This is a genomic window from Bacillus sp. FSL K6-0069 (assembly GCF_038007785.1).
Taxonomy (GTDB): domain Bacteria; phylum Bacillota; class Bacilli; order Bacillales; family Bacillaceae_G; genus Bacillus_A; species Bacillus_A mobilis.
The window spans coordinates 4628989-4685000 of the sequence record NZ_JBBOXN010000001.1; the positions used below are offsets into that span (position 1 = coordinate 4628989).

At 38.5% G+C, this 56012-nt stretch carries 40 protein-coding genes, 22 tRNA genes, 3 rRNA genes and 1 pseudogene (1 of these 66 running past the window's edge); 15 read left to right on the forward strand and 51 right to left on the reverse strand.

Features of this window, described 5'->3' with window-relative positions; genetic code table 11:
• Positions 1–124: 124 nt before the first annotated feature.
• From MHB74_RS23920 to MHB74_RS23945, 6 genes are all read left to right on the forward strand, one after another.
• Positions 125–820 (forward strand): response regulator transcription factor, encoded by a 696-nt coding sequence (locus tag MHB74_RS23920; protein ID WP_000276736.1) that lies wholly within the window; start codon positions 125–127, stop codon positions 818–820.
• A gap of 2 nt (positions 821–822) precedes the next feature.
• Entirely contained in the window at positions 823–1845 is a 1023-nt protein-coding gene (locus MHB74_RS23925) for a sensor histidine kinase (RefSeq protein WP_000765337.1), read from the forward strand.
• 94 nt (positions 1846–1939) lie between these two features.
• Complete coding sequence (locus tag MHB74_RS23930; protein ID WP_061677589.1) at positions 1940–3919, forward strand: FtsX-like permease family protein; 1980 nt, start codon at positions 1940–1942, stop codon at positions 3917–3919.
• Between the two features lie 68 nt (positions 3920–3987).
• Positions 3988–5943 (forward strand): ABC transporter permease, encoded by a 1956-nt coding sequence (locus MHB74_RS23935; protein ID WP_061677591.1) that lies wholly within the window; start codon positions 3988–3990, stop codon positions 5941–5943.
• Between the two features lie 20 nt (positions 5944–5963).
• Complete coding sequence (locus MHB74_RS23940; RefSeq protein ID WP_000393250.1) at positions 5964–6716, forward strand: ABC transporter ATP-binding protein; 753 nt, start codon at positions 5964–5966, stop codon at positions 6714–6716.
• Positions 6713–8689 (forward strand): FtsX-like permease family protein, encoded by a 1977-nt coding sequence (locus tag MHB74_RS23945; protein ID WP_061677593.1) that lies wholly within the window; start codon positions 6713–6715, stop codon positions 8687–8689. Before MHB74_RS23940 ends, MHB74_RS23945 begins: the two co-directional genes overlap by 4 nt.
• Positions 8690–8739: 50 nt before the next feature.
• Here the strand turns inward: MHB74_RS23945 and MHB74_RS23950 are convergent, their stop codons facing one another.
• The 7 genes from MHB74_RS23950 to MHB74_RS23980 all read right to left on the reverse strand — a co-directional run bounded on the left by MHB74_RS23950 (position 8740) and on the right by MHB74_RS23980 (position 15215).
• Positions 8740–8934: a YjcZ family sporulation protein gene (locus tag MHB74_RS23950; protein WP_061677595.1), complete on the reverse strand. Its 195-nt coding sequence runs from the start codon at positions 8932–8934 to the stop codon at positions 8740–8742.
• Positions 8935–9103: 169 nt separating this feature from the next.
• Positions 9104–10429: a gluconate permease GntP gene (gntP, locus tag MHB74_RS23955; RefSeq protein ID WP_061677597.1), complete on the reverse strand. Its 1326-nt coding sequence runs from the start codon at positions 10427–10429 to the stop codon at positions 9104–9106.
• Between the two features lie 113 nt (positions 10430–10542).
• Positions 10543–11268: a GntR family transcriptional regulator gene (locus MHB74_RS23960; protein WP_061677598.1), complete on the reverse strand. Its 726-nt coding sequence runs from the start codon at positions 11266–11268 to the stop codon at positions 10543–10545.
• Complete coding sequence (locus MHB74_RS23965; protein ID WP_061677600.1) at positions 11268–12284, reverse strand: sugar kinase; 1017 nt, start codon at positions 12282–12284, stop codon at positions 11268–11270. The genes MHB74_RS23960 and MHB74_RS23965 overlap by 1 nt, the downstream gene beginning before the upstream one ends.
• Positions 12277–13032 (reverse strand): 2-dehydro-3-deoxy-phosphogluconate aldolase, encoded by a 756-nt coding sequence (dagF, locus tag MHB74_RS23970; RefSeq protein WP_000181913.1) that lies wholly within the window; start codon positions 13030–13032, stop codon positions 12277–12279. Before dagF ends, MHB74_RS23965 begins: the two co-directional genes overlap by 8 nt.
• Position 13033: 1 nt before the next feature.
• Positions 13034–14137, reverse strand: a complete 1104-nt coding sequence (locus MHB74_RS23975; RefSeq protein ID WP_061677602.1) for a DgaE family pyridoxal phosphate-dependent ammonia lyase — start codon at positions 14135–14137, stop codon at positions 13034–13036.
• Positions 14115–15215, reverse strand: coding sequence for an amidohydrolase/deacetylase family metallohydrolase (locus MHB74_RS23980; protein WP_061677604.1), 1101 nt, complete (start codon positions 15213–15215; stop codon positions 14115–14117). Before MHB74_RS23980 ends, MHB74_RS23975 begins: the two co-directional genes overlap by 23 nt.
• Before the next feature lie 192 nt (positions 15216–15407).
• Between MHB74_RS23980 and MHB74_RS23985 the strand changes: the two are divergent.
• Positions 15408–16638 (forward strand): annotated as a pseudogene (locus tag MHB74_RS23985) (translocation protein TolB).
• Between the two features lie 99 nt (positions 16639–16737).
• On the opposite strand, the gene MHB74_RS23990 reads toward MHB74_RS23985, so the two are convergent.
• From MHB74_RS23990 to MHB74_RS24030, 9 genes are all read right to left on the reverse strand, one after another.
• Positions 16738–17598 carry a M15 family metallopeptidase gene (locus tag MHB74_RS23990; protein WP_061677606.1) on the reverse strand — a complete coding sequence of 287 codons (861 nt, stop codon included), beginning with the start codon at positions 17596–17598 and terminating at the stop codon, positions 16738–16740.
• 82 nt (positions 17599–17680) lie between these two features.
• On the reverse strand, positions 17681–18787 hold the full coding sequence (locus tag MHB74_RS23995; RefSeq protein ID WP_061677608.1) for a HAMP domain-containing sensor histidine kinase: 1107 nt from the start codon (positions 18785–18787) through the stop codon (positions 17681–17683).
• On the reverse strand, positions 18780–19478 hold the full coding sequence (locus MHB74_RS24000) for a response regulator transcription factor (RefSeq protein ID WP_000822494.1): 699 nt from the start codon (positions 19476–19478) through the stop codon (positions 18780–18782). Before MHB74_RS24000 ends, MHB74_RS23995 begins: the two co-directional genes overlap by 8 nt.
• Positions 19479–19651: 173 nt before the next feature.
• The gene (menC, locus tag MHB74_RS24005) at positions 19652–20758 is read right to left on the reverse strand and encodes an o-succinylbenzoate synthase (RefSeq protein WP_061677610.1); all 1107 of its coding nucleotides are present in this window, start codon (positions 20756–20758) and stop codon (positions 19652–19654) included.
• Positions 20759–22204, reverse strand: coding sequence for an o-succinylbenzoate--CoA ligase (locus MHB74_RS24010; RefSeq protein ID WP_061677612.1), 1446 nt, complete (start codon positions 22202–22204; stop codon positions 20759–20761).
• 227 nt (positions 22205–22431) lie between these two features.
• Entirely contained in the window at positions 22432–23250 is an 819-nt protein-coding gene (gene menB, locus MHB74_RS24015) for a 1,4-dihydroxy-2-naphthoyl-CoA synthase (RefSeq protein ID WP_000963888.1), read from the reverse strand.
• Between the two features lie 70 nt (positions 23251–23320).
• Entirely contained in the window at positions 23321–24133 is an 813-nt protein-coding gene (gene menH / locus MHB74_RS24020; RefSeq protein WP_061677613.1) for a 2-succinyl-6-hydroxy-2,4-cyclohexadiene-1-carboxylate synthase, read from the reverse strand.
• Positions 24130–25884, reverse strand: a complete 1755-nt coding sequence (gene menD, locus MHB74_RS24025) for a 2-succinyl-5-enolpyruvyl-6-hydroxy-3-cyclohexene-1-carboxylic-acid synthase (protein WP_061677618.1) — start codon at positions 25882–25884, stop codon at positions 24130–24132. The genes menH and menD overlap by 4 nt, the downstream gene beginning before the upstream one ends.
• Positions 25881–27275 carry an isochorismate synthase gene (locus MHB74_RS24030; RefSeq protein WP_061677619.1) on the reverse strand — a complete coding sequence of 465 codons (1395 nt, stop codon included), beginning with the start codon at positions 27273–27275 and terminating at the stop codon, positions 25881–25883. Before MHB74_RS24030 ends, menD begins: the two co-directional genes overlap by 4 nt.
• Positions 27276–27469: 194 nt before the next feature.
• On the opposite strand from MHB74_RS24030, the gene MHB74_RS24035 reads away from it, so the two are divergent.
• Together MHB74_RS24035 and MHB74_RS24040 are read left to right on the forward strand one after the other, a co-directional pair.
• On the forward strand, positions 27470–28423 hold the full coding sequence (locus tag MHB74_RS24035) for a 1,4-dihydroxy-2-naphthoate polyprenyltransferase (protein WP_000425753.1): 954 nt from the start codon (positions 27470–27472) through the stop codon (positions 28421–28423).
• A 110-nt stretch (positions 28424–28533) separates the two neighbouring features.
• Entirely contained in the window at positions 28534–29265 is a 732-nt protein-coding gene (locus MHB74_RS24040; RefSeq protein ID WP_061677620.1) for a yteA family sporulation protein, read from the forward strand.
• A 44-nt stretch (positions 29266–29309) separates the two neighbouring features.
• Here MHB74_RS24040 and cspD read toward each other — a convergent pair whose 3' ends face one another.
• Positions 29310–29510 (reverse strand): cold-shock protein CspD, encoded by a 201-nt coding sequence (gene cspD / locus MHB74_RS24045; RefSeq protein ID WP_001193053.1) that lies wholly within the window; start codon positions 29508–29510, stop codon positions 29310–29312.
• Between the two features lie 321 nt (positions 29511–29831).
• Between cspD and MHB74_RS24050 the strand changes: the two genes are divergently transcribed.
• The 3 genes from MHB74_RS24050 (at position 29832) to MHB74_RS24060 (ending at position 31857) form a co-directional block, all read left to right on the forward strand.
• Positions 29832–30614, forward strand: a complete 783-nt coding sequence (locus MHB74_RS24050) for a TIGR00266 family protein (protein WP_061677621.1) — start codon at positions 29832–29834, stop codon at positions 30612–30614.
• A gap of 309 nt (positions 30615–30923) precedes the next feature.
• A complete protein-coding gene (locus MHB74_RS24055) occupies positions 30924–31646 on the forward strand; it encodes a lipase family protein (protein ID WP_001260119.1) in 723 nt (240 codons plus the stop codon).
• A gap of 76 nt (positions 31647–31722) precedes the next feature.
• Entirely contained in the window at positions 31723–31857 is a 135-nt protein-coding gene (locus tag MHB74_RS24060; protein WP_000911073.1) for a hypothetical protein, read from the forward strand.
• Positions 31858–31938: 81 nt separating this feature from the next.
• Here the strand turns inward: MHB74_RS24060 and glgP are convergent, their stop codons facing one another.
• The 5 genes from glgP to glgB form a co-directional block, all read right to left on the reverse strand.
• Entirely contained in the window at positions 31939–34347 is a 2409-nt protein-coding gene (gene glgP / locus MHB74_RS24065) for a glycogen phosphorylase (protein ID WP_061679987.1), read from the reverse strand.
• Positions 34348–34365: 18 nt separating this feature from the next.
• Positions 34366–35796 carry a glycogen synthase GlgA gene (gene glgA / locus MHB74_RS24070; RefSeq protein ID WP_061679988.1) on the reverse strand — a complete coding sequence of 477 codons (1431 nt, stop codon included), beginning with the start codon at positions 35794–35796 and terminating at the stop codon, positions 34366–34368.
• 112 nt (positions 35797–35908) lie between these two features.
• Positions 35909–36943, reverse strand: coding sequence for a glucose-1-phosphate adenylyltransferase subunit GlgD (glgD, locus tag MHB74_RS24075; RefSeq protein ID WP_000504142.1), 1035 nt, complete (start codon positions 36941–36943; stop codon positions 35909–35911).
• 18 nt (positions 36944–36961) lie between these two features.
• Positions 36962–38092, reverse strand: coding sequence for a glucose-1-phosphate adenylyltransferase (glgC, locus tag MHB74_RS24080; protein WP_061679986.1), 1131 nt, complete (start codon positions 38090–38092; stop codon positions 36962–36964).
• Positions 38040–39977, reverse strand: a complete 1938-nt coding sequence (glgB, locus tag MHB74_RS24085) for a 1,4-alpha-glucan branching protein GlgB (protein WP_061679985.1) — start codon at positions 39975–39977, stop codon at positions 38040–38042. The genes glgC and glgB overlap by 53 nt, the downstream gene beginning before the upstream one ends.
• 470 nt (positions 39978–40447) lie before the next feature.
• Here glgB and MHB74_RS24090 point away from each other — a divergent pair, with 470 nt between their 5' ends.
• Both MHB74_RS24090 and MHB74_RS24095 read left to right on the forward strand, forming a co-directional pair.
• On the forward strand, positions 40448–41053 hold the full coding sequence (locus MHB74_RS24090) for a CalY family protein (RefSeq protein ID WP_061679984.1): 606 nt from the start codon (positions 40448–40450) through the stop codon (positions 41051–41053).
• A 32-nt stretch (positions 41054–41085) separates the two neighbouring features.
• Complete coding sequence (locus tag MHB74_RS24095) at positions 41086–45309, forward strand: S8 family serine peptidase (protein WP_061679983.1); 4224 nt, start codon at positions 41086–41088, stop codon at positions 45307–45309.
• 176 nt (positions 45310–45485) lie between these two features.
• Here the strand turns inward: MHB74_RS24095 and MHB74_RS24100 are convergent, their stop codons facing one another.
• Both MHB74_RS24100 and MHB74_RS24105 read right to left on the reverse strand, forming a co-directional pair.
• The gene (locus tag MHB74_RS24100) at positions 45486–46430 is read right to left on the reverse strand and encodes an L-lactate dehydrogenase (protein ID WP_061679982.1); all 945 of its coding nucleotides are present in this window, start codon (positions 46428–46430) and stop codon (positions 45486–45488) included.
• A gap of 406 nt (positions 46431–46836) precedes the next feature.
• Positions 46837–47436 (reverse strand): TetR/AcrR family transcriptional regulator, encoded by a 600-nt coding sequence (locus MHB74_RS24105; RefSeq protein WP_061679981.1) that lies wholly within the window; start codon positions 47434–47436, stop codon positions 46837–46839.
• 323 nt (positions 47437–47759) lie between these two features.
• On the opposite strand from MHB74_RS24105, the gene MHB74_RS24110 reads away from it, so the two are divergent.
• Complete coding sequence (locus tag MHB74_RS24110) at positions 47760–48983, forward strand: MFS transporter (RefSeq protein WP_061679980.1); 1224 nt, start codon at positions 47760–47762, stop codon at positions 48981–48983.
• Between the two features lie 83 nt (positions 48984–49066).
• On the opposite strand, the gene MHB74_RS24115 is transcribed toward MHB74_RS24110, so the two are convergent.
• From MHB74_RS24115 to MHB74_RS24245, 27 genes are all read right to left on the reverse strand, one after another.
• The gene (locus tag MHB74_RS24115; protein ID WP_061679979.1) at positions 49067–50047 is read right to left on the reverse strand and encodes an anti-sigma factor; all 981 of its coding nucleotides are present in this window, start codon (positions 50045–50047) and stop codon (positions 49067–49069) included.
• Positions 50034–50528: an RNA polymerase sigma factor gene (locus MHB74_RS24120; RefSeq protein WP_061679978.1), complete on the reverse strand. Its 495-nt coding sequence runs from the start codon at positions 50526–50528 to the stop codon at positions 50034–50036. Before MHB74_RS24120 ends, MHB74_RS24115 begins: the two co-directional genes overlap by 14 nt.
• Positions 50529–50661: 133 nt before the next feature.
• A tRNA-Glu gene (locus MHB74_RS24125) sits at positions 50662–50733 on the reverse strand.
• 5 nt (positions 50734–50738) lie between these two features.
• Positions 50739–50829: transfer RNA gene (locus MHB74_RS24130), tRNA-Ser, on the reverse strand.
• A 6-nt stretch (positions 50830–50835) separates the two neighbouring features.
• A tRNA-Asn gene (locus tag MHB74_RS24135) sits at positions 50836–50910 on the reverse strand.
• Positions 50911–50917: 7 nt separating this feature from the next.
• Positions 50918–50994 (reverse strand) — tRNA-Ile (locus MHB74_RS24140).
• 10 nt (positions 50995–51004) lie between these two features.
• Positions 51005–51075, reverse strand: a tRNA-Gly gene (locus MHB74_RS24145).
• Positions 51076–51088: 13 nt separating this feature from the next.
• Positions 51089–51164, reverse strand: a tRNA-Lys gene (locus MHB74_RS24150).
• 10 nt (positions 51165–51174) lie between these two features.
• Positions 51175–51250: transfer RNA gene (locus tag MHB74_RS24155), tRNA-Thr, on the reverse strand.
• 14 nt (positions 51251–51264) lie between these two features.
• Positions 51265–51340 (reverse strand) — tRNA-Phe (locus MHB74_RS24160).
• 14 nt (positions 51341–51354) lie between these two features.
• Positions 51355–51430, reverse strand: a tRNA-Asp gene (locus MHB74_RS24165).
• A 3-nt stretch (positions 51431–51433) separates the two neighbouring features.
• Positions 51434–51510, reverse strand: a tRNA-Met gene (locus MHB74_RS24170).
• 27 nt (positions 51511–51537) lie between these two features.
• Positions 51538–51630 (reverse strand) — tRNA-Ser (locus MHB74_RS24175).
• 17 nt (positions 51631–51647) lie between these two features.
• Positions 51648–51724: transfer RNA gene (locus tag MHB74_RS24180), tRNA-Ile, on the reverse strand.
• A gap of 4 nt (positions 51725–51728) precedes the next feature.
• Positions 51729–51805, reverse strand: a tRNA-Met gene (locus MHB74_RS24185).
• Positions 51806–51824: 19 nt separating this feature from the next.
• Positions 51825–51897, reverse strand: a tRNA-Ala gene (locus tag MHB74_RS24190).
• A 14-nt stretch (positions 51898–51911) separates the two neighbouring features.
• Positions 51912–51985 (reverse strand) — tRNA-Pro (locus tag MHB74_RS24195).
• Positions 51986–51995: 10 nt separating this feature from the next.
• Positions 51996–52069: transfer RNA gene (locus MHB74_RS24200), tRNA-Arg, on the reverse strand.
• A 3-nt stretch (positions 52070–52072) separates the two neighbouring features.
• Positions 52073–52161 (reverse strand) — tRNA-Leu (locus tag MHB74_RS24205).
• 16 nt (positions 52162–52177) lie between these two features.
• Positions 52178–52251 (reverse strand) — tRNA-OTHER (locus MHB74_RS24210).
• A gap of 29 nt (positions 52252–52280) precedes the next feature.
• Positions 52281–52361 (reverse strand) — tRNA-Leu (locus tag MHB74_RS24215).
• Between the two features lie 23 nt (positions 52362–52384).
• Positions 52385–52460, reverse strand: a tRNA-His gene (locus MHB74_RS24220).
• Between the two features lie 10 nt (positions 52461–52470).
• Positions 52471–52546, reverse strand: a tRNA-Thr gene (locus tag MHB74_RS24225).
• A 4-nt stretch (positions 52547–52550) separates the two neighbouring features.
• A tRNA-Val gene (locus MHB74_RS24230) sits at positions 52551–52626 on the reverse strand.
• 5 nt (positions 52627–52631) lie between these two features.
• Positions 52632–52745: ribosomal RNA gene (gene rrf, locus MHB74_RS24235) — 5S ribosomal RNA — on the reverse strand.
• Positions 52746–52846: 101 nt separating this feature from the next.
• Positions 52847–55768 (reverse strand): 23S ribosomal RNA (locus MHB74_RS24240).
• A 146-nt stretch (positions 55769–55914) separates the two neighbouring features.
• Positions 55915–56012 (reverse strand): 16S ribosomal RNA (locus tag MHB74_RS24245); it runs 1454 nt beyond the window's last position.
• Together the 16S, 23S and 5S rRNA genes with 22 tRNA genes alongside form the textbook arrangement of a ribosomal RNA operon.

The window sequence follows — 56012 nt, forward strand, 5'->3', positions numbered from 1 at the left end:
CGCCCTTTTTACTTTTCTCACTTTTGACCTATACTGTTTACTAGCTTATCTTTCAACATAATGAAAAGACTCGAAACACATGATACACTATAGCTACAATTGTTTTTTTAGGAGGAATATACATATGTATAAAATTTTAATCGTTGAAGACGATCCAAATATTTCATCATTACTACAATCTCACATTCAAAAATATGGCTACGAAGCTGTTGTTGCAGAGAACTTCGATGATATTATGGAATCGTTTAACGCAGTGAAACCACACCTTGTTTTACTTGATGTAAACTTACCGAAATTCGATGGATTTTACTGGTGTCGTCAAATTCGTCATGAATCTACTTGTCCTATTATTTTCATTTCAGCTCGTGCTGGTGAAATGGAACAAATTATGGCGATTGAAAGCGGGGCGGATGATTATATTACAAAACCGTTCCACTACGACGTTGTAATGGCGAAAATTAAAGGACAATTACGCCGTATTTACGGTGATTATGCGCCAAATATTTCTGAACGTATCGTTGAAGTAGAAGGACTAAAATTATTCCCAGAGCGTCCAGAAATTCATTTCGGAGCTGAGCAAGTTCTTTTAACGAAGAAAGAGGCGATTTTAGCAGAAATGTTATTATCTAAATTCCCTCGTACAGCGAGCCGTGAAGATTTATTAGCTGCCCTATGGGATGACGAAAGCTTCGTTGAAGAAAATACATTAAACGTAAACATTACGCGTCTTCGTAAAAAGTTCAATGAGCTTGGTATTGAAAATGCTATTGAAACAGTACGTGGACTTGGGTATCGTTTTAACGCAACTTGGAGTGAATAAGCATGAAGCTATTTTTACGTGATCATTTTGCATTTTTTCTACTATACGTATTAAACTTCGGTATCATCTTCGTTCTTTATGATGCAGTAGATGGATTTCAAAATAATAAATTTTACTTCGTCGTTTTAAGTTTATATTTATTCATTTGTTTCCTCGCTTATCGTTACGTTCGAAATCGTAGAATGTACCATAGATTAAGTGAGCAACCAGAGAAAATGGAAGATGCGTTTATTGAAAGAGCAACTGCTCCAATGCCTCACGGTGTAAATGAACTCGTGCGTACACAGTACCGTCTCTTCCAAAAAGAACTACAATCGTACGAAGTAAAACAACAAGAACATCAATTATTCATTAACCACTGGGTGCATCAAATGAAGACACCTGTGTCTGTTATGCAACTTATGGTGCTCGAAATGGAAGATGAACATTTGATTCCGAAATTCAAAAAAGAATTAGAACGATTAAATCAAGGACTCGATATGGCTTTATATATGGCAAGGTTAAATAACTTCCATGAAGATTTCCACGTTGAGACGATTTCATTAAAAGATGCGGTAACAAAAAATATTAACGGATTAAAAGAACTCTTCATTCGAAATGGGGTCTTCCCTGTTTTAGAAGTTCATTCCGATTTAAAAGTTGCTTCTGATGCGAAATGGCTAAAGTTCATCATTTATCAGTTAATGACAAATGCAGTTCGTTACTCTGGTGAGCGCGGGAAGAAAGTTTTCTTATCAGCTTACCGAAACGGAAAAGATATTATTTTAGAAGTTCGCGATGAAGGTGTTGGTATTCCGCAAGAAGATATTCGAAGAGTATTTGAACCGTTTTACACTGGGAAAAACGGTCGCGCATTCGGAGAATCTACTGGTATGGGACTTTATATTGTAAGTAAAATTTGTGATTATTTAGGTCACTCTGTCAAACTAGACTCTGAGGTTGGTAAAGGAACGACGATTAAAATCATCTTCCACAACGCTGCAAATAATCAAGCAGAACATACAGAGAAGGTGACCGAAGCATGATCGTAACATATGCTAGCAAAATGTATGAGAACTCACTCTCATACATTTTTTGCAATAAAACTACATATGTACCTTCTAGCGGGAGGTACATATTATGACATTTTGGCAGTTTGCATTTAAAAATGTAACACGTAATTCCAGAGCTTATTTTGCTTATTTCGTCAGTAGTTCCTTTTCCATTGCTGTTTTCTTTTCGTTTGCTGTTTACTTATTCCATCCGAAATTACAAAACTTTAGCATGACTGCTGAAATTTCAGGATTAATGATATTTTCAGAAGTTGTAATTGTATTTTTCTCTTTCTTCTTTTTACTATATTCCATTGGTACTTTTTTAAAAGTTAGAAAAAAACAATTTGGAGTTTTGACCGTTTTAGGAATATCGAGAAAGCAATTACATCGTCTTGTTTTTATGGAAAATATGTTAATCGGTATTTTATCTATCTTTTTCGGTATGCAGTTTGGACTTGTCTTTTCGCAATTTTTCTTATTAGTGACAGCAAAAATTACGCACGTACCAGGCATATATTTATACTTGCCTATTAACGCGTTTATTTTAACGACTATCGTTTTCCTTAGTCTTTTTATTATTGTATCTACATTCACACCAATGCTTATCCGTACAAAAAAAACGGTACAACTTTTAAAAACAAATAGCAGAAAACAAAAAGAAAAAAAACCGTCCATACTCGTTTCCTTATTTGGTGCGATTTGTTTATTAGGTGGTTATGCTTTAGCTGGAAACCCGAAATATTTCGTATCAGTAAGTCCGCAAATAGGTGTTATATATATGCTTTCGAGTATTTTCATTATCCCAACGCTTGTTACAATCGGTACATATTTCTTCTTTTCACAAATTAGTTTTTTACTTATTTACATTTTAAAGGCGAGAAGAAAGTTTTATATGAAACGGGTTAACATGCTTTGGATTTCTGATTTAGCAAGCCGTATTCGAACGAATATTAATATGCTTTTTATTGTAGCAATGCTCTCTACTATCGCTTTCACAATGATAACGTTCCTATATGGATTCGGGAAATTTATTAAGCTAGAAGTTAATAGAATTTCTCCTTTCCCAATTTCTTACTTTTCTTATGATGCGAATCCCTTTGTGACAGAGCATTTAAATTGGCTTGAGCAACAATTACAAAAAGAGCATTTCCCTTACGAGAAAATAAAAGCTGATATATATGAAACACCGCTAGAAGAAGATAAAGGTATAGCTATTTATAATGACGTATACGCAATTAAGCAAAGTGACTATAACAAACTTGCGAGTTCTTTACGAATGAAACAACTATTTATGGATAATAACGAAGCATACGTATTAACGGGGACATCTTATGTCACTATATTCAACGAATTTGAGCAAAGCTACAAAAGAGATTACATTACACTCTCTAGTACAAATACGAAATTACGAGTAAAAGGCTATGAACATGGCAATGCAATTCCATCTGACTTTTCATATCAAACGATAGTTTTGCCTGATATTCACATAAATAACTTACCCAATACGGTAAAGCATATATCAGCATACAATTACAAAATTCAAAACTGGGAACAGACATATAAAATTGCTGATGATTTTATAGAAAAGGTGCAAAAGGATCGAGATAAATCCCAGTATGAGGGACCTCTTATTCGATCCTTTGAATCAGCAGGATCGTTATACAAAATAACATCTGGTAGTGCTGCATTCTTCCTAATCGGAACATTTTTAGGAGTTATTTTCTTCATTGGAGCTGGTAGCGTTCTTTACTTTAGAATGTATACCGATTTAACGAATGAACAAGAGAAGTATATAACAATTTCTAAAATCGGTGTGACAGATACAGAGATGAAACGGTCTGCAACCATTCAGCTTAGTATTTTATTTTTCGTTCCTTACATTATGGCATCCATTCATACAATGTTTGCAACGAAAATGCTACAAGATGTAATTGGTTTATCTTTGTTCAAAGAAGTTTCAGCCGTTCTTATTATTTTTGGAATCGTTGAAATCGTATTTTTCTTATTCATTCGTTCACTTTATATGCAAAAATTATCACAGTACACGAGTGAACAAAGTACTTAAAACAAACTTGACGAAAAGAGTATCTTTCATACTCTTTTCATCTTCACTCTATTAGGAGGTTTAGGTGAATGACATTTTGGCAGTTTGCATTCAAAAACGTGACCCGGAACGCCAGAGCTTATTTCGCCTATTTTGTAAGCAGTGCGTTTTCCATCGCAATTTTTTTCTCATTTGCAGTTTATTTATTTCATCCTAAATTGCATATGACAGACGTGAATGTTGCTCTGAACATATTAATGACAATTTCAGAAGTTGTCATTGTATTCTTTTCGTTTTTCTTTTTACTATATTCAATCGGTACTTTCTTAAAAGTACGAAAAAAGCAATTTGGGATTTTAACAGTACTTGGCATATCTCAAAAGCAATTAAAAAGACTCGTATTTCTAGAAAACATGCTAATTGGTGTTCTTTCCATCTTTTTCGGCATTCAACTTGGCCTTGTCTTTTCACAGTTCTTTTTACTAGTTACCGCCAAAATTACACATGTACCTGGTCTATATTTATATTTGCCTACAGGTGCTATCGTTTTAACTATAATCATCTTTCTTGGACTCTTCATTCTCGTATCATCTTTTACACCGATGCTAATCCGTACGAGAAAAGCTGTACGTCTTTTAAAAGAAGGAACAAAACAAAAAGAAAGAAAAGCATCCGTGCTCATCTCTCTATTCGGTGCGATATGTTTAATATCTGGATATGTATTAGCAGCAAATCCTCTATATTTTATGTCGCTAGGCGATATCATTGGGCTTTTATATGCCGTCTCTAGTATATTTGTCATTCCGTCACTTGTTGCAGCTGGAACATATTTTTTCTTTTCACAAATTAGTTTTTTACTCATTCGTATATTAAAAACGCGAAGAACATTTTATATGAAGCGAATTAATATGCTTTGGATTTCTGATTTAGCAGCGCGCATTCGGACAAACATTAACATGCTCTTTATTGTAGCAATGCTATCAACACTCGCTTTTACTATGATTACATTCTTATACGGTTTTGGGAAATTTACAAAGTTTGATGCAATAAGAAAAAATCCTTTTCCTTTTACATATTTATCACATACTGAAAATGCGTTAGCTGATGAACATTTAAGTTGGTTAGAACAAAAATTTAATGAAGAGCACTTTACTTATAAAAAACTTAAAACGGATATATATGAAGTATCTTCGGCAGAAGAGAACCCAAAGCTCTATTATGCAATTAAACAAAGTGATTACAATATACTTGCTAAGGCGTTAAACTGGGAACATCTCAACGTAAAAAATAATGAATCTTATATCCTTATGAAAGACATAGATGATCAATTCATTGGCACAATTTATGATACCGAAAGGAAAGATATTCTTACACTTACTCAAAACAGCCTACAGCTACAAGTAAAAGAATATAAAAATTATAATCCTTTCCCAAATAGCTTAATCTCACAATTACTCGTATTATCTGATGAGAATGTAGAGGCATTATCATCCGTTTCAAAACAGATGAGTGTATATAGCTTTAAAGTTAAAGACTGGGAAAAAGCGAATAACATCGGCTCGTTATTCATAGACAAAATTAATACCGACGGGAACAGCATTCAAGCAGAGCACAAGCCTTTCCATGCAAGTGAAGCAAGCGATTCTCTATACACAACAAAACAAAATGTCGCTTCGTTCTTCTTAATTGGTACTTTCTTAGGTGTTATTTTCTTTATCGGTGCTGGCAGTGTTCTTTACTTCAGAATGTATACAGATTTAACAAATGAGCAAGAAAAGTATGTAACGATTACAAAAATCGGTTTAACAGAAGCTGAGATGAAACGATCTGCTACAATTCAACTCGCGATTCTTTTCTTTGTCCCATACGTTATGGCATCGATCCATACGATGTTTGCGACAAAGATGCTACAAGAAGTATTACATCTCTCGTTCTTCGCTGAGATTACAGTCGTACTTATGATTTTTGGAACGGTTGAAATTTTATTTTTCCTTTTAATTCGTTCCTTCTATATGCAAAAATTATCACAACACATTAAGTTTTAAAGGATAGAAAGGTGATTACTATGGAAGAAGTGTTACACATAAAAAATGTCTCAAAAGTGTATGAAGGAAAAGTCCCTCATACTGCTTTAAAAAATATAAATTTACATGTAGATAAAGGTGAATTTGTTGCTATCATGGGGCCATCTGGTAGTGGGAAATCTACATTTTTAAACGTTATCTCTACAATTGATTCTCCTACTTCTGGTGATGTCGTTATTAACGGAAAAAAACCGCACACATTTCGTAGAGAGAAGTTAGCTATTTTCCGCCGCCAAGAGTTAGGATTTGTTTTCCAAAACTTTAACCTACTAGATACACTAACAATCGGTGAAAATATCGTACTACCTTTAACATTAGATAATGTTCCATTAAAAGAAATGGACGAAAAGCTTGATAACATTTCAAAAAAGCTTGGCATTGATCATATTTTAGACAAACGTATTTTTGAAGTTTCTGGAGGACAAGCACAGCGTACCGCAGTAGCACGTGCTGTTATTCATCATCCGTCACTTCTACTTGCCGATGAACCAACAGGAAACTTAGATTCAAAAGCAGCAATTGACGTAATGGAGCTATTTACGAAATTGAATAAAGAAGAAGATGCAACAATTTTAATGGTTACTCACGATCCATTCGCAGCAAGTTATTGTAATCGTGTCATTTTCATTAAAGACGGCGAGCTTTACAACGAACTACACCGCGGACTATATCGTGAGAAGTTTTATCAAGAAATATTAGATGTTTTAGCATTATTAGGAGGAAGACGTGGATGACATTTTGGCAATTTGCATTTAAAAATGTCTCGCGTAATTCTAAAGCATATTTCGCTTATTTTGTAAGTAGTGCATTTTCTATCATGGTTTTCTTTTCATTTACTGTATATGCGTACCATCCGCGCTTACAAAATGTACAAAGCTTTCAAGAACGTGACCCTCTAATGAATTTAGCTAGTACGGCACAGCTTGTGATCGTTATGTTCTCGTTCTTCTTTCTCCTATATTCAGTTGGAACATTTTTAAATGTACGGAAGCAGCAATTTGGGATACTCGCGATTCTTGGAATCTCACAGAAACAATTAAAAAGACTGTTATTTACAGAAAACATGATCATCGGGATATTGTCTATCTTTATCGGCATTCAAGGTGGTCTTGTATTTTCTAATTTTTTCTTATTAGTCACCTCGAAATTAACAGGTGCAAAAGGTCTCTATTTATATTGGCCAACAGAAGCAATCCTCGTTACAACAGTAACGTTTATCATTTTATTTTTAATCGTTTCTACGTTTACGCCAATGTTCATTCGTACTCGTAAAACAGCGAAGCTCATTAAAGGTAACAAACAAATGAAAGCTGAAAAAAGGCCATCTATACTCATCTCTTTATTCGCTTTAATTTGTTTAGGGCTATGCTATTACATCGCCGGTTATCCACAAGGCTACGTAACAGAAAAAAATGTACAAAACGGATCTGTCTTCTTTATTATGTTATCTATTTTGCCGCTCGTAGTAGTCGGGACATATTTTTTCTTTTCACAAACATTTCTTCTTTTTATCTATATTTTAAAAAGGCGCAGAAAGTTTTATTTAAAACAAATAAATATGTTATGGATTTCAGACTTAGTTGCTCGTACCCGTAGTAACATTAACGTACTCTTTATCGTTTCTATGCTATCTGCACTTGCATTTACTATTATTATCGGGTTATTTGCCGCTAATAATAATACGAAAGCATCAGTACTAGAACGATATCCCGTTCCCTTCACTTATACATCAGAAGGTGACAATTCCCTTGAACAAAAGCATATTACTACAATTGAAACGGAGCTTACAAATAACAATTTCGATTACAAAAAATATAAATTTACAGTATTAAAAGATACAGCGTTAAAAGAAGACATTGCGCTAATGAAAATGAGTGATTATAACGCGATTGCCAAGCAATTAAATAGACCAGCAGTTACTCTTGATTCTACACAAGTTTACATTATTTCTCGCTATGCGCCAGAACTATTAAATCTTGTATCAAACCCATTTGCTAAACAAAATACAATTACACTTGGCTCTAATAAAAAGGAATTTCATATTAAAGGATTTATTAATAAAGGAATCGAACCCTCCTTTGCATTACCTCATCTCATTGTTATGCAAGATAATGCAATTGAAAATATGATTCCTCATATTGAAACAATTACGATTTATAACTACTTCGTGGAAAATTGGGAAAATGCAATTATCCCGACAAAAAATATATTAAACATATTAGATCAAGATGCAAATAACTTATATGAAGCACATAAGGGTGAAGAAAATTTTTTCAAGCCATTTTATATTCACACTGCTACTGATGAACTCATTAACAGTAAAGATAATGCAATTGCTCAATTCTTTATTTGGGCATTTCTCGGCTTTATTTTCTTTATCGGAGCGGCTAGCGTTTTATACTTCCGTATGTATAACGACTTAACAACTGAAAGACAAAAGTATATTACGATTACAAAACTTGGCTTAACAGAATCAGAAATGTTTCGTTCTGCAACGATTCAACTAGGGATTTTATTTTTCGTCCCGTATATCGTTGCTGGTGTTCACACGTTATTTGCAGTTAAGTTTTTACAAAGCATGTTCGCTTTTTCTTTACTAAAAGAGTTATTGATTATACTCACCTTTTTCGGGATTATCGAGATTATTTTCTTCTTCTTAATCCGTTCTCTGTACATTAATAAATTATCACAGCATATAAAAATATGAATAAAATAGCCTTGTGCATAATGCACAAGGCTATTTTCAATAGTTTTTAATTAGCAGCAATATCCACCATAACCGCCGCCATAACCGCCGTAACCACCATAACCACAACCGCCGCCTCCGCCGAAGCAGCTAGCACCGATGATGATTAATAAAATAAACAATACGATTAGAAGCGCAAAACCGCCTCCGCAACCATGGTTTCTGCGGTTACAATCATCATGTCTGTGTTCACACTTTTCGCTCATTACTCTATTCCTCCTTTAGTATCATTCATAACAAGTTCACCTTGCTCTAAATGAGGGGATTCCATTTATAGTATGTTTTCAGGGCGAATAGGAAGCTTGGCTTATCTAAAAACGGGCTTGTTTTCGGAAATGGGCTTCATCAAAAAAAGATACCAATTAAGGTATCTTCTTAAATAAACATATTCAATAAAAGCGCAAAGCCAAATGCAATAAATGATAACAATGTCTCCAGCACCGTCCACGTTTTAAACGTTTCCTTCACCGTTAATCCTAAATACTCTTTTACAAGCCAGAACCCTGCATCATTTACGTGAGAAAACATTAATGATCCCGCGCCCGTTGCAATAACGAGCAATTCTAAATTTACGCCAGACATGTGCTGAATAACAGGTGAAACAATTCCTGCTGCTGTCGTTAATGCTACCGTCGCTGAACCTGTTGCAATTCGAATTAATCCAGCTACCATGAAAGCTAAGACGATCGGCGATAACGATATATGCTCTGCCATTTGCGCAATCGCGGTTCCAACGCCGCTTTCAATTAATATTTGTTTAAACCCACCGCCTGCACCGATAATTAAAATAATGGAACCGACCGGTAATAAACTTTCATCCGTTAATTTTTTAATTACCTTTTTATTAATTCCTTGTCTGATTCCAAGTAAATAGAATGCTGCGAAACATGAAATAAGTAAAGCAATTACTGGACTTCCTATAAACACAAAAAATTCAGTCAACTTTTTCGGTAATGAAATATATGGTGCTACTACTGATAAAATCATTAATACAACTGGTAATAAAATAATAAAGAATGAAACTTTACGACTCGGTAAATCTGTTGATACAGTCGTAACTCGAACTAGCTCTGGTTCATTTTCAGGTATAACCCTTTTATGTACCCACTTTGCAAATATCGGTCCTGCAATAATGGCTGTTGGTAACGCAATAATTAATGAATATAAAAGTACCTTTCCTAAGTTCGCGTTGTAAATACCGATTGCTGTCATCGCCCCTGGATGTGGTGGCACGAGCCCGTGAACAATAGATAACCCAGCAATAACAGGTAACGCAATTAATAATATATTTTGCTTCGTCGTTTTTCGAATAGAAATAACAAGTGGTAATAAAATGACGATCCCCACTTCAAAAAATACTGGAATCCCTATAACAAATCCTGCAAATAACATAGCCCAAGGCAGTTTCTTCACACCGAAAAATCGAATAAAGAAATCTGCTACTTGCATGCCTGCTCCTGAATCAGACATCATTTTCCCTAAAATTGTTCCGAGAGCTAAAATACCAACTAAATGCCCTAGTACACTACCAACACCAGTTTCATAGGCAGTCACTATTTTCGTTAAATTCAGTCCAGACATAATAGCTAAAAATAAACTCGCAACTGTTAAACTAATAAATGCATGCCATTTCCACCATGATACCCCTAAAATAACAATCGCGATTGCAAGTAACGTGACGATTAATAAATATATATCCATCTCGCATTCTCCTTACTTTTCCCTCGTATTTATGGACAGTAAACATCCGATTGGTGTGGGATGCATCCAATTCATGTTTTACTTTATAAAAAAAGAGGGACAATCCCCTCTTTTTATACGTCATAATTCACTACATAATGCTGCATTTCTGTATTGTAGTAGCCTTCGCTATATTCAATTACTTCGCCAACTTCATCGTAAGAATATCGCATACGTTTTAATAACGCTGTCCCCTCTTTTTCACCTAACGCTTCTGCAACGAAATTAGGTGCAAGTCCAACAGCGAATTCATCTCTGAAGTTTTCTAAATGTATACCTCTGTCCTCGACTAAATCGTAAAGTGATTGCAAGTCAAAGTCCGATAAATCTGTACTTGCCATATGTGCTGAGAAATAGTGCGTATAATGAATATACGGCGCATCGTTTAATGCATATAAACGTTCAATACGGAAACTCTCCTTACCGAATAATCGAAACGGCACGGTTCCTTCTTCGTTATGAACGATTTCTGCTTTTAGCAATTTCTTCTGTACTTTATATCCTTCTTCCACTAACACTTCTGTAAATTTCTTACCCTTTGACAACTTTGTCGCAGAAGTATTACGGATGACTTTCGTTCCTTTACCGCTTTTCTTTTCTAAATATCCTTCTTGAGCAAGTTCTTTAATCGCATTACGCACCGTAATTTTACTTACTTTGAACTCTTCTTCTAACTGCGGTTCGGAAGGAATATTCGTATGAATCGCATATACACCATGCAATATTCGATCACGAATAATATTTTTTATTTGTAAATATAATGGTCCTTTTTTTCTCGTTACGTTCACCGTTACACCCACTACCTTTCTACATCACCTACTGATGCCGTCATTGCCCGAAGTATATCCTTCTCTGATGACATTGGCGTATCACCGACGATTGTATGTGCAAGCATTCCAGCTGCTGACGCAAATGAAACAGCTTTCTCTGGTGCAAACTCTTCTATCTCGCCATGAATAATCCCGCTCGTATAAGCATCTCCAGCACCTATTCTATCATATACAGAAAACGTAAGTGTTTTTGCAAAAGTGAACGCACCATCTTTACATATAAACCCGCGAAGCGAGTGTGTATTATCGCTATTAATAGAGCGATGTGTACCAGCAATTGTAGCAATATGATATGTTTCAGCCACTTTCGGAATAAGATCAACAAGTTGCGCCTCTCGCTCCGTCTCTTCTGTTTGCATTCCAAGAACGAACATTGCATCTTTTTCATTCATCATAACGATATCAGCAAGAGCTAGCATTTCTTCATAATGCGGTTTCGCCTGTTCATATCCATCTTCTCCCCAAAGCGATGGACGATAATTGCAATCAAAAACGACAGTGCCTCCGTTTTCTTTAACTGCTTTCGCTAAAGATTTCATATGATGGCGCACCGTATCATTCATCGCAAGTGTAATCCCGCAAAAATGAACGATATCAATTTCCTTGGCGATTTCTTCAAACTGGTATATCTCTTCAGACGCTGTATTGAAGCTACTTTCTAATCGATTTGAATATGTAACGCGGCTTGCACGTGCACCAAATCCATTTTCTAAAAAGTACATGCCGACATATTTACCGCCTCTTGAAATAAACGGCGCCCGAATGCCTAACTTTTGAATATATGATATGGCAGCATCCCCAACAGAGTTTTCCGGTAAGGTTGAAATAAGAAAGCCTTCATGCCCAAGATGAGAAAGTGCTGCTGCAACGTTCACACCTGTACCAGAAAATGAATATTTTAACGTATTTGCTTGCGACAACAATTCATATCCTGGTACTTGCAGGCGCATCATTACTTCACCGAATGCTGCAATTTTCTTACGCATATTGATCAACTAACTTCTTCACTACCGCTAATAATTCACGAACGTCTTCTGTTTTCGTATTACCAGTTTCTTTATCAATAATAGAAGAGTATACGTGCGGGATAACTTGTTCTACGTTTGCTTCAAGCGCAATGCGTACAATTGTTTCAAAGTTTTCTTTATCAATTCCGCCTGTTGGCTCTAATGCAAATCCTTCTTCCGCACATGCTTTCGCAACTGCGCGATATTCTTCTTCATGAGCTAAACCTTTCATTGGGAAGTATTTCAATGAATTTCCGCCCATATCACGTACAAGTGCGATCGCTGTTTTAATTGGGACGATTGCTTTTTCTTCCCCAGCTGCACTAATTGGACCAGTAGAAATATTTACGTACCCTACTTTTCCTGTTGGTGATACTAAACTATTAATCCAGCTATCTTTTCCGCCAAGATTTGCACGTGTCGCTCCAACTGAAGGGAACACTTGGTTAATATGACTACCAGGATAATGCTTCGCAATTTCAGCTACAACTGCTGCTTGGCGATTATCTCCTGCTCCTAGTCCGATCGATACCGCGTCATCAATTTCTTTTCCGTATGCTTTCATCGCTGTAACTGCTTCTTCTACTGTTGGATAGTCTTTTGATAACACGCCCACTACTACATACCCTTCTGCTGCTTCAAAAATATCTTTTGCATTTTCGATATTGTTCGCTAATACATTTAATGCTACACGGCCTTTATAAAAACGTTTTTGAATGTTTGTCATTTTAGTTTCCCCCTACAATTTCTCTCATTTTTTCTTCAATTACATGTATGTCATCACCTTGAAGTGGACGTGGATCAATATCAAAGAATCCTTGTCTTACGCCGTAATCACGTGTATAAATGGCGATTTCCCCTTTGCGTAATGCTGCTACAACGTCTTTTGCTGATTTATTTAACTCGTTCTCGTTAATGTGAATACGTGCTCTAAAGATTGCTCTTCCTGCTTCATCTTGAACGATCGTTACATTTACACCGTTTAACTCTTTTAGCGGCATAAGCACTTGTAATAACTCTTTTTCTTGCTCACTTTTATCTTTTTTTACTCCGTACTCATCAAGCGCTTGAAGTAAACCGAAAGTTGTCTCTTTCCCAACTTTCATACTTCTTCCGATGCAATGTAATTGCACTTTCAGCCACTCAATATATTTTCGTTTCCCGCCAACAATACCAGAAGTAGGTCCTTCAATCGCCTTTGAACCGCTATAAATGGCAAGGTCTGCATACTTCACGTATTTTTGAATATCCTCTTCAGCTGCCGCATCGACGATAAGTGGTACGTTATTTCGCTGCGCAACTTCCCATGCTTCTTCAACAGAAATCATATTTTTTTGCACGGCATGATGGGATTTCACATACAGAATCGCCGCTGTATTTTCACCAATCGCATCTTCAATATGCTCTGCTTTCCCTTCATTTGCGTAGCCAACTTCTACAAGTTTACCGCCGCCTAAGTAAATCATCGTTTCAACAGGAGCACCGTATTGAACGTTATGACCTTTTAACATAATCACTTCGTTTTTCGCGATGACCTCTTGATGAAGTCTTTCACTTTTACGGCGATTTCCTTCTGTAACGATACCAGCGATAGAAAGTGCAATTCCGCTCGATGCTGAATTTACAACAACCGCTGCCTCTGAATCTAGAATTCTCGCAATATGGTCTCCTGCTTTATCTACTAAATCAGCAATTTCCACATAATTTTGTCCACCATGTTTCATCGCATCCATCACTGTATCTGTAGGAGCGGATACACCTAAAATACTCATTCTACCGCTCGCATTAATCACTCTTTTTAATCCGTACTTAGCATTCAATGAATGACCCATTAATTACAACCCCTTTCGTATCAATTCTTCTTTCAGCAATGCGCTGATCCCCTTCTGAATCAATTAACGTAACCTTCTCATCTTTCACTGTAAATAAAGTTAAGTTTGCAATATCGCCTTCTTGAATACGGCCAAGCTCTGGTTTTTTCAGCCACTCTGCCGCATGTTTCGTCACCGCATCAATTACTTCTTCTAGCGGATAACCTAAGTAAAGGAATTTCGAAAGAACATGAGCCATACTATATACTGGACCGTGTATACGATTCTTTCGGTAAATATCTGTACTAATTGTATTAAAAGCAATATCGTGACGCTTCGCCGCTTCTGCTACTTTAAAAGAAAAACTAGCATTGCCATGGCCAACATCTAAATGAACACCGCGCTTCACTGCATCTAGTAATACAGGTAGCGGTTTGCCTTCTTCATCAAATAAATTATTTTCTTTCCCGTTTAAGTAATGTGTAATCACATCATCTTTTTCTAAAAGAGGTACAACTTCCTCTATGCGAGGAGGGGCTGAACCGATATGTACCATAATCGGTAATGATGTTTCACGAGATAAAGAGCGTGCAACATGAAGCGGTTCAATTCCACTATCACAAACGACACTTTTACTCATTCTCGCCTTTAACCCAACGATTACATCTTTATACTTTTCTACTGCTTCTATTACTTTCTCTTTATCTATCCATTCCATGTTGGATAATTCATCAATTCGTTTCAAACCGATGCGAGAAATATTTAAAAAGGCAAATAAATTTGTTTTTGCCTGCTCTCTATTTTTTACTAAATCTGCAATACGATCAGCTCCGCAGCTACCCGCATCAACAATTGTCGTTACCCCCTGCTTAACGCCAATTTCATCTACCTCATCGCCATACGGATCAAACTCTGGAAAAGCGTGAACGTGTAAATCAATCCAGCCACTCGATACGTAAGTACCAGAGTAATCAAGAACCTTTCCACCCTCACCAGCACCAGCTTTCGTCACCTGTGCGATTTTATTATTTTCAATTACAATGTCAACCTCTTCCCCGTTCACACGTTTCACATTACGTAGTACGAATCGTTCTGTCATTGTATTTCCACCCTTTTCTATAAGAAGCCATAAGAATACGCTTACATTAAAGTTTCATTTTATATCTCTTTCACACATTTAGCGTAACACAAAAAAAGGGAGAAGTAAATATAACGTTATAATGTTTAATTTTATATTAAAATGTGAGTTTCCATTACATATTCGGACAATCTATAAGCAGGAGGGATATTCTTGAGGTTTCGAATTTTATTATTGATAATCTTAATCACTTTATATGTACCAACAACGGTTAGTGCAGCCCCTCCATCACTTACGGCTGCATTTATCCGGGACCATCAGCTATGGATAAAGAAAGGAAATCAAGAAATACAAATCACAAAAAATCGATATGTGTATTCTCCAAAATGGTCTTATGATGGGAGATTTATTGGTTATATTGATAGTGATGAAACAGGGAAAAAGTCTAACTTATTCATTTATGATACGAAGAAGAAAGTAAACTATCAGCCTTATGAACGGGTCGTAACATCTGACTTTAAATGGTCACCAAATAAAAAATCAATTAGCTTACACTGATCAAGGTTTATTAAACGTTACAAAAACAAAAAATGGTCGCCCACAAGACTTTGAAAATGTATCACTGGGAGTTAGTGATTTCGAATGGTTTCCGAACGGAAAGAAATTTATCGTTTCCTCACAATCCTGCTTGCGTCCGACCGGATGGGGCAAGGTTCCACTTTATAAAATTCCTGTAAATGCAAATCTTGCTAAAGATAAAATAAGGCCTTTTTATACGATTCAAACAAATGAAACTGATTTATTTGCAATTACCGCTAACTATTTCCAGTGGAGTTCTGATGGAAAATGGATTAGTTTTTTGGCTAGTCCTACTGCCTCTTTGGCAATGGATAGCAATACATTATGTGTTATCTCATCACAAGGGAAACACTTTCGAACGATTGGTAACATGCTATGGTTCAAAGACTGGATGAAGTGGGCTCCATCAGCCAACCAACTGGCCTATATTTCAGGAGAAGGAAGGTTTTTTGTAGAAAATAAAAAATTCACAGTGGCAGACATGGTAACAGCAAAACAACAAAAGGTCTACACACCTGTCGGTTATGTAGACCTTGATTTAGAGTGGTTTTCACCAAACAAAGTGGTTGTGGCTCGTGCAACAGAAAATAAGGCATGGAAAGAAGGCCCTGTTCCGACGATGTTTACAACACTTTATATGATCAATATAAAAACAGAAGAACAGAAACAAATCTCATTCCCAAAACAGAATGAACGTGATGAAGACCCTCAAGTTATTGGACCTTATCTTACTTGGCTTCGCAAGAAAACAAATGTATATAAAGGCGATGTCTGGATGAAGGATAGCTTACATAGTCAGGAGTATATATGGCTGAAGAATGTTGATGAGGCTCCGACCTTTTTTACTCGGAATGAACGTCATTGAAAATGTGTTCATTACAATCCTCGTCATATAAAAATTTGTATCTGTTTCCCTATTTGATTCTCCCGCAATAGAACACTATTATGGGAGAATCAAGATTATCTATTCCTGTACCGTCACAATAACCCCGTCCATATTATTCCCCGAAATTTCATACTGCTTATTCGCTGGAACATTCACTTTCCTGTTTCCAGACACTTTATAATAAGAAACCGTATATTTCTTACCTTCCACATCGGTTGTGATTTCTTTTTTCTCTTTTAAGAAGTCTAAGTATTCCTCCAATGTAATTTTCTCTTTTTGCATAATCGCACTATGAGGTAAGCCGACATAACGTATATGCCACGGCTCATATTGAATGCCTGTAATATGACTTTTATTTTTCGGATAACGTAAAACAAAGCCATGCTTCCATACGTTCTCTTCAATCCACTTTCCTTCAGGCGCTCTCTCCATTTTCTTTTGCGTAGATCCAACGTCGAGTGATAATCCTAAATTATGTTCACTGTATCCTGCTGGAAGCGCATAGTCAGATCCCATTTCTTTATACAATTTACTTTGCTCTTGAAAATCTCGATACCCGCTACTCATTAAGAAATGCTGTACTCCATCTTTTCCAGCTGCATCGACAACGTTCAAAAAACTTTCCACAACGCCCTTTGATAAGCGAAGATTTCTATCAAATATTACATAACCTCTTACTAATTCACTATTGTGATTTACATTTATAATATCAGACCTAATACTATCTTTTTTAACTGGGTAATCTTTATTAACTAATAACAGATCCCCCTTATAAATTTCTTCTTTTGTAACCTCTATGTTTTCCGTATTCGCAGCTCTTACCGTATTATCTTTGTCGGCAATTTTCACATCGATCTCTTTTTGAAATAATGGTGATATATAAAAACCTACGCAGATTGTGCATGCTATAAAAAAAGAAATAAATACCCACTTTTTCATTTCTAGTTCCTCCTTAACGTAACTTACGTATAGAATAGAAAAAACTATTAAAATAAAAAGTGGGGTAAAGTTTAAATTTTTATTAAATTACTTCGCTCTCTTCTTTTGGCAATCTCACTTCAAATATCGTTCTAATCACATTACTTTCAGCAGAAATCTTTCCATCATGCTGCTCAACAATATTTTTCGCAATAAATAGCCCAAGACCTGTACCACCTTGCTGCTCAGATCTTGCCTTATCACCTGTATAAAACATATCAAAAAGGTACGGTAAATCTTCTTTCGGAATGCTGTCTCCGTAATTAATAATTTGTACGACTACCTCTTCACCTTCAATGTACCCGTTCACATCAACAAACTTTCCATCATACCCGTAGCGAATCGCATTCGTTAAAAGATTTTCAAATACCCTCGCTAATAATTTCCCGTCACCGTTAATAGGTAACTGAGGCGAGATATTCAATCTCGCTTCTAATTCCTTCTTTTCTAATAACGGATATAATTCTTCATCTAACTGAATAAGCAATTCACCTATATCAATCGATCTTTTTTCCAGCTTCAGCATCCCATAATTCATTCTTGTGATTTCAAATAACTCATCAATTAAACTTTCCAGCCTTTCAGATTTCGTAAAAGCAATTGTGGAAAAGTGTTTAATTTGTTCTTTCGTCAAATTCTCATCTTTAAGAATTAAATCTAAGTAACCTAAAACAGACGTTAACGGCGTTCTCAAATCGTGAGCTAAGTTAACAATAAGCTGGTCTTTACTACTTTCCGCAAAGTCTCCTCGCTCCACTGCTTCCTTTAATTTTTCACTCGCTACATTAATTTCACGTGCGATATATCCAAACTCATCATTTGATGACACGCGCACTTCATTTGAAAAATTTCCGTTCGCCAAATGATGAATCCCGCTTGAAATCTCATCAAAATATTTTACATAAGGCCTAGTAAGGAAGAAGAAAAACATAATGGATAGAGGGATGAAAATAATTAAAAAGAAATTAACATCCCCAATTTGTCTTACCATAGAACGAAATTGAGCTAACGGATCCTCAAAACGAACGGCTAATTTGTAATAGATACGTAACCCTTCATAAATGATATACGTTACACCGCCAGCAAATATCATACTTAATGCAAATAGCATAACCATCTTCGAGCGAAAGCTTCTCATCTTTTTAGCCATTGAAAGTATAACCTACTCCCCATACTGTTTTTATTAACTTATTCTTTCTTTTATCTTCCCCAAGTTTTTTCCGCAACGTGCGAATATGTACCATAACTGTATTTCCGCCTTCAAAATAATCATCGGCCCATACGTGCTGAAAAATATTTTCCACATTGTACACTTTCTTCGGATGACTCGCTAATAAATACAAAATATCAAACTCTTTCGGTGTTAATTCAACTTGTTCTCCGTACACATTTACAGTTCTTCGCTCAGGATCAATAACAACTCCGCCTACCTCTAAAGCAGATTTACTCTCCGCTACTTTCGGCTGATTTAACGTAAGAAATCGGCGTAATTGTGCATTTACACGCGCAACTAATTCAATTGGTGTAAAAGGTTTCGTCATATAATCATCTGCACCTAATACAAGACCTGTCACCTTATCAAAATCAGACGTTTTCGCACTTAAGAAAATGATTGGCATATGATGCTTCGCGCGAATTTGACGCGTCACTTCATAACCATCCATTTTTGGCATCATAATATCTAAAACCACTAGATCGATTGGCTGCGTTTCAATAATATGAATTGCCTCTTCTCCATCAGCTGCTTTCACAACGTGGTAACCTTCTTTTTCTAAATGTATCTCAATTAAATCAGCAATTTCTGCCTCATCATCCGCTATTAAAATTGAAATGCGCTTCATATTACTCCCCCTTGTATACGCTCGATTGTAAACTAGTCTATCCAATTTGTACAATATGAAAAGGTTACTCATGAGAGTAACCTTAGTAAATAAAATTATATCAGCGATTATTGAAATATATCGACTTACCGACAATTACAGACGAAATTCGCCCGCTATTTGAAAGCCTCAACCTACCGCTCCAAAACAATTCGCTGTTTCGTAATTTCGGCCAACCTTCCGCGGTCTACTTCATACTCTGCATCAATACTTTGCGGTACAATCACTTTTCCGCCCTCAAGCATCACTTCCGGCGAAATAATATCCTTCTCCCAGTGCCTACTAGAGGCAGATATATCACCTGGAATCGTAAAGTTTGGCAGTGAAGCAAGCGCAACATTTTGTGCTCGTGAAATCCCCATTTCTACCATACCGCCGCACCAAACGGGTATGTTGTGCTCCATGCAATAATTATGGATTTGAATAGATTCTGTTAATCCACCCACTCGCCCTGGTTTAATATTAACGATGCGGCAACTGCCAAGCGTAATCGCAACGCGCGCGTCTTCTAAACTATGGATGCTTTCGTCTAAACAAATGGGCGTTTCTATTTTCTTTTGCAACTGTGCATGGTCGAGAAAATCGTAATCCGCTAACGGTTGTTCAATCATCATCAATTGAAATTCATCTAGTCGTTTCAGCTTCTCCGTATCTGCTAACGTATAGGCTGAGTTTGCATCAGCCATTAACGGGATACGCGGGAACTCTTTACGAATTTCTTTCAATAATTCGTAATCATGCTCTGGCTTTATTTTCACTTTAAAACGCTCATATCCTTCTTCCGCATACTTCTCGATTTGTTTTAACATAACTGGAATTGTATTGATACCAATTACAACACCAACTTCAATTTCAGTCCTAGTTCCGCCAAGTAACGTCGCTAATGATCTCTGTTCACGCTTCGCATATAAATCCCAAACAGCGCCTTCAATTCCGGCCTTTGCCATTCTGTTTCTTTTTATATGCTGGAACAAACCTGGCACTTCATTCGGATCGGAAATTTCAGCTTTTAATAAATCAGGTAATAAAAAATCTTGTAGTACATGCAGCGCTGTCTTCACTGTTTCTTCCGTATACCAAGGCTCAGAAAACGCAACGACCTCACCGAATCCAATGTACCCGTCCGTATCTTCTAATTCAATAACGATGCTCTCACGCTTCTCATAAGTTCCGTAGCTTGCAGCAAACGGGATTACGAGTGGCATTTCCGTTATATGCAGTGTCGCTTTTTTAATTTCCACTTACATCTCCTCCACTAATTGTCTTAACTCTCTTCTTAACAATTTTTTCGAAGCATTTCGTGGTAATTCCTCTAAGAAACACGCTTTTTTCGGCACTTTATATTTCGCTAATTTCTCCTCGCAAAAATGAAGAATTTCTTCTTCTGTTACCTCTCCGCTTTTTACAACAAAAGCAGCGGGTACTTGTCCCCATTTATCGTCAGTCATGCCGACGACACCTGCTTCCGCTACCATCGGATGAGAAAGCAACACTTCTTCAATTTGAGCCGGATATATATTCTCTCCGCCAGAAATAATTAAATCACTGCGGCGATCTAGTACATATAAAAATCCTTCTTCATCTAAATAACCGAGGTCACCAGTATGAAGCCATCCATTTTGAATGGTTTCGCGCGTCGCATCTTCACGGTTAAAATAACCACCTGTTACGTTCGGTCCTTTTACTACAATCTCGCCTTCCGCAAACGGCGCCACTACTACGCCATCTTTTTCAATACGAAGTTGGCACTGAAATAGTGGTTTCCCGGCTGATCCTACTTTCGTTAACATGTAATCTGCGGATAACGTACAAATTTGCGACGACGTTTCTGTCATACCGTACGTTTGATACACAGGAATTCCTTTTTCTACACATGTTTCAAGTAACGGTTTCGGCGCTGGTCCTCCGCCAAGTAACATGCATCGTAAAGAAGATGGATATGTCTCTTCTCCTAGTCTCTCTAATAGATCTGTTAACATTTTAGAAACGACAGAAATAATCGTTACGCCTCTCGTTTGAAGTGCTTTATGAATAAAATCAGCATCATATTTTGGAATGAGTAAAATGCGCATGCCGTACATAATATTTTTCATCAAAAGAGATAACCCACCAACGTGGAACATCGGCATACAAGCTAACCAGCAATCATCATCACGAAGCCCTAAATTAAGCGAAGAACCAACTGCGCTTGCCCAGTGATTGCCGTACGTTAAAATAACGCCTTTCGGTTTTCCTGTCGTCCCAGACGTATAAATAATTGTCATCGCTTCTTCTAAAGAGAATTCTTCTTGTATAGAGGCTTCCGCCTTCGGTCCATTCATCACTTCAGCAAATGAGTATACAGGAACATCTTTAGCCTCAAAATCTTGATCCGTCACTAAACAAACAACTTCAGCATCATCCATTTGCCAAAGTAGCTCTTCTCTTGAAAGACGCGTATTTAAAAGCACAGCTACTGCACCTACGTAAGATAGGGCGTGAATAACTGTAATCATCTCCATACCATTTTTCATCAGAACAGCCACCTTTTGCCCACGCTTCACTCCTATATGTGTAAGGTGTTCACAAACAGATACTACTTTTTCATGCAGCTGCATAAAAGTAACCTTTTCATCCTCTATTTCAATTGCAGTGCGGTCTGGTGTTAAAAATGCACGTTGCTTTAACCAATTTGGCATCGTCTCCATCATACATTCTCCTTTCATGAAAGAAAGAGACTTGATATGACATCAAGTCTCTTAGTTGTTTTGTTTCCGGTTGATCACATCTAGCTATAGCGGCTAGAATGTTCGGTGGCTTCGCTTCTTCCTACGAGGCAAAAGCACCTCTATGTCAGGAGTTCCAACGCCCTCTTGTTCTAAGCAAGCCGCTTCCGCTTTTGGTCACATTCTGAACGAGCTGCTTCCGCTTTTGATCACGGGAAACGAGGGAATTGACCGAAGTCCGGACTGCGTTTTTCTTTGAACGCGTCGCGACCTTCTTTTGCTTCGTCAGTTGTGTAGTACAATAACGTTGCATCTCCAGCTAGTTGTTGAATACCAGCTAGACCGTCTGTGTCTGCGTTGAATGCAGCTTTTAGGAAACGAAGTGCCATTGGGCTGTTTGCTAAGATTTCTTGTGCCCATTGTACTGTTTCTGCTTCAAGCTCTTCTAATGGTACTACTGTGTTTACTAAGCCCATATCAAGCGCTTCTTGTGCGCTGTATTGACGACATAGGTACCAAATTTCGCGAGCTTTCTTGTGGCCTACCATACGAGCTAAGTAACCAGCTCCGTATCCACCGTCAAAGCTTCCTACTTTAGGACCTGTTTGTCCGAATACAGCGTTGTCTGCAGCGATTGTTAAGTCACATACGATATGAAGTACGTGTCCACCACCGATTGCATAACCTGCTACCATTGCGATAACTGGTTTAGGAATTGCGCGAATTAGACGTTGTAAGTCTAATACATTTAAACGAGGGATTTGGTCGTCACCTACATATCCACCATGACCGCGAACTTTTTGGTCGCCGCCAGAACAGAATGCACGTCCACCTTCACCTGTTAAAATGATAACGCCAACATTTGCATCATCACGAGCGTGTGCAAAAGCGTTGATTAACTCCATTACCGTTTTAGGACGGAATGCGTTATGTACTTCAGGACGGTTAATCGAAATCTTTGCGATACCATTGTATGTTGAATAAATAATATCTTCGTAATTGCCTTCTTTTACCCATTCAATAGCCATTACAACTACCTCCTTGTATATTTCTGATCTCCTCTATAAGTGTGGCTTCCTTCTTAGATGAAAAAAAGCATCACTGCATAGTTTTTAGAAATCCCTTTACTATTGTATCAAACTTTTCCGGTTGTTCCACATGAATTGCATGGCCAGCACCATCAATTTTGACAAATTTCGCGTCAGAGACGCATTTTTCGATGTTTTTTAATATGCGAAAGAACTTTTCATCATGTGCCCCGTTCATTAAAAGAACAGGTATTTTTAAGTTTTGCAGCTCGTTCCACCATGAAGGCTGAGCCCCTGTTCCCATGCCGCGCAAGCTATTTGCAAGTCCTTTTGGATCGTTAGCAAGTCTTTCTTTTCGCACTGCTTCTTGTACGTTTTGTGCTAAACTTTTTTGCGTTTCAAACAGCGGAATATTTTCCCACATTGATACAAAACTATTGATGCCTTCTCGCTCAATTTCATTGGCAAGTCGCTCATCTTTTTCACGGCGTTCTTTTCTGTCCTCTTCACTTTTGAGTCCGGCTGTACAATTTTCTAATAAAAGAGAATGTACATACTCTGGATATAAACACGCCATCGTAATCGCCAGTCTACCGCCCATTGAATAGCCAAGTATGTGCGCTTTTTCAATATGAAGGTAATCTAGTAGTTCTTTCATTTGCAATGCTACATTTCGAATATCATAATGAGTCACATCTTCAGGACTTTCCGTTTTTCCGTGCCCAACAATGTCTACTAAAATGACTTGAAATTGCTCGCTCCAAGAAGGAACGAAAGAACGCCACGTTTCCATGCTTCCCGTAAAACCATGAAGAAGTAGAAGTGGTTCTCCGCTTCCAACTACTTCATATTCATACGATACACCTTGCAGCGTTACGTTCATTTTGATTCACCTTGCAACGATGTAGTAATTACGTCCTGCGTTTTTGCCCATAATTCACGGTGCAACGTTAAGTTTTCATCACGGTTCGTACAAATTTCTACAACGTGTAAACCTTCCGCCCTTGTTCCTTTTTGTACCTCTTCTCGGAATTGCTCCCAACCATTTACACGGCTAAATGAACCACCATACATTTTGACAACATGCTCATAATCAAGCCCAATTGGAGTACCAAATAATGATTCGAAGTGTTCCTTTTTCTCATACTGTGGTAAGAATGAGAAAATACCGCCACCGTCATTATTTACGACAACAATCGTTATATTTAATTCATGTAATTTTGCGGCTAATAATCCGTTTAAATCGTGATAAAATGATAAATCACCAATAACTAATACGAGCGGATCACAAATAATGCTCGCTCCTAAAGCTGTCGAAATGATTCCATCAATCCCATTTACACCACGGTTTGCCATCACTTGAATATTTTTGTCCGATGTGAAGAAGAATGAATCTGTATCACGAATTGGCATACTATTACTCGCAAATAACGTTGCCCCTTCTGGTAATACACGGACGATATCCGTAATAACTTTCCCTTCAAATGCAGTATCATATGTTTCCATTTCACGAAGCGTTTCCTTCGTTTTTTCGTTTATATGTTGCCACATTAGGGACCAATCATTCTTTTTCATAACTGGCATTTTTTCTATTAGTGCCTTGCAAAATGCAATGTCACTCGCTTGAACCACTTCTGTCGCAACGAGAGCTGGATCTCTCCATTGTCCAGATTCCTCAACAACGATATGAACGGCTTTCGTCTGTTTTTTAATGAACTGCGTTAATGCTTTCGAAACAGGCATACCACCAAAGCGAATCATAACTTCTGGCTTCCATGTTTCCTTTAACAGTTCATTTCGTAAAAATGTGTCGTAACAATCGATTACCATCGTTTTATCGTGGTGTCCGCTACGAATGTTAGAAAGTGGATCTGCTAATATTGGATATCCCGTTTTTTCAGCTAGTTGCGTTGCAAACGCTGCGATTTCTGGATGACTATCATCTCCACAAATAATAAGCCCCTTTTCCATATGTGAAAGGCGCCCTACAAGAGAATCTACATATTCACTCGGCATCATCACGTTCCCTTGCTGAACTACTCCTGTATATTCCCCGCGTCCTTTATCCCATAAACTTTCTAATGAAAAGTCCGGGATAAGCGGTTCGCGAACTGGAAAATTAAGATGAACAGGTCCTTGCGGCGCTAGAAGTGCGCTTGCTATCGTGCGCTGCGTCGTCATGCGAGCGTAATGATACATCACTTCACTCGCTTCTGGAAGTGCCATCTCTGTAAATTGCTTCACAAATGTACCGTATAAATTAATTTGATTCATCGCTTGTGGTGCACCGACATCTCTTAATTCATGTGGTCTATCTGCTGTTAAGACGATGAGCGGCACTCGCGAATGAAAAGCTTCACATACAGCTGGATAGTAGTTCGCTGCTGCCGTTCCTGACGTACATAATAATGCAACAGGACGTTTTTTTGCTTTTGCAATACCGAGCGCAAAAAATCCTGCTGATCTTTCATCTACATGTAAATATGTGTTCATTCCTTCATGTTGTTCCATTAGCAAAGCAATCGGCGTTGACCGTGAGCCTGGACTAATGACAACATCACATACATTTAGACGCGTCAGTTCATCCACGAACGCGCCTAAATAATATGATAATGCTTCTATATGATTGTTCATTTCATTAATTCCTCCAAAGCACCAAGCATCGGTCTAAACTTCAAACTTGTTTCTTCATATTCAAGTTGCGGTACTGAATCAATTACAATCCCACAACCGGCAAATAAGGATGCTTTCTCGCCATTTAATAATCCGCAACGAAGCGCAACCGCAAATTCACCATTTCCTTCATCATCTATCCAGCCAATCGGTGCACCATATAATCCTCTGTCTAACAATTCAACATCACGAATCAGTTTCATCGCTTCCAAACGGGGTGTCCCGCCAAGAGCTGGTGTTGGATGTAATTCTTCTACCATTGTTAAAAGACTCGCATCGCCTTTTGCCTCTACAGGCGTATATAAATGAATTAAGTTTTTCGTTGTTAATAAGCCCGGACTTTCCGGAATATTAACAGATTCGCAGTGCTCATTTAATACTCCTCGGATCATGTTCACAACATAACCGTGTTCAGCTAAATTCTTTTCATCATGAAGAAGCGCATTACTATTTCGTTTACTTTCTTCTATAGATTGCCCATGACCAGTTGAACCTGCAAGACACATCGAAGTAAACTTCTCATCTTCTTTGCGAATTAATCTCTCTGGCGTCGCTCCTAAGAAGCATGCTCCTTTATAATCAAAAGAAAATACGTAACAATCTGGTTGCCCTATGCGAAGTGCTTCTAAAACGAGAGCAGAATCAATATGATGATCCATTTCTACTTTTAGCTCCCTCGCTAATACAACCTTCTGCACGTTCCCCTGCTTCATTTCATCTTGCACTTTCTCAATGGCCTTCATCCAGCCTTTCGGATTTACTTCTACTTTAGAAGTAACTGTTAATTTTGATCCTTCTAGTGCACATTTACTCAATCGTAAAATTTCCTCTTCTAAAGAAACAATTTCATTATAAAGAGTTTCTGCACAATCTGTTGCTGAAACGAATGTATTCATTGTTAACCATGCTTTTTCATTTTTTACAGTTAATAAAAATGCTGGTAGTGAAAATGTCGTATCATCAAATTCTTTCCATAAGTCCGTTTTCTCTTTTTCTTGATCAAATGAAAATCCACCAAATAAAAGAGGACCTGTTCCAAATTCGTATTTTTCTCTTTGTACAAATGCTTTCTCTTTTACTTTATCCCACTCGTCACGAGTAGTTTGAAAGCGTTTTTGAGAAGCAGTTGCTATAGTGAAAACAGAGCCAATTCCAGCAAATATTACATGCTGAGCTGGGTCTGCAAAATAACATCTATTTTCGGATGCAATCCTTTTACCTGCTGCATAAAACAGAAGCGGATCCATCCAGTCTATTTGTTTTACGAAGCTCACCAATATTTTTTCATCAGTTGCACGCTTAATAGCTGCAGCAAGAACTTCTTGCAAGCCTACTTGTTTCGTTTGAATCACAATTGTCTCCCCCCTATGGGCGAAAAATAGTCATAATTACGCTTGATTTTAAGATACACCTCAAACGAAAGGCCTGTCAACGTTTAGCAATTCTGAGAAATTCACCTTCTCTTCCTAGAAAATAAACGTTGACACTAAATGATGCTTTTTCTACACTTAGTTGTGTACAATATGTGACCAAAGGAGGATTCAACATGGAAATGAACGTCGAAACGAATTCCTCTCCTACGGCGCCAAAGCCAAGTAAGCAAACAGGCTGGCGCATTTGGTGGAGTTTACTACGTCCCCATACATTAACAGCAGCTTTCGTTCCTGTTTTCATCGGAACAGCATATGCAATGCAGGTCGGAGGCATAAATCAAATACATCTCCCTCTTTTCCTTATGATGCTTCTTGCTTGTCTTCTCATTCAAGCAGCAACAAACATGTTTAATGAATACTTTGATTATAAAAGAGGACTTGATCACGAAGGATCAGTTGGTATCGGCGGCGCTATCGTCCGCGATGGCATTCAGCCAAAAACAGTGCTTAACTTAGCATTTGGATTTTTCGGCATCGCAATACTATTAGGTGTTTATATTTGTATGAATTCTAGCTGGTGGCTTGCTGCAATCGGTCTTGTTTGTATGGCTGTTGCTTACCTTTATACAGGCGGTCCACTTCCAATTGCCTATACACCATTTGGAGAGTTAACAGCCGGACTATTTATGGGTGTCATTATTATCGGGATTTCATTCTTTATTCAAACTGGAACTGTAACATCAGAAGTCATTTTACTATCTATTCCAAGCTCCATTTTAATTGGCGCCATATTATTAGCTAATAACATTCGTGACTTAGATGGCGATAAAGAAAATGGCCGTAAAACGTTAGCAATTCTCGTTGGACGTGAAAGAGCCGTTGGTGTACTTGCTTCTATGTTCATCGTTTCCTACATTTGGACAATTGCTTTAATTATCGTGGGCATCGTATCACCATGGATGCTTATCGTATTTTTAAGTGCACCGAAAGCATTTAAAGCGACGAAAGGCTTTATCGGCAAAAGCATTCCAATGGAAATGGTACCTGCAATGATTGCAACAGCAAAAACAAATACAATCTTCGGTCTCTTAATGGGAATCGGATTACTACTTGGATATTTCCTATAAGAAGGAGCCGCTAACGCGGCTCCTTTTTCATATACCAATTTCAGCTCATAATTCCTACTCGCAACGCTCATACTATGTAAAGAAACTGAATTGTAGGAAGGTGGACGACTATGTTAACTCCACAACAAATAAATCAATTTAAATCTATTTTAGAAAAACAACAGCTAGAAGTTGAACAAACAATACAAACTCATGAGAATACAGATCGTGCTTCTGAACGCGATTCTGTTGGAGAATTATCTAGCTATGACAATCATCCAGGTGATATGGCTACAGAATTGTACGAACGTGAAAAAGATTTCGGGCTCATCGAGTTTTGGCATAAGCAGCTAGAAGATACGAAACATGCTCTGCAAAAAATTGAAGCAGGTACGTATGGAATTTGCGAAGTATCTGGCGAAGAAATTCCGTTTGAAAGATTAGAGGCAATGCCAACTGCTACAACGTGTATTCAGCACACTACAAATAAATTAAATATGAACACGCGACCAGTTGAAGAAGAAGTGTTGGCTCCTTCTTTTCACAAGCACGACGAAGATCATTCTGTTGAATACGATGCGGAAGATGCATGGCAAGATGTCGCAAATTACGGGACATCCGAAACACCGTCCGATTTAGAAAGACAGGATTCAAAAAACTATAATGGCATGTACGTAAATAGTGAGGAAAATGTTGGGTATGTAGAGGATTTCGAAAATTTTATAGGAACAGACATGTATGGAAAAAATCCGCAAGTTTTCGCTACAGAAGAACATGAAGAATATGAACAAATGCTTGATGACTTTGAAGAGCGTACCTTTAAGGGCGAATTATCCTCAAATGAATCGAGTTCCAAAGAATAAAAAAAAGCATTCCGAAAATCGGAATGCTTTTTATCGCTAGCTAATTAGTTTTTTGTAACGTTAGCTGCTTGTGGTCCGCGGTTTCCTTCAACGATTTCGAAAGAAACTTCTTGACCTTCTTCTAAAGTTTTGAAGCCTTCGCCTTGGATAGCTGAGAAATGTACGAATACGTCTTCTCCGCCTTCAACTTCGATGAAGCCAAAACCTTTTTCGCCGTTAAACCATTTAACTTTACCTGTTTGCATGTCATGTACCTCCTAAATAAAAATGAAACTATGAATCCACATGAAAAGGTGGATATAAAGGACATGAATGTATAACAAGCTTACAGCCTTTAATACAACGTGCTTTATTTCCGTACCACATTATGTAGCTCAATAGTGATTTCACTATATCATGCTATATCAAAAACGTCAAATGAGAACACTTTCAATCCATCGTTTTTTATAATCCTAGTATAACCTTAAATTTTCATTCTATTTTTATTTAAAAATTAACAAATCTACAGTATTCTAATTTCTTTGATTTCGGTACAATATAATTACTACATATGATGAGGTGAAAAAATGCAAGCACATGAAATCGAGTATAAATTATATGGCGATGATATGCAGTTTGTTGAAATTGAATTAGATCCAGAAGAAAGCGTTATCGCAGAGGCTGGCGCAATGATGATGATGGAAGATCATATCGAAATGGAAACAATCTTCGGTGATGGGTCTGGCCAATCTAGTGGTCTATTCGGTAAATTAATGGGCGCTGGTAAGCGTCTTGTTACAGGCGAAAGTATGTTTATGACTGTCTTTACAAATACAGGTCATGGCAAGCGCCACGTATCTTTTGCTGCTCCTTATCCTGGTAAAATTGTTCCTGTAGATTTAACAGAATATCAAGGAAAAGTAGTTTGCCAAAAAGATGCGTTTCTTTGTGCAGCAAAAGGCGTTTCTATCGGAATCGAGTTTACGAAAAAAATCGGAACTGGTTTCTTCGGTGGAGAAGGTTTCATCATGCAGAAACTTGAAGGTGATGGACTTGCTTTCATGCATGCAGGCGGAACTGTATACAAGCGTGAATTAAAACCTGGCGAAAGACTTCGCATTGATACGGGGTGTCTCGTAGCCATGACAAAAGACGTTAACTACGATGTTCAATTCGTTGGAAAAGTAAAAACAGCTCTATTTGGCGGCGAAGGTTTATTCTTCGCAACGTTAGAAGGACCTGGAACAGTTTGGATTCAGTCCTTAACACTTAGCCGTTTAGCAGCACGCCTTACAAGCCCAGCAGCTCAAAACAGCGGTGAAGGCAGCGTTTTAGGCGGACTTGGACGTCTTTTAGATGGGAAAGAATAAAGTGAAACTTTAATCAGTGGGGGCTTTCTTCATCCCCCACCTAACTTCTTTGCTTTCGCTGAATTTTGAGGTGGGGGTCTTACTGCCCATTAAAGCGGGATAAAATAAAAAAGAGATAGTCTCCCTCATGGAGAACTATCTTTTTTTTGGACTGTATAAACCACTTTGAATTCCATAGCCTCATTCGGCCGCGCTTCTTCTTCATATTTATAAAGGTTCAAGCCTAATTTTCAAACTCCCTCGAAAGAATGAATCAAGTCCCTCACTGCATATATTGAACTATACCTTTTCTTAAGGAGGGCTTCCTTAATGCGTACTCCTTTATCCTTCGATAAAGATACTGCCATATTGTTAGCTTCTTGTTGCGAGTTAACGTATGAACAATATAAACAAAATGGGATTTTCGAAATACCAGATGGTTTTCAATATGTACAAGGCTTTCAAGGAAAAACCATTCAAACGACAGAATGGTTCGGATTCATACTAGAATCTGAGGATACGATTATTGTAGCTTTTCGCGGGACACAAACAGATACAGACTGGATTATCGATTCACTCGTTAACCAAAAACCATACCCATACGCTTTGAATAGCGGAAATGTCCATAACGGCTTTCTTTCCATTTATGAATCTTGCCGAGATTCTATTATGGATATGCTCGTATCACTTCCAGCCCATAAAAAACTTCTTGCAACAGGTCATAGCCTAGGCGGCGCGCTCGCCACACTACATATACTCGATGCGCGTATCAACACCGCCTTCGCACAGTACGGTCTTTATACATTTGCCTCTCCAAAAGTAGGCGATATTGCATTTCGTAATTATTATAAACTACAAGTAGCTAGTAGCTTTCGCTTCGTTAATTTATTTGATGTCGTTCCTCTTCTCCCTCCGCGCAATGTCCATTTTAATGACCAAGACTGGGAATATGCACACGTTCATCACAACATGACATTTACAAAAAACACAAAATCTATTACAAATAATCATGCCATGACAACATACAAAACATGTCTGACTTCTCATTTTTAACCAGTAAACAATTGGAAATTAAATATCCTTATACTATAATAATATATGAAGTTATTTTTGGATGAGGGGACCTTACATGCTAAAATTTATCTTTGCACTTTTTCTCATTGTAATTTTTACGTTTACAGGTTTCTTTACATTTTCATACTTTGCGACAGGAGAATATGGTGGAACTGGTATAATCTATACCGCTATTCCATTTCTTTCTTAAGCAAAAAAGGAAAACCGAGCTTAATGAGATTAAGCTCGGTTTTTTAAGCGATTATATTCCTCTTTTAAAAGGGACTTTCATTTAATACTGTGTAACCGCATTACCAATACCCCAAATCTCGTTACTATACTGCAAAATCGTTCGATCGCTCGCAAAATGACCAGATTGTGCAATATTTAAAATCGACATTTCTAGCCACTTCGTTCGGTTCTCATAAGCTCTACCAACAGCTTCTTGCCTTTCCGCATATGGACCAAAATCTCGCAGAACGAAGTATTCATCATTTTGAATAACGAGAGAATCGTAAATCGCTTCAAATTCAGCTCCCGAATGTGCAAAGAAACCATTCGTTAACTGATCTACTACTTTTTTAATATGCATATTGTGGTGATAATAATCACTTGCACGATAGCCACCATTTTGATAGTAATGAAGAACCTCTTCCGCCGTTAAACCGAAAATGAAACAGTTATCATCACCGACTCTGTCTTTTATTTCAACATTAGCACCGTCTAACGTTCCAAGTGTGATCGCACCATTCATCATAAATTTCATATTACCTGTTCCTGATGCTTCTTTACTCGCAGTTGAAATTTGCTCACTAACATCCGCAGCTGGGAATATATCTTCTGCTAAAGACACTCGATAGTTTTCTAGAAAGATAACTTTCATATATTGGCTTACGTACGGATCATTATTCACTTTTCTTGCGAGTTCATTAATTAATTTAATAATTTTTTTTGCATAGTAATAGCCAGGTGATGCTTTCGCTCCAAAAATAAAAGTTCGCGGATAAAATGTAAAACTAGCATCCTCTTTCAAACGATTATACAAATATAAAATATGAAGAACGTTTAATAATTGTCGTTTGTAAGCATGCAGTCTTTTTACTTGCACATCAAAAATAGAATTAGGATCAATCGTAATCCCCATTTTATTATGAATACGCTCCGCTAAAATCTCTTTACGCTCTTGTTTTACCTCTGCAAATTTCTCTTGGAAACTCGCATCGTGTTGAACTAATTGCAGCGCTTGAAGCTTAATCGGTTCTTTCTTCCACTCTGTTCCAATCGCCTCTGAAATAAGGTTCGTCAGCTGCGGATTCGCCTTCATTAACCAGCGTCTATGAGCAATTCCATTCGTTTTATTATTAAACTTATTTGGATAAAACTCATAAAACAATCGCATTTCACGTTGTTTTAAAATTTCCGTATGAATTTTCGCTACACCATTAACGCTATGGCTACCGACAATTGCTAAATGAGCCATTTTCACAAGATCATGTGCAATAATCGCCATCTCTTCAATACGATGCCATTCATATGGATAACGTTCCCAAAGTTCATGACAGAAACGTTCATTAATCTCTTCAATAATCATATAAATTCTCGGTAATAACGGTTTAAAAATGTGAATTGGCCACTTTTCAAGAGCTTCTGATAACGTCGTATGATTCGTATAAGAAATCGTTTGCGTCGTTATGTGCCAAGCTTCTTCCCATGCTAGTTTTTCTTCATCTAATAAAATACGCATCAGTTCTGGAATCGCCAAAACTGGGTGTGTATCATTAATATGAATCGCAATTTTCTCATGCAATTGACGAAGGTCACCATATCTTTCTCTATGCAAACGAACGATATTTTGCAAACTTGCTGATACGAGGAAATATTGTTGTTTCAAACGAAGTATTTTCCCCTCATCATGCGTATCATCTGGATATAAAAACTCCGATACCGCTTCTGTTTCACGCTTATATTTCAAAATATCTTTGCAATTTTGCGGGAAAGGAACTGGTTCAGCATTCCAAAGTCTAAGTGTGTTTACAGTACTCGTCTCATAACCTACTACCGGAACGTCATATGGTACTGCCATGATCACTTCTGCATTCGTATGCCTGAACTCTAAACGTCCATCAATGTATAGTGGTTCAACATTGCCGAAATAACTTACTTCTACAGCTTGATCATGCCTTCTTACTTCCCATACGTTTTCATGAAGCAGCCACTGTTCTGGAAATTCAACTTGATAACCATCAACAATTTTTTGATCAAATAAGCCGTGTTTGTAACGAATGCCACAGCCATGACCTGGTAAGTTTAACGATGCAAGTGAATCAAGGAAACAGGCTGCTAATCGTCCAAGTCCACCATTTCCAAGACCTGCATCTGCTTCCACCTCTTCTAATTCTTGTAATGAAATACCAAGCTCAGAAAGTCCTTGCTCACATACATCCCTGATACCTAAATTTAATATGTTACTTCCAAGCAAACGCCCAAGTAAAAACTCAATGGATAAGTAATACATTTGCTTTCGCTCTCCAGATCGATAGCTTTCGTTCGTAGCAATCCATTGACTATTCATATACTCACGTACCATGTATCCAAGCGTATTGTATTGATCACGAGTTGTAGAGTCTTTGAAACTTTTACCATACATCGTCTCTAACTTTTCTAGAAAAGCTGATTTGAAACTTTCAACATGAGTAAACATTTCTTCACCACCTACATGTTATTCCATGAGACTTTTATACAATTTCTTATAGGCAAGAGCTGATTTCTCCCAGCTATAATCTTCAGTCATCGCTTGCTTTACAAGCTGCTCCCATACCGGTTTATCATGATAAAATTCAATCGCCCGACGAACCGTGTGCAACATGTCATGTGCATTAAAGTTCGTGAAACTGAAACCATTTCCTTCTCCAGTTTCTTCATCATAAGATTGTACCGTATCATTTAATCCGCCTGTTTCTCTTACAATCGGAATCGTACCGTACGCTAATGCGATAAGTTGTCCAAGTCCACACGGTTCAAATAGTGATGGCATTAAGAATAAATCACTTCCCGCATATACTTGGTGAGCTAATTCTTCATTAAATCCGATATACACTTTTACCTTTTCAGGATACTCATATGCCATCCATTCAAAGAATTGCTCATATTCCGAATCACCTGATCCTAAAATAATACATTGTACATCTTCCTCCATTATTTCGCGGAATACAGTACGTACTAAATCAAGACCTTTTTGCTTCGTTAATCTCGTTACCATCGAAATAATTGGTGTATCTTCTTTTTCTGGCAAACCAAAATAACGCTGCAAGGCGCGTTTATTTTCATTCTTTTCCTCTAATGACTCCGCATCGTACTGAGCAGTAATATACGAATCCGTTTCTGGATTATATACGCTCGTATCAATTCCATTTACGATGCCGCTAAGCTTACCATTATTTTTTCGTAACAACCCATCTAACTTCTCACCGAAAAACTCATATTGAATTTCCTCTTTGTATGTCGGGCTAACCGCTGTAATTTGATCAGAAGCGATAATTCCACCCTTCATAAAGTTCACATTTCCATAAAACTCTAGCTGCTCACTATGGAAATATTCGTCGCCAAGTTCTAACAAGTCGTACATCACTTCAGGAGGAAATACACCTTGGAACTGCAAGTTATGAATCGTATATACCGTTTTAATATGCTCGTATAATGGATTATCTTGATACTTTTCACGTAATAAGAAATTCACCATAGCTGTATGCCAATCGTGGCTATGAAGAACATCCACTTCGAAATCAAGATGAGGAATACACTCTAAAACTGCTTTCGAAAAATAAGAAAAACGCTCTCCGTCATCATAATGACCATATAGAGAATCTCTCTTAAAATAATATTCATTATCTATTAAGTAATACGTAATCCCGTCTTGCTCACCTTTTAAAATTCCACAATATTGATTTCTCCACCCAAGCGGGACATTAATTACTTTATGTAACGTACATCCATCCCTTAATTTTTGCGGAATAAGACTATAATTTGGAAGTATAATGCGAACTTCCACGCCTAATTTTTTTAGCTCTTTTGGGAGCGCACCTGCTACATCAGCTAATCCTCCCGATTTAACAAATGGTACACATTCTGATACTGCAAATAAAATATTCACTTGTTGTCCCACTGCACGAAAAGCTTATACTACTTCCCTTGCAGCTTCCTCCCTTCGAGTTTTCATTTGAATGAATGCTTTAATCAGTGGAGGAACCCCCCCACTGATTCTTTTAAGAATAACTATTAATCGTACTATTTTGAATGCTTCCTTTTTCTACAACATATGGCTCATCGGCGTTTCCTTTTAGTACAACACCGTCACCAATTTTCACGTCTTTATCAATAATAACACCGTCTATTATACAGTTATCTCCAATTTTGCTCTTCTGCATAATAATGCTATTACGAACAATTGAACCTTTGCCAATTTTAACAGAACGGGAGATAACACTATTTTCTACTTCACCTTCGATAATACTACCGTTTGCAATCATTGTATTTTTCACGGCTGCACCCTTCAGGTAACGAGTTGGTGGTTCATCTTTTACTTTCGTAAAGATCGGTGCTTCTTTCTTAAATAATTGCTTCCAAATAGCAGGCTGCAAAATTTCTAAGCTATGTTTATAGTAACTCTCAATCGAATCAATAATAGCTACATATCCTGTATGCTCATACGTAGCAATATGCAGTGATTTCCCGCGCTTTTCTCTCACTACATCAAATAAACTGTATTGCTCCACATCTTTATATGTCTCAAATAAATCTAACAATAATTGTTTCTTTAACACGTACGTTTGAAGCGAAACCCCTTCATGGCAAACTTCAGTAATATCAGCTGCCGTATGTATATGTCGCTCTAACACCGCCTGAAAATTCAATGCTGTTACGAGATGGCTATTCGTAATAACAACGTATTCTTCTCTAGCTCTTAAGAAATAATCAATATGTCTTCTAAAATGTGCAAAAGAACCAAATTCATCTTGATCACATTGGCAATTTGGCGGGAATAAAAACAGTCCGTCTCTTTTTCTATCTAAATCCCACTGTTTTCCTGAACCAACATGGTCCATTAGTGAACGGTTTTTATGACTTGTAAAAACTGCTACACTATGAATATTAGAATTCACCATATTTGAAAGCATGAAATCAATGAGTCGATAACGGCCCCCAAACGGTAACGCCGCTAGTGAACGATGCCCTGTTACTTTCTTTAAGGAAGGAAAACTTCCCGTTGCATTAATAATTCCTAACATTTTTTCTCCCATTCATTTCATCCCCCTTTTCTATTTCCCTTCAGCAATGAGTACTACATCGTCGACATTTTTTTCTGGACGAATAATTGTTCCATCTTCAATAACCATTTCCGATCCAACAATCGCTCTTTCAATCACAACATTTTTACCAATCTTCGCTCCTGGCATAACGACAGAATCAATAACCATACTACCTTCTTCCACCGTCACTCCTTGGAATAACACAGAATGCTTCACGTCCCCTTCAATGACGCATCCTTCGTTAATAAGTGATTCTTCTACCTTTGCCTGTTCAGCAATATATTGAGGTGGCTCATTTGGATTCACAGAATAAATACGCCAATTACGATCATTTAAATTCAGCGACGTTTCATCGCGAAGTAAATCCATATTCGCTTCCCATAAGCTTTTCACCGTTCCAACATCTTTCCAATATCCTTCAAACGGATACGCCATCAGCTTTTTCCCTTCATCTAATAAAAGCGGAAGTACATCTTTTCCGAAATCATTACTAGATTCAGGATTTCTTGCATCCATCTCTAAATACTCTTTCAAAATTGCCCAGTTAAAAATATAAATTCCCATTGATGCAAGATTACTTCTTGGAAATTGCGGTTTCTCTTCAAATTCAACAATCTCCATCTCTTCGTTCGTATTCATAATACCGAAACGACTCGCTTCATCCCAAGGTACTTCAATAACAGAAATCGAAACGTCCGCTTCTTTCTCCACATGGTAATCTAGCATTTTACTGTAATCCATTTTATAAATATGGTCGCCTGATAAAATCAGAACGTACTCTGGTTCGTACTGACTTAAATAGTTTAAGTTTTGATAAATAGCACTTGCCGTACCTGTGTACCACTTCACACCTGAAGACTCCGCATAAGGAGGTAACACTGTGACTCCACCGCTTACTCGGTCTAAATCCCAAGCATTGCCAATTCCGATATAATTATGAAGTTCGAGTGGTTGATATTGCGTTAAAATCCCTACCGTTTCAATACCAGAATTCGCACAGTTACTTAGCGTAAAATCAATAATGCGATATTTACCACCAAATGGAACAGCTGGCTTGGCTAAATTTTTTGTTAATGCACTTAATCGACTACCTTTTCCCCCTGCTAGTAACATTGCTACGCATTTTTGTTTTTGAGCCATCTTGTTTTTTGCTCCCCTTTCTCGTCTTCACTGGTCGTAATATGGATACGCCAAATGGTGGAATTGTAATTTCTACATGTGCCGCTTGATTATGATACGGTTCTTGAATCGTCTTAAGACGTTTCTTATTCACTTGCCCCGATCCGCCATATTGCTCAGCGTCACTGTTTAAAATCTCGTTATAATACTCGAAATCTGGCAAACCTACTTTATAGTTTTCATATGTAGCTTTCGTAAAATTACATACGACAACTAACGCATCTTCTTGCTTATCCCCTTGGCGGATAAACGAGAAAATACTTTGCTCATGATTATTAGCATCTATCCACTGAAATCCTTCCGGTGAATGATCAAGCTGCCAAAGTGGTTTGGAGCGCTTATACAATGCTATGAGCTCTTTAAAGTAATCATGCATATAACGATGCATTTCAAAGTCATGTAAATTCCAATCTAAATCTTCAAGATCTTTCCACTCATCAAACTGCCCGAATTCTCCACCCATAAAGAGTAATTTCTTACCTGGGTGAGTAAAGAGATATCCATATAATAAACGAAGTTGAGCAAATTTATCCCAGTAATCTCCTGGCATTTTATTTAATAACGACTTTTTCCCATGAACGACTTCATCATGAGAAAGCGGTAATATAAAGTTTTCAGAGTAAGCATATAGTAATGAGAACGTTATTTTCTCATGAATATGCTTCCTGTACTCAGGCGCACACTCCATATATTTCAGCACATCATTCATCCAGCCCATATTCCATTTGTAATTGAATCCAAGCCCACCTTCATACGTTGGAGCTGTTACAAGTGGCCAAGCTGTTGAATCTTCTGCTGTCATAAGAAAATCTTCATCTTCTGCAAATACCGCTTCATTTAACTCTCGTAAAAATGAAACAGCGTGCTCATTACTTTGTTCCTGTCCTTCTTTATTCCAGTACAACATATTCGCAACTGCATCCACCCTGAAACCATCAATATGGAAATAATTCATCCAAAATAACGCATTTGAAATTAAGAAATTACGTACTTCCCTCTTCCCTAAATCAAAATTAACAGTTCCCCATACCAGGTTTTCTTGTACATCTATATCTTTATATTCATAAGTCGGTGTCCCATCAAACAAATATAAACCGTGAGCATCTTTACAAAAATGCCCCGGCACCCAATCTAAAATGACACCGATTCCATATTTATGACATTCATCGACAAAATACATCAAATCATGTGGCGTGCCGAATCTACTTGTCGCTGCATAATATCCCGTTCCTTGATATCCCCAAGAACGATCATATGGGTGCTCAACAAGCGGCATAATTTCAATATGTGTAAATTGATGTTCCACCACATACGGAATGAGCTCCTCGGCCATTTCTCTGTAAGAATACAGAGCGCCATCTTCTTTCTTTTTCCAAGAACCGAAATGTAATTCATAAACTGTCATCGCTTCTTTATAAATCGATTTTTTCTTTCTCTTACGAATCCAGTTTTTATCATTCCATTCATATCCCTCTATATCAAAAACTACAGATGCCGTATTTGGTCTTACTTCTGCATATACTGCGTAAGGATCTGCTTTTAAAATCACGTTACCATCCATCGTTTCAATCGCATACTTATATATCTCATTCTCTTCAATATGCGGTACAAACAAGGACCAAATCCCCTCTTCTGTCACTTGTAGCATCTTATGTTGCTCATAATCCCATTCATTAAAATCTCCAACAACACTCATTGCTTTCGCATGAGGAGCCCATACTGTGAATCGTACACCTCGCATCCCATCTTCCGTCACAATATGTGCCCCAAAGATGTTATAACTGTCATAGTACTTTTCTGTATGAAACTCATCTCGTTTCACTTCTTCACAATTTATTACATCCAATATGTTCACCTCACTAAGATGACAGAATTTTTTTACTCTTTATCATTTCTGCGAAAAACTGAAATATCCTTGTTATTTTTTAAAAAATATTCGTTTTTTTCTTTATTTTCGCTCAAAATATTCAAATTTGCTGTGTAAAATATCGAATTTTGACGAATATTCATTGCAAACGCTTCATTTTCTACTAGTCTTTCATCTTATTATTTATTTCTCAACCTTTATTTCATTAGATCTATCCTATTTTACTCGCTATTTATCACTTAAAATCGCAACAAAATAATCTGTCATAAAAAAATGTTTCTCAACATTTTTTGTCATAATTTTATTGAAATGGAAAATTCATAAGCATATACTTGTTCTCAATAAAGAACATCAAACCTTCGCAAATATAATTCATACTGAAACACTATGTTTACTCTATCCATACTCTAGGCGAAAGTTTGATAAAAATTAAATTAGGGGGCTTTCTTATGTCATTAAAACAAAAGGTTGGGATGGGAGTTGTCACAGCTTCACTTGGCTTATCCCTTACATTCGGCGGTGTATTCGCCTATTTCAGTGATTCTGAAACATCTAGTAACTCATTTCAAGCTGGAACACTAGATCTTTCTATTAATCCAAGTGTAATCGTTAATGTGAAAGATTTAAAACCAGGTGATTTGATCGAAAGAAACTTCAAGCTTGAAAATAAAGGGACATTGGATATTGCAAAAGTAGCGCTTGAAACATCCTATGAAGTGACAGATGCAAAGCAAAATAATGATGGTGAAGATTTAGGTGATCACATCATCGTCAAATTTTTAGTGAATGATGGAAAGCCATCTAATCCAAACGATGATCACGAAATTTTGTGGGAAACAAAACTATCAGAATTAAAAACTATGAAACCTGAGGATGTAGCTACTTCTCTAGAACGTCATAACTTAATAGATGGTATTAAATCTGGTGAAACAGATTATTTACACGTGCTCTTCTCCTTTGAAGACAACGACCAAGATCAAAATAAATTCCAGGGTGATTCCTTACAGCTAAACTGGACATTCCATGCAGAGCAAACACCAGGCGTGGAGAAATAAATTTTAAAATATAAATTATCGGAGGCCTATATATGAAAAAGAAAAATCGTTTTGTTACCGGAATTGTAACGGCTGGCGTTCTATTTTCAACTGCCCTTCCGTTCAATGTACTTGCTGAAAACCCTATTAACCAAATTGACTCTTCAAACGCCCAGTCTTTACTATCAAAACTTTCTAAAGAACAGCGCCAGGCATTACAAACGTTAGATGCCAATCCTGGTTTTACTATTTCGCCAGATATTAATACGAGTAGTTCCGAACCAGTAAATATCATTGTAGAATTTCAAACGGCTCCAGTAAAGATTAATGAATTAAAACAAAAAGAAAAAAGATTACAAGCTGCTCCTGAAAATATAAAAGCACGTATTGATCAAGAACATGAGGAATTCCAAAAAGGATTAAAACGTCTTTATCAATTCAGCCCATCAGTAAAGTCAGGGAATTTCCAGTCTGTACAAATTAAACGTTCTTATAAGCATGCGATAAATGGTGTTGCTCTCACGTTACCTGCAAATACAGTGGAAGAATTGTTACGAATTGGCGTTGTAAAACGTATTTGGAAAGATTACGAAGTGAAACTAAATTTACCAAAACAAGCAGAACAGAAAGCACCTCAAAAACTAACAGATAGCATTCCGCAAATTGGAGTAGATAAGTTACATAGCGAGGGCATTACTGGAAAAGGAATTAAAGTTGGTGTATTAGATACAGGTATTGATTACAATCATCCTGACTTAAAAGACGTGTATAAAGGCTATCGCGCAAAAGCAGGTGAAGATTCTAGTAAGGTAGACCCGAACTCCGTAAAAGGTTGGGACTTTATTAATAACGATGCAGATCCGATGGAAACAACTTATACAGAGTGGCAACAATCTGGTGCTCCTGAATTTGATGATCGTGGTTCTTCCTTCTACACTGCGCATGGTACTCACGTAGCAGGTATCGTTTCTGCTCAAAAGAAAAATAAATCAGATTCCGCAGTAAAAGGTGTTGCACCTGACATTGAACTGTATAACTATCGTGTACTCGGTCCTTACGGAAGCGGCGATAGTTCTGGTATTATCGCTGCAATCGACAAATCTATTTCTGATGGTATGAACGTCATTAACTTATCGTTAGGTGATGATAGCAACAATCCGCTTGATCCAACGTCTATCGCTGTCAATAACGCGATGCTTTCGGGCGTTGTTACAGTCGTTGCTGCTGGGAACTCTGGTCCAAACCCAGCGACACTCGGATCACCAGGTGCTTCTCCATTTGCTATTACAGTTGGAGCAAGTGATAGCTCTATTTCCTTACCGAAACTATCAGGTCATGCTGGACAATTACAATTCCCTAACCTAATTTTATTCGGCAAAAACTTCACTGATAAAATAGAAGATTTCAAAGGGCAATCTCTCCCTATTGAATCTGTCGGAATCGGTACTCCTGACGAGTTTAGTAAAAAAGATGTAAAAGGAAAAATCGCTCTCGTTGCACGCGGTACAATCTCATTTGATGAAAAGATCGCAAATGCGAAACAAGCTGGTGCAAAGGCAGTTATTATTTATAACAATGTGGATGGAGAAATTTCTTACTACATTGGCGAAAGCACAAAATACATTCCTGCATTCCGCCTAACGAAAGAAGACGGGGAAAAACTAAAAGCTCAAATTGAACAAGGCAACACCTCCTTTACTTTTGGTGAAATTAGTTACATTCAAACAGAAGGCGATCATCTTGCAGACTTTAGCTCACGCGGCCCGGTTACATCAAATGATGATATTAAACCTGATATTACAGCGCCTGGTGTTGCTGTACTTTCAACAGTACCTGAGTATATTAACGACCCGCAAGAGGGCGAAAACTACGATGTTTCCTATGAACGTATGCAAGGAACATCCATGGCATCTCCTCATATCGCTGGCGTTGCTGCTCTTATTTTGCAAGAGCATCCAGAATACTCTCCATTCGATGTAAAAACATCTCTTATGAACACGGCTGACGATTTAAAAGAAAAGTATTCCGTATACGAAGTGGGAGCTGGACGAGTAGATGCTTATAACTCTGTTCATACGGAAACAAGTTTTAAAGTGTTAGATACGACAAAAACAATTGTAAATGATGAAGTGATTGAAGTACCTGAAGAAACTGGATCCATTGCATTCGGTAAGTACTATCAAAAAGACGGGGAATCTCTTGAACAAAAACGAAAAATTAAAGTTGAAAATCGCAATAAACAAGAGAAGAAAGAATTTAAAACAGAAATTTCTTATACACCAGCATCTTCCGCTATTAACGATGCTACCGCAAACGGTGTAAAAGTTTCTACTGCTGAAACAATTACAATTGATGCTGGCAAATCAGATGAAATTGAAGCAAAAATTAATATTCCAGCTGGTGCAAAGCAAGGCCGATATGAAGGATACATCCATATTACAAACACGAAAAATAAAGAAGAAACGTATCAAATTCCGTTCTCTATTCGTGTATCAGAGCCTGGTATTGAAAATGCACTATTATCAAGAAAAACAATCTCAACTGATACATCTAAATTCAATCCATACCGTGAATCGTATTTGCACGGGGCATTCCAATTAAACAGCGAACTGGAGACGTTAGATCTTATCGTGAAAGATTCGAAAACAAATAAGGCTCTCGGCTTCATCGGAACGTTAAACACGAGTGGACTAAAAACTGACGTGTATTACTACTTAGATTCATTCTTTAACGGCAGAGTGTATCCTTTTACAAATGATCCTGCAAAACCAATTGGTGATGAGAAAATCGACTTACCAGAAGGTGATTACACAATTGAGTTTGTTGGCTATGATAAAGCCGGAAAAGCACGTGTGAAAGGTGATTATGTCGTAATTGATAATACACCGCCAGAAGTGAAATTAACTGGCTTACAGCCTGGTATTTATGAATTAAATGAAGAAAACTATACAGTAGAAGACGGTAAAAAAGCACTATGGATTAAAGGAAATGTATATGATTCTAACGTTGACTACTTAAAAGGAAAAGGATTTAACATTACGCAAGAAGCGAACGGTGTTATGTACTATGATTATTCTCCATACTTGCATAAGTTTTTGCCTATTAATGCAAATGGTGACTTTAAAGTTGGCATTACTCCTGAATCCTTTAAGGTGGAAGGCCCAATGAATACAGGCATATATATTTTCGATTATGCAACTGCAGGTCCTGACTACCCAAGCGGTGTAAATAACTATTGGTTTATCCCGCAAGGCGCTCAATATGCAAAAGCTAGTTACGATAAAAAGGAATTATATAAAGATGATGAATTCACTGTGACGCTAAACGCCAAACATGTAAAACAATTTGTGTCTGGAGAATTTAACGTAGAATTCCTAGAGAAAAACTTCAAATTTGCAAATGCGAAATTGAATCCTGCTTTTGAAAAGCTCCTTTCCGAAAAAGGGGTAACAGCAAAAGTAAATGAACCGAAACTAGAAGAAGGTTCTGTTACAGTAGGCGGGGCTATTGATGATAAAAACTTCGGCGGATTAGATGGTGATTTCCCGTTCATTGATGTAACTTTCAAAGTAGAAAATGATGAATTTTATGAAGCAAATGCTCAATTAGATTTAGCAGTGTTTGCTTACTGGAAACAAGGTGAATCAGAGCCAAATAGAATGCGTGTCCTTCAAGATCAAACATTCTCAGTTATGTCTTTAAACTCAAAAGTAGAAGGAAATATTAAACCTGGTGCATTCTTAAATGAACGTGGCTATTTAGATGAAAAATTCGATTATACAAAGCTTGGTGTAAAAGTATATGCAACGGATTCTTACCGTCATAAGTTTGAAGGCTCACTTGATAAATACGGTTACTTTAAACTAAATGGACTTCCTGTTAATAAACGTGATTATAACTTATACGTGGAGGTTCCAGGGCATTTAACAAGCCGACTAACAACGAAATTAGGTACTGAAAAAGATGGTAAGCTGCTTGGCCAATATTATTATGCACGACCTGATGAAAATCTTGCCGGTGATGTAAATGGAGATAAAGTAATTGATATAAAAGATGCTGAAATTATCGCTAGCAACTATGGTAAAAAAGGACTATCTGTAAAAGACGGCGACCTTAACAAAGATGGCATTGTCGACGAAAAAGATATTCGTTTCGTTGAAAAGAACTTCTTGAAAAAAGGACCGGATGCATCTAAATCACAAATATCTGTTGAAAAATCAAAAAGCGGTACACTGGCAGATATTTTAAAGAAATTAGGATTAACACCTAAAAAATGATAATAATAAAGAGCACTCTATATAAAGTAGAGTGCTCTTTTCTATAAACGACCCTTATCCAGCAAAAGGGGTATATTGGGGATATACAAGGGAAACCGGAAAAGGAATTTATATTAAATTATATAAAAACTCAGAGGTAGGAAGCAGTTTCCCGCCTCTGAATCATTTAGCAATTATTATAGTACTGGTGCCATTGTTTCTTTTAATACTTTTACAGAATGAGCGAATTTCACTTTTTCTTCTTCGTTTAACTCAAGTTCTACGATTTCACGTACACCTTGGCGGTTAATAACAGCTGGAACACCTACGTAAGCATCTTTCTCACCATACTGACCTTCAAGGTATGCAGATACAGTTAATACGCTGTTCTCGTTGCTTAAGATTGCTTTAGTTACACGAAGTAGTGACATACCGATTCCGTAGTAAGTTGCACCTTTACGTTCGATAATATGGTAAGCTGCATCGCGTACATTTTCGAAGATTTTATCTAAATCTTCTTGTTTGTACTGCTCGTTGTTAGCTAAAATTGTTTCTAGTTTTTGTACACCTACAGTAGCGTGACTCCATACTGGAAGTTCAGTGTCACCGTGCTCACCAACGATGTAAGCATGAACGTTACGTGGATCTACATCTAAGTAGTCACCTAACATGTAACGGAAGCGAGCAGAGTCTAAAGTAGTACCAGAACCGATTACGCGCTCTTTTGGTAAACCAGATTCTTTCCAAGTTACATAAGTTAGAATGTCAACTGGGTTTGTCGCGATTAAGAAGATTCCATCGAATCCGCTATCCATAATACCGCGAACGATTTGTTTAAAGATCTTTGTATTTTTCTCAACTAAGTCTAAGCGAGTTTCACCTGGCTTTTGTGGTAATCCAGCTGTGATAACAACTAAGTCTGCATCTTTACAATCTGCATAGCTACCGCTCCAAACTTTTGTTGCTGCTGGAGAGAATGGTACCGCATGGCTTAAGTCCATTGCTTCCCCTTCTGCTTTTGCTTCATTAACATCTACTAATACGAATTCTTCAGCTACACCTTGGTTGATCATTGAGTAAGCGTAACTACAACCTACAGCTCCTGTTCCTACTAATACTACACGATTGATACCTTTTTTCATGGTAATTTCCCCTCTCTATTGTTCACATCTATTTTTTTATGATTGTTTAAGTAATTAATTAAAATACTAATTTAATGTTGTTTAACTTCTTTACATTCATATTGTAGCACGTATATTTGTGAATTACTTCACAAATTATGACCTATTTGTGAACTTTTTCACATAGAGTGTAAAGTTATTAAATCAAGTATGAAATCAATCTCAATGGAGGCGTTTTCTTTAGATTGTGAACAAAAAGAATGTGATCCAATTATTCCTTATAACTAAATTCAATTTCTATAACAGTATCCCCTTATAAGCTGGACCTCAGTTAGCCTATATAGACTACGGTGAAATAAATGAATTAGCCTATACTTTATCACCTCCCTTTTAACCATTACTGTATATTAAAAAATATCCATTAAAATTAAGCGTTCTTTTCTAGTAATAAACCATCCAATATAAGTGATAGGCTATGCAAAGCTTTAGACAGCTGCATCTCTGCATCTTCAGAATTCGCAATCCAACAAGCAAGGTCCACTAGTCCGCCATTTATGAATCTTGCTAAAGCTTCACAGTCCGTTTTTTCAATAATAGAGTCCTTCATTAATTGTTGAAGTATCTCCGCCATCGTCGTTAAACATTGCGACTGTGATGATTGATAATAACTATTTCCTAATACTGCTGGTGCATCTCGAAGTACGATTCGCTGAATTTCGGGATTAAGTGCCATTGTTAAATACGCACGACAACGCCCAACAAATCCTTCCCATTTTCCTTCCGCCTCATTTGATACTTCCCCTAATTTATTATCCATTTCCATGTCAATTTCTTTTACAACTGCTTCTAACAATCCTTTTTTATCACCAAAATGATGATAAATTGCACCACGTGTTAAACCGACAGATGCTGTAAAATCATCCATAGACGTGTTTACATATCCAACTGTACCAAAAGCTTCTCTTGCTGCACTCAGCAATTTAGCACGTGTTTCAGTAATCATTTCTGCTCTCGTTTTTTTAACCATCTTTTCCTCCTATTTCTATTCATTCTCTTTATTCAAAATAAATCGTATTATAGTATCGTTCTCTATGTAAAAGAATAACTCCTTTGAACGTCAGCTCTCTATCAAGAGATAAAACATTTCAATTGACATACGCACCGTATGTTAATATGATATTGGCATACGGTGCGTATGTCAATTACTTCTAGCCTACAAGATAATATAACTTCTTACCCATACCCTACATTGACTCACTGTCCCTTTTTATAGAAGGTATGAATGAAACAGAGGAGGAGTTAAAAGAATGAAGAATGTATATGTAAACGTCAAATACTTTGGTGATTATTATGTTTAATTCCTACCGTGAAATTTTCAGTGCTCCTGGTACAAAAGGATTCTCATTAGCAGGATTTATAGCTCGGATGCCCATATCAATGATGGGCATTGGTATTGTTACAATGTTATCTCAGTTACGTGGTGACTATTGGCTTGCTGGAGCTGTTGCAGCCACCTTTACATTATCATCAGCTTTACTAGCTCCTCATATTTCTCGTATGGCCGATCAATTAGGGCAATCTCGCATACTTCTTCCGACTACAGGTATCAGTGTTTTCTTTACGATCCTCTTACTTCTATGTACGAAATATGAAGCTCCTTATTGGACGCTATTTCTATCCGCCTTATGTGCAGGTTGTATGCCCAACATGTCAGCCATGGTGCGGGCACGTTGGACTAAACTATACCGTGGATCCCATAAATTGCATACAGCATTTTCCTTCGAATCGGTTGTCGACGAAATTTGCTTCATAATTGGTCCTGTATTATCTGTCAGTTTAAGTGTTATGTTCTTCCCAGAAGCAGGCCCACTTTTATCATCTGTTTTTCTTACAATTGGGGTATGCCTATTCACCATGCAAAAAAGCACAGAACCGCCTGTACACCCTCACGACATTACAAACAAAGGAACAGTGTTTAAAATTGGTTCTTTACGAGTACTAGTATTCACACTCATCGCCATAGGTACTATATTTGGCACAATAGATGTTGTTAGTGTAGCTTTTGCTGAACATCAAGGAAACACGGTAGCTGCTAGCTTTGTGCTTTCTGTCTATGCAATCGGTTCATGCCTTGCAGGTCTAATTTTCGGTACTCTTAAACTCAATACTCCACCCTATAATCAGTTTTTAATAGCAGTCACACTGTCCATGATAACAATGCTGCCACTAGTTTTCGTAAACACTATTCCTTGGCTAGTAGTTATTGTTTTCTTTGCAGGGTTATCTGTCGCTCCTACAATGATTATTACTATGGGGCTTGTGGAAAAAATCGTACCTGAATCAAAAATAACTGAAGGAATGACTTGGGCAATTACAGGACTTGGTATTGGAGTCTCCCTAGGATCAGCGATAGCTGGTTTAGTTATTGATAACTTTGGAGCTCGGGCAGGATTTAGTGTGGCTATTACAGCAGGAGGCCTTGCCTTAACTATTGCACTTTTAGGATACAAAACTCTTCACTCCGCATATAGTCATGCTGTTATGAAACCGGATGGCCGCTCAGCAGAGAGTTAAGACATATAAAAAAGTAGGATTACCTTTTCTTATGAATAAGAAAAGGTAATCCTACTTTAATTCATATAACTTTCTAAAGTTTATTATTTATAATTCGCAGTAGCCCCTAATACAGCCGCTTTTACGTAATTTTGACCGTTTAATTTTTGTAAATCCGCAGCCGTTCCTGTCACAACAACACCGATCACTTTTACATCTTGCTCGCTTGGTTTTGTTTTCTTTCCTTTTAGGTAGTCATATATACGTTTATATTCCTCATAATACTTTCCCTCTTGCTTCAGTCCATTTTGAATTGCTAAAAGGAAATCTTTTTCCGTTCCATTTCCAAATTCAATTTCACCTGACTTTGCTTTAAAACCGTACACCTCATAAGCACTTTGAGTAACATCATCTAAATGATACGAGCTTTTATCATAATATGTGTCTACCCAATACCAAACAGGATGAACCCCTTCTGGTAGCATTTCTTTTATTTCAGACACTTTATATGGTTTATCAAAAGATATAGCCAATTCAGCTACTTTATTTTCATCTTTTATTTTCTCTATATCATTTATATAACTATTATATGAAGCAAATGGGAGATAAAATTGCATTTCTCTTTCCATCGTTTGATTATTATACAATTTACTTGTTTTATTAATACGTTCATTTCCTATTACAACATTATCTGATATTGTTAATGGATTTACATTCGATAATTTGCGAAATGTATTCCAAACTTTATACTCATACACTTCATCCTCCCACTTAACAGGTTTCCCTTCAATCACCTTATACGTTTTATACTCTACTGTGCTTTTAAATAAACCATTAGAAGTAATTGCTACGCCTCTTTCCGTATTAGGTCTTGTAATTTGTCTTATCATATTTAAATCCTGATCCATCTCTGAGTAAGCTCTATTATTCAATTGTGAAATTCCTATTATAAAACCGAAAAATAGAACAATAAAAAGTGAAATCGAAATTACTATAATTTTTAATAGTTGTCTTCGCTTCGCCTTCTTCAACATTTTTGATACTTTACTCGATTCTATATCAAAATCAAACTCATCTCTGCTCATCTTTAAACCTCCTATACAGCTTTTTAAACTCATTACGAGCCCTATACAATGAAACACGCACGGTCTCTTCTTTCATCTCTAATACGGTTGCTATTTCCTTATATGCGAGTTCATAGTCATACTTTAATAAGAGAATATGTTTATATACTGGATTCATCTTTCCGAGTATGCTTTGTATTTCTACTTGAAGCTCTTTCCTTAAAAGCGGTTCATCTAATCCTTTTGATCCGATTAATTGAACAGATTCAATTGGAATTTCTTCAATACGCCTTTGCCTTCTTGCTAGATCACGATGCCTATTAATCGCAACTTGAAATAACCATGTTTTTATATGCTTAATTTTCATATTCGGTATAGATACTAACGCTTTATGTATCGTATCTTGAACGATATCCTCCGCTTCTACTGGTGTCACTCCAATTTTAAGCAAATACCTATAAATACTTTTTGATGTTTCTATAATGACCTTTTCATACTCCATCGCTCTCTCCTTTCTATTAGTTAGACGATTCAAATAGAAAAAAGTATACAAGAAATCAAAAAAAAGCAGACTATCCAAAGTCCACTTTTACACAACAAAAAAGAGATAGCAGATTATGCTATCTCTTTTAGTATGACCCGTACGGGATTCGAACCCGTGTTACCGCCGTGAAAGGGCGGTGTCTTAACCACTTGACCAACGGGCCAGTTCTGGCAGAGAAGAAGGGATTCGAACCCTCGCACCGCGTTCGCGATCTACTCCCTTAGCAGGGGAGCCCCTTGAGCCACTTGGGTACTTCTCTATAATATGGCTCCGCAGGTAGGACTCGAACCTACGACCGATCGGTTAACAGCCGATAGCTCTACCACTGAGCTACTGCGGAACAATTATGGTGGGCCTAAATGGACTCGAACCATCGACCTCACGCTTATCAGGCGTGCGCTCTAACCAGCTGAGCTATAGGCCCATAATTGAAAAGCGGGTGAAGAGAATCGAACTCTCGACCAGAGCTTGGAAGGCTCTTGTTTTACCACTAAACTACACCCGCATTAAATTGTAAATGGTGAGCCATGAAGGATTCGAACCTTCGACCCTCTGATTAAAAGTCAGATGCTCTACCAACTGAGCTAATGGCTCATTTTGAAAGTGGTGCCGACTAGAGGACTTGAACCCCCAACCTACTGATTACAAGTCAGTTGCTCTACCAATTGAGCTAAGTCGGCTTGCGACTTCAAAATGGTGGCTCGGGACGGAATCGAACCGCCGACACGAGGATTTTCAGTCCTCTGCTCTACCGACTGAGCTACCGAGCCTTTATGTAAAAAAATGGCGGTCCCGACCGGGGTCGAACCGGCGATCTCCTGCGTGACAGGCAGGCATGTTAACCACTACACCACGGGACCATTTGGTTGCGGGGACAGGATTTGAACCTGCGACCTTCGGGTTATGAGCCCGACGAGCTACCGTGCTGCTCCACCCCGCGATAATAAAATATTTAATTTAGAAAAAATGGAGGAGGTAGAGGGATTCGAACCCCCGCGCGACTCTCGCCGCCTGTCGGTTTTCAAGACCGATCCCTTCAGCCGAACTTGGGTATACCTCCGAGATAGAAACGTCTAATGGTGGACCTTGTAGGACTCGAACCTACGACCGGACGGTTATGAGCCGTCTGCTCTAACCAGCTGAGCTAAAGGTCCTTTATGGTAGCGGCGGAGGGGATCGAACCCCCGACCTCACGGGTATGAACCGTACGCTCTAGCCAGCTGAGCTACACCGCCATAAATGATATTAAAAAAGTGGAGCCTAGCGGGATCGAACCGCTGACCTCCTGCGTGCAAGGCAGGCGCTCTCCCAGCTGAGCTAAGGCCCCATGTTTTTGGAAAATCGGGAAGACAGGATTTGAACCTGCGACCCCCTGGTCCCAAACCAGGTGCTCTACCAAGCTGAGCCACTTCCCGTTAATAAAAGCGCGCCCGAGAGGAGTCGAACCCCTAACCTCTTGATCCGTAGTCAAACGCTCTATCCAATTGAGCTACGGGCGCATATGGTGCCGAGGGCGGGGGTCGAACCCGCACGGTGGTCACCCACCGCAGGATTTTAAGTCCTGTGCGTCTGCCTGTTCCGCCACCCCGGCATGTCATATTGAAAATTGGAGCGGAAGACGGGATTCGAACCCGCGACCCCAACCTTGCAAGGTTGTATTCTACCACTGAACTACTTCCGCAAGACATGTATGAGTTATTTTATTAAAAGTGCGGGTGAAGGGAGTCGAACCCCCACGCCAAAGGCGCTAGATCCTAAGTCTAGTGCGTCTGCCAATTCCGCCACACCCGCATATTAATGATTTAAAGAAAAAATGGGGCGACTGATGGGAATCGAACCCACGAATGCCGGAGCCACAATCCGGTGCGTTAACCACTTCGCCACAACCGCCATGATTTTCTGGTGCCGACTAGAGGACTTGAACCCCCAACCTACTGATTACAAGTCAGTTGCTCTACCAATTGAGCTAAGTCGGCTAAATGGTGGAGGATGACGGGATCGAACCGCCGACCCCCTGCTTGTAAGGCAGGTGCTCTCCCAGCTGAGCTAATCCTCCGAATTGCCTGGCAACGTCCTACTCTCACAGGGACAAGGTCCCAACTACCATCGGCGCTAGAGAGCTTAACTTCCGTGTTCGGTATGGGAACGGGTGTGCTCTCTGCCATCATTACCAGACTGTATTCATTTAAGACAAGAATTATTGTAACTCATTTAACTTTTAAAGTCAACAAGTTTTTTATATTCTTTCAAAACTAGATAACATTGCTTCATATTATATGGTTAAGTCCTCGATCTATTAGTATTCGTCAGCTCCACATGTCACCATGCTTCCACCTCGAACCTATCAACCTGATCATCTTTCAGGGATCTTACTAGCTTACGCTATGGGAAATCTCATCTTGAGGGGGGCTTCATGCTTAGATGCTTTCAGCACTTATCCCTTCCGCACATAGCTACCCAGCTATGCCCTTGGCAGAACAACTGGTACACCAGCGGTGCGTCCATCCCGGTCCTCTCGTACTAAGGACAGCTCCTCTCAAATTTCCTACGCCCACGACGGATAGGGACCGAACTGTCTCACGACGTTCTGAACCCAGCTCGCGTACCGCTTTAATGGGCGAACAGCCCAACCCTTGGGACCGACTACAGCCCCAGGATGCGATGAGCCGACATCGAGGTGCCAAACCTCCCCGTCGATGTGGACTCTTGGGGGAGATAAGCCTGTTATCCCCGGGGTAGCTTTTATCCGTTGAGCGATGGCCCTTCCATGCGGAACCACCGGATCACTAAGCCCGACTTTCGTCCCTGCTCGACTTGTAGGTCTCGCAGTCAAGCTCCCTTATGCCTTTGCACTCTACGAATGATTTCCAACCATTCTGAGGGAACCTTTGGGCGCCTCCGTTACACTTTAGGAGGCGACCGCCCCAGTCAAACTGCCCACCTGACACTGTCTCCCGGGTCGATAAGACCCGTAGGTTAGAATTTCAATACATTCAGGGCGGTATCCCACCAGCGCCTCCACCGAAGCTAGCGCTCCGGTTTCAATGGCTCCCGCCTATCCTGTACAAAATGTACCAAAATTCAATATCAGGCTACAGTAAAGCTCCACGGGGTCTTTCCGTCCTGTCGCGGGTAACCTGCATCTTCACAGGTACTATAATTTCACCGAGTCTCTGGTTGAGACAGTGCCCAAATCGTTACACCTTTCGTGCGGGTCGGAACTTACCCGACAAGGAATTTCGCTACCTTAGGACCGTTATAGTTACGGCCGCCGTTTACTGGGGCTTCAGTTCAGAGCTTCGCTTACGCTAACCCCTCTCCTTAACCTTCCAGCACCGGGCAGGTGTCACCCCCTATACTTCGCCTTACGGCTTCGCAGAGAGCTGTGTTTTTGCTAAACAGTCGCTTGGGCCTATTCACTGCGGCTTTCCGTTAAGAAAGCACCCCTTCTCCCGAAGTTACGGGGTCATTTTGCCGAGTTCCTTAACCAGAGTTCTCTCGCACACCTTAGGATTCTCTCCTCGCCTACCTGTGTCGGTTTGCGGTACAGGCACCTTTTATCTCGCTAGAAGCTTTTCTTGGCAGCGGGGAATCAAAGACTTCGCTCCATAAGGAGCTTCCCCATCACAGCTCAGCCTTCACGATAAGCGGATTTGCCTACTTATCAGCCTAACTGCTTGGACGTGCACAACCAATCGCACGCTTCTTCTATCCTTCTGCGTCCCTCCATTGCTCAAACGATAAAGAGGTGGTACAGGAATATCAACCTGTTGTCCATCGCCTACGCCTGTCGGCCTCGGCTTAGGTCCTGACTAACCCTGAGCGGACGAGCCTTCCTCAGGAAACCTTAGGCATTCGGTGGACGGGATTCTCACCCGTCTTTCGCTACTCATACCGGCATTCTCACTTCTAAGCGCTCCACCAGTCCTTCCGGTCTGACTTCACTGCACTTAGAACGCTCCCCTACCACTGATACCATTGGTATCAATTCGCAGCTTCGGTGGTGTATTTAGCCCCGGTACATTTTCGGCGCAGAGTCACTCGACTAGTGAGCTATTACGCACTCTTTAAATGGTGGCTGCTTCTAAGCCAACATCCTAGTTGTCTAAGCAACTCCACATCCTTTTCCACTTAATACACACTTTGGGACCTTAGCTGGCGATCTGGGCTGTTTCCCTCTTGACTACGGATCTTATCACTCGCAGTCTGACTCCTAAGGATAAGTCATTGGCATTCGGAGTTTGACTGAATTCGGTAATCCGATGAGGACCCCTAGTTCAATCAGTGCTCTACCTCCAAGACTCTTACACTTAAGGCTAGCCCTAAAGCTATTTCGGGGAGAACCAGCTATCTCCAGGTTCGATTGGAATTTCTCCGCTACCCACACCTCATCCCCGCACTTTTCAACGTGCGTGGGTTCGGGCCTCCATTCAGTGTTACCTGAACTTCACCCTGGACATGGGTAGATCACCTGGTTTCGGGTCTACGACCACGTACTAAACGCCCTATTCAGACTCGCTTTCGCTGCGGCTCCGCCTCTTCAGCTTAACCTCGCACGGGATCGTAACTCGCCGGTTCATTCTACAAAAGGCACGCCATCACCCATTAACGGGCTCTGACTATTTGTAGGCACACGGTTTCAGGATCTCTTTCACTCCCCTTCCGGGGTGCTTTTCACCTTTCCCTCACGGTACTGGTTCACTATCGATCACTAGGGAGTATTTAGCCTTGGGAGATGGTCCTCCCAGATTCCGACGGAATTTCACGTGTTCCGCCGTACTCAGGATACATTCAAGAGAGAATGAAGTTTCGACTACGGGGTTGTTACCCTCTACGACGGACCTTTCCAGGTCGCTTCGTCTACCTCATTCCTTTGTAACTCCGTATAGAATGTCCTACAACCCCAAGAGGCAAGCCTCTTGGTTTGGGCTATGTTCCGTTTCGCTCGCCGCTACTCAGGAAATCGCATTTGCTTTCTCTTCCTCCAGGTACTTAGATGTTTCAGTTCCCTGGGTCTGTCTTCCTTACCCTATGTATTCAGGTAAGGATACCATACCATTACGTATGGTGGGTTTCCCCATTCGGAAATCTTCGGATCAAAGCTTACTTACAGCTCCCCGAAGCATATCGGCGTTAGTCCCGTCCTTCATCGACTCCTAGTGTCAAGGCATCCACCGTGCGCCCTTTCTAACTTAACCAAACTAAAAATTAAAAAATATGAGCTACACTGTTATCTAGTTTTCAAAGAACATACATTTATATATGAGAGATAGTTCTCTCAAAACTGAACAAAACGAAACACGGAAACTTATATTGATGAACAGCGTTCATCAATTCTCCATAGAAAGGAGGTGATCCAGCCGCACCTTCCGATACGGCTACCTTGTTACGACTTCACCCCAATCATCTGTCCCACCTTAGGCGGCTGGCTCCAAAAAGGTT

Excerpts from the sequence above, each read along its gene's own strand:
- MHB74_RS23975 (WP_061677602.1), bottom strand. The coding sequence starts at position 14,137 with ATGGGTCATTCATTGAATGCTAAGTACGGATTAAAAAGAGTGATTAAT.
- MHB74_RS23940 (WP_000393250.1), top strand. The coding sequence starts at position 5,964 with ATGGAAGAAGTGTTACACATAAAAAATGTCTCAAAAGTGTATGAAGGA.
- MHB74_RS23995 (WP_061677608.1), bottom strand. The coding sequence starts at position 18,787 with ATGGCTAAAAAGATGAGAAGCTTTCGCTCGAAGATGGTTATGCTATTT.
- MHB74_RS24115 (WP_061679979.1), bottom strand. The coding sequence starts at position 50,047 with ATGAGCAGAGATGAGTTTGATTTTGATATAGAATCGAGTAAAGTATCA.
- MHB74_RS23950 (WP_061677595.1), bottom strand. The coding sequence starts at position 8,934 with ATGAGCGAAAAGTGTGAACACAGACATGATGATTGTAACCGCAGAAAC.
- MHB74_RS23930 (WP_061677589.1), top strand. The coding sequence starts at position 1,940 with ATGACATTTTGGCAGTTTGCATTTAAAAATGTAACACGTAATTCCAGA.
- MHB74_RS23920 (WP_000276736.1), top strand. The coding sequence starts at position 125 with ATGTATAAAATTTTAATCGTTGAAGACGATCCAAATATTTCATCATTA.
- MHB74_RS24060 (WP_000911073.1), top strand. The coding sequence starts at position 31,723 with ATGCTAAAATTTATCTTTGCACTTTTTCTCATTGTAATTTTTACGTTT.
- cspD (WP_001193053.1), bottom strand. The coding sequence starts at position 29,510 with ATGCAAACAGGTAAAGTTAAATGGTTTAACGGCGAAAAAGGTTTTGGC.
- MHB74_RS23945 (WP_061677593.1), top strand. The coding sequence starts at position 6,713 with ATGACATTTTGGCAATTTGCATTTAAAAATGTCTCGCGTAATTCTAAA.
- MHB74_RS24055 (WP_001260119.1), top strand. The coding sequence starts at position 30,924 with ATGCGTACTCCTTTATCCTTCGATAAAGATACTGCCATATTGTTAGCT.
- gntP (WP_061677597.1), bottom strand. The coding sequence starts at position 10,429 with ATGGATATATATTTATTAATCGTCACGTTACTTGCAATCGCGATTGTT.
- menB (WP_000963888.1), bottom strand. The coding sequence starts at position 23,250 with ATGGCTATTGAATGGGTAAAAGAAGGCAATTACGAAGATATTATTTAT.
- MHB74_RS23990 (WP_061677606.1), bottom strand. The coding sequence starts at position 17,598 with ATGAAAAAGTGGGTATTTATTTCTTTTTTTATAGCATGCACAATCTGC.
- MHB74_RS24000 (WP_000822494.1), bottom strand. The coding sequence starts at position 19,478 with ATGAAGCGCATTTCAATTTTAATAGCGGATGATGAGGCAGAAATTGCT.
- menH (WP_061677613.1), bottom strand. The coding sequence starts at position 24,133 with ATGAACGTAACGCTGCAAGGTGTATCGTATGAATATGAAGTAGTTGGA.
- MHB74_RS24035 (WP_000425753.1), top strand. The coding sequence starts at position 27,470 with ATGGAAATGAACGTCGAAACGAATTCCTCTCCTACGGCGCCAAAGCCA.
- MHB74_RS24050 (WP_061677621.1), top strand. The coding sequence starts at position 29,832 with ATGCAAGCACATGAAATCGAGTATAAATTATATGGCGATGATATGCAG.
- MHB74_RS23925 (WP_000765337.1), top strand. The coding sequence starts at position 823 with ATGAAGCTATTTTTACGTGATCATTTTGCATTTTTTCTACTATACGTA.
- MHB74_RS24010 (WP_061677612.1), bottom strand. The coding sequence starts at position 22,204 with ATGGAGACGATGCCAAATTGGTTAAAGCAACGTGCATTTTTAACACCA.
- MHB74_RS24110 (WP_061679980.1), top strand. The coding sequence starts at position 47,760 with ATGTTTAATTCCTACCGTGAAATTTTCAGTGCTCCTGGTACAAAAGGA.
- MHB74_RS24040 (WP_061677620.1), top strand. The coding sequence starts at position 28,534 with ATGTTAACTCCACAACAAATAAATCAATTTAAATCTATTTTAGAAAAA.
- glgP (WP_061679987.1), bottom strand. The coding sequence starts at position 34,347 with ATGTTTACTCATGTTGAAAGTTTCAAATCAGCTTTTCTAGAAAAGTTA.
- MHB74_RS24120 (WP_061679978.1), bottom strand. The coding sequence starts at position 50,528 with ATGGAGTATGAAAAGGTCATTATAGAAACATCAAAAAGTATTTATAGG.
- MHB74_RS24090 (WP_061679984.1), top strand. The coding sequence starts at position 40,448 with ATGTCATTAAAACAAAAGGTTGGGATGGGAGTTGTCACAGCTTCACTT.
- glgD (WP_000504142.1), bottom strand. The coding sequence starts at position 36,943 with ATGGGAGAAAAAATGTTAGGAATTATTAATGCAACGGGAAGTTTTCCT.
- MHB74_RS23935 (WP_061677591.1), top strand. The coding sequence starts at position 3,988 with ATGACATTTTGGCAGTTTGCATTCAAAAACGTGACCCGGAACGCCAGA.
- menD (WP_061677618.1), bottom strand. The coding sequence starts at position 25,884 with ATGAACAATCATATAGAAGCATTATCATATTATTTAGGCGCGTTCGTG.
- MHB74_RS24105 (WP_061679981.1), bottom strand. The coding sequence starts at position 47,436 with ATGGTTAAAAAAACGAGAGCAGAAATGATTACTGAAACACGTGCTAAA.
- MHB74_RS24095 (WP_061679983.1), top strand. The coding sequence starts at position 41,086 with ATGAAAAAGAAAAATCGTTTTGTTACCGGAATTGTAACGGCTGGCGTT.
- MHB74_RS23980 (WP_061677604.1), bottom strand. The coding sequence starts at position 15,215 with ATGACAGAACGATTCGTACTACGTAATGTGAAACGTGTGAACGGGGAA.
- glgC (WP_061679986.1), bottom strand. The coding sequence starts at position 38,092 with ATGGCTCAAAAACAAAAATGCGTAGCAATGTTACTAGCAGGGGGAAAA.
- MHB74_RS23965 (WP_061677600.1), bottom strand. The coding sequence starts at position 12,284 with ATGCGTAAGAAAATTGCAGCATTCGGTGAAGTAATGATGCGCCTGCAA.
- MHB74_RS24100 (WP_061679982.1), bottom strand. The coding sequence starts at position 46,430 with ATGAAAAAAGGTATCAATCGTGTAGTATTAGTAGGAACAGGAGCTGTA.
- dagF (WP_000181913.1), bottom strand. The coding sequence starts at position 13,032 with ATGACAAACATTCAAAAACGTTTTTATAAAGGCCGTGTAGCATTAAAT.